The following is a 57671-nucleotide window of genomic DNA, read 5'->3' as shown; positions in this document are numbered from 1 at the left end:
GCCGGCGGCCCGGCTACTTCTGTCCCGAGCAGTTCGCGAGCGAGTGGAACGTCGAGGAGAACCGCAGCTGGCTGGGTCCCGAGATCCTGTCCCAGCTGCCGTTGGGGCTCGTTCCCGACGCGCTCGTCACCGGGGTCGGCACCGGGGGCACCCTCGTCGGCGTGGGGCAGGCGTTCCGCGCCGCCAATCCGGATGTCCGGATCGTCGCGGTGGAACCCGACGAGTCGTGCACGATCCGTTGCGGCGAGATCGCCGAGCATCCCCTCGAGGGGATCGCGGACGGCTTCGTGCCCGAGATCTACGCGCGGCACTCCGACGAGGTCGACGAGGTGGTCTCGGTCGAGGGGTGGGCCGCGCTCGAGGCCATGCGCGAGCTGGCGCGCATCCATGGGCTCTTCGTGGGGCCGAGCTCGGGCGCCCATCTCGTGGCGGCCCGACGCGTGCGGCAGGCGCACCCCGATGTTCGCACGATCGTGACCCTGTTCTGCGACGAGGGCGAGAAGTACCTGAGCGAGCACTACGCCGCCGAGTCGGCTGCCCCGGGGGCGGCGACGTGAACGGTGCGTGAGACAAGGGCGATCGGTGGCCGTCTCGCGGGTGGAGGAACGGGCGTTAGACTCGATCGTCGTGGCTGAGCAACGCAACGGCTCCCGGGTCCAGTCTGTGGACCGTGGTGTCGACATCCTCGAGTTCCTGGCCCAGAACGGGTGGTCCGGCGTCACCGACGTCGGGCACGCGCTGGGTGTGCACAAGTCGACCGCGTTCCGGCTGCTGTCCACGCTCGAGAGCCGGGGACTGGTCGAGCAGCACGTGGACAGCGGCAAGTACCACCTCGGATTCGGGCTCGTCCACCTCGCTCGGGCGGTGAGCGTCGGACCCGACCTCACACGGCACGCCCGTGAGGCCTGCCAGCGCCTCGCCGACGAGAGCAGCGAGAGCGTCTCGCTCGCGGTCCTCGAGGGCGACGCCGTGGTGACGATCGACCAGGTCATCCCGCAGGAGTCCTCGGTGGTGAGCCGCAGCTGGCTCGGCCGGCGCACCCCGCTGCACGCCACGAGCCCCGGCAAGGTGTTCCTGGCCTTCATTCCCGAGACCCGGCGTGCGACGATCCTCGACGGCCCCCACGAGGAGTTCACCGCCAGCACGATCACGGATCCGCGGGAGCTGCGCGCCTCGATCGCGCGGGTCGCCGAGGACGGGTTCAGCTTCTGCTTCGAGGAGCTCGAGGAGGGGTTGGCCGCGATGGCCGCGCCGATCCGGGGTGCGGACGGTACCGTGGTGGCCGCGATCAGCATGTCGGCGCCGAGCTACCGGATGCCTGAGGAACGACGCCCCGGTCTCGCGAAGGCCCTTCTGGAGGCGGCGGCCGACGTGTCCGCACGCTTCGGGTACTCGCAGATCGGCGGCGTCGGTCTCGACGAGTCGTAGATCGCGTCGGGCCGAGTAGCCTCACGGAGGTCCGGACGATGCCGCCGGGCCACGGTCCCTACACGAGCCTTCGGAGGTCGCTGCAATGAGTGAGCAGCTGCGCGACGAGCAGGAGTGGCAGACGCGACTCACCGCGGAGCAGTACCGCATCCTGCGCGAGGGCGGCACCGAGCCCCCCTTCAGTGGCGCGTACTGGAACGCGAAGGAGGACGGCGTGTACCGCTGCGCGGGCTGCGGCACGGAGCTGTTCACCTCGGACACGAAGTACGACTCCGGGACCGGTTGGCCGAGTTTCTGGGAGCCGGTGGGGAAGGACCGCGTGCGTCTGGTCGAGGACCGGTCGCACGGCATGGTTCGCACGGAGGTGCGCTGCGCGAGTTGTGATGGCCACCTCGGGCACGTGTTCCCCGACGGGCCCGAGCCAACCGGTGAGCGCTACTGCATGAACAGCCTCGCCCTCGAGCTCGACCGCGAGGCCGAGGCGGGCTGACCAGCACCCCTACCCGGACGTCCGCGCACCGGGGGAGGCCCCGCCCGTGTCGTCGTCCCCTATGGTTGCTCGGGGCGGCGTGAGCGCTCGGGGCGCGAGCTCGAGGAGCGATCGCTCGGCGGGATGGCCCGTGCGGTCGCGTGCGACGGTCAAGGCCGCGTCGTCGTCGGTGTCCGTGGGAGCGTCGGGGACGAGCGCCTCGCGGAGCCGCTGCTTGACCGCCGGCACCGCGATCGGCTCGAACGCTGCGGGATGGAGCAGGTGCGCGAGGGCTTCTCGCTGGCTGTGGCCGCCGTGTGGTGCCACTGCGTGGAGCCAGGCACGGCACCGGATCGGGTCGGAGAGAACGGCGGTCGCGCTGCCGGCCCGGGCGGCGGCGACCGCCCGCGCCAGGTAGCCGAGCTGCGAGAGCCGGCGCAGCTGGAAGGCCGTTCCCCCTGGTGCCACACCGGCGGCGAGAGCGGCACGAAGCTCCGGTCCCGGCGACGTGCCGAGCAGGGAGACCTTGCGGGAGATCGACACGTCCCGCGGGAACAGCAGGTGCAGCGTCAGCAGGTCGTCGGCGAGCGCGCGGGTCGTGGCCGGCGCCGTGCGCACGGTTGCCCATCGGTCGGCGAACGATCCGGTCGCCGACACGGCCTCGTTCACGCGCGCGGCCAGGTCTTCAGGGTCGGCGCGGTCCCGGTCGGAGAGTCGCGGGGCGAGCAGGGCGGTGGCCGCGTCGTAGATGCCGGCCGCCGCAGCGGTGGGTTCGATCGGCATGTCGACAGCATCCACCGCCCGGCGGCGCAAGCGAGGAATCGCCCGATCGGGGGCTGTGGAGAACGAACCGCGGGGTAGCGGTCGAGCGCTGGGTCAGGCATCATGACCGAGCGTGATCACCTCACGTGGGGCAGGGCACGGTGCGCGGTCTCGCAGGTGTTCGGAGAAGGGGAGCAGCCAGGATGGCCGTGTCGAGGGGTGTCGCCCGGCGGGCATGCGAGCGGGTCTTCACGCGGGTGTGCGAGTTGGGCGAGGCGGTGCCCGAGGGCACGCCGGCGGCGTGGTTCCTGGCGGATGCGGCACGCTGTGTCGATCTCGCCCGCGAGCTGCTCGCGCCGCACCGTGAGCAGCCCGCGGCCTCGCTGCGGTGGCTGGGTCGGGCGAGCGACCTGCTGCGTGGCGTGGCCGAGCTCGAGGGCCGGGTGCCCGACTACGCGGCCAGTTGGGACGGGGTGGATCGGCTCTCGGTGATCGTGGACGGGATCGTCGTCACCCTCGATGTCGACGCGACCGAGGGGGCCGACCCGGTCGAGCCGGGGGACGGCGAGGCATAGGAGCGGGGGTTCCCGCGATCGTGACCGGGGATCCCGACCGATCGGGGCTCCCGACCCGGGAGCGGCGCCCTAGCGGCCGGCCAGGCGCCGCAGCGTGTCGCCCGCCGGTCCGGCGAGCGGCCCGGCGACCCGCAGGTGCAGCTCGCTCGCAGCGCCTCGCGAGTGGAGTTCGTCCGTCGAGACCCCACCCAGCTCCCCGTTCGGGCCGGTCAGCAGGATCGGAAGGTCGCGCGCCGCGGCCAGGGGCGCGGCCGCGAGTCCGACCGCCCACCCGGACGGCTCGTACCCGCCGATCACGATCGCCCCGGCGCCGTCCCGCGGCACCAGGGTCGAGGCCACGCGGGCAGCCGTCGCCTCCCGCTCGCGTCCGGCGATCCGCGTCGGCTCCCTGCCCGTCACCTCCGCGACGGCGTCCGCCACGGCTCCGTCGAGCGCCTGCTCGCCCCCGAGCAGGGTCGCGCGTTTGATCCCCTCGGCCTCCAGGTACTCGGCGACGCGCGCGTCCAGCTCGTCGCCGGCGGTCAGCAGAACGGGAGTCCGGTGGGTGGCGGCGGGGCCCGCCACCGCGATGGCGTCGGCCCACTCGTCCGCGCGCGCGAGGAACACCTCGCCCCGCGCTCCAGCGGCGTCCGCGACCGCCAGCGCGGTCTCCGCCCGGTCGTCGCCGGCCAGGCGCTCGACCTCCGCGGCGACCTCCCGCAGAGCGTGGGCCACGTCGTCGCCGACTGCCGAGCTCCCCCCGAGCACCTGGACGGTTCCTCCCGGCCCGAGGACCCGCTCGAGCTCGTCGCGGGTCCGTGACGGCAACTCGTCGCCGGTGGCGTACAGCACCGGCTGCTCGCGCGCGAGCGAGCTCCCCGCGAGGGCGTCGGCGAAGACGTCGGCACGAGCGACGAGCGCGGCCTCGGCCTCGCCGCGGCCGAACCGTTCGCGGGACAGCTCGACCGCCGCGTCGATCGGATCGTCCGGCAGCGGGTCGACGGCCGCCTCGTCGTCCGCGACGGCGTCTCGAGCCACGGGGGCGTCGATGGTGCCGTGGGCGACGAAGTCGAGCTCGTCGCCGGAGCCGGTGATCGCCTCGAGCGCTTCGACGGGGGAGCCCTCCGGCGCGGCACCGCGGACCAGACCGGCCACGCCCGCGGCGATGGGCGCGGCGGCGGAGGTGCCGCAGAACCGGCCACCACGCGGGAGGTCGAGGCGGGCACAGCCCGGTGCCGCGGACGAGACCCACCCGCCGTGGGTCGACCAGCCGTAGCGGCCCCCGTCGGGATCGTGGCCGGCGATCGACAGGACACCGTCGTAGCTCGCCGGATAGAACTCCCTGGTGCCGCCCGAGTTCCCGGCAGCGGCGACGACGAGCACGCCGGCGTCCCGTGCGGAGGTCACGGCGGCTTCCAGGCGGCGGCTGCCGAGCGGCCCTCCCAGGCTGAGCGAGATGACGTCAGCGCCCGCTTCGACCGCGGCGTCGATGCCGGCGGCCACGTGGCTCGCGCGACTGCGGCCGTCGGCGCCGAGGACGGTGACCGGCAGGATCTCGCAGCCGGGACACGCTCCGTGGTCGCGCCCGGCGACCAGGGCGGCGGCGCCGGTGCCGTGACGGGACGGCTCCTCGTCCTCGATGATCTCGATCGGCTCGTGCAGCCGGTCGGGCCCGACGCCGGCAGCCTCTCCGTCGATCGCCGTGTCGAGCACCGCGACCGTGGTCCCCGCGCCGGTGCCGTCGTCCCGGACCTCGGGGGCGCCCACGGCGTCGAGCCACCAGCCGGGCTCGCTGGCGCCGCCGAGCGCGCGGGGAACGCTGGTGCGTGGCTCCTCGGGGTGGGACAGGACCGGGTCGTCCGCGTCGGCTCCCGCGGGGGACACCGGCGCCACCGTGACGAGCACGACGGCGGCGACCGCGATCGCCGTGACGGAGAACAGCCGTGCGGCGGGGATCCCGGCGACCGCCACCGTGGCACCTGGGCTGCCGGCGTGCCCGACGCGCTGCATGCATGACCCTTCCGCGGTCGCTCGCACCTGAGGTGTGGACACGGACAGGGTCGGCCGGTACCTCGGCGTCCTTAATGAGTGGATCGCACGGAGGGAGCGCCGTCAGGCGGGCGATGAAGGGAAACCGTGGTTCCTACCCCGGTCGCGGGGCGCTCACCCCGCACCGTTCCAACAGGAACCTGTCCCTTCGGCCAGTGCGTGTCCGATTCCTCCCCGTAGCGCGGGTGCGCGTTCGGCCGTCATTGGCAGGAGACGCACACAACAGATCGAATACGACAGGACGCGGTCGACACCTCGCGTCACCCAGTGGTCGGATCGCACGTCGGCGGGTCGTGCCGCGCGGGCTCGTGAAGCACACGCGCTGATCGTGACACCGCGAACCGATCGACCTGCTTGGTGGCAGGTCTGGGCGACGTGTGCCGATCACCGGACAGAAAAGGAATCCCCCAGATGCAACGCGTCGCCCGCCGTACCGTTCTCCGTAGTGGAGCCCTCGGCCTCGGCGTTCTCGGTGCCTCCTTCTATGCCGGCCCGCTCGAGGCCATCGTGCGCGCCCCCGCCGCTCGTGCCGGTGAGCTGCCCGAGGTCACCAGCCGTACGTTCCAGGGATTCGTCACCGAGACCGTCGAGGGGAGCGTGCACCGGTCCCGCCCCGCGTCCGCGCAGGGTCCGTTCTCGATGGTGGGTTTCGACGGGCCGCCCGAGGCGCGGATCCGGATCCGCCATGCCGAGGGCGACGGCGAATGGAGTGACTGGCGGGAGGTACCGCAGCGCCAGGCCGACGAACAGCCGGACCCGGACAGCGAGGAGGCCGACCCGGGTGTCGACGGCTCCACCGAGCCGGTCTGGGTGCGCTCGGCCGACCGGCTGCAGGTCGAGGTCGAGAATGCCCGCCCCGAGGACCTCGATGCCCACCTCATCGACTCCATGGGGCTGGCGGAGGCCGCCTCCGCCGCAGCAGCCGACTCACGGATGGCCGCTGCTCTCGGGCTCACCGGGGCAGCCACCGCTCACGCGAGCACCGCCCCACCGAGCGTCATCAGCCGGGCCCAGTGGGGAGCGGACGAGTCGTGGCGCTCCGGGAGCCCCCGCGCGGCGAGCAGCCTGCGATTCGGCGTCGTGCACCACACCGTGACCGGCAACGGCTATTCGCAGGGTGAAGCGGCGGGCGTGGTCCGCGGGATCTACCGCTACCACGCGATCAGCCGGGGCTGGAACGACATCGGCTACAACTTCCTCGTCGACCGCTTCGGTCGCATCTACGAGGGACGGGCCGGGGGCATCGAGCGGCCGATCGTCGGGGCGCACGCCGGCGGGTTCAACACCGGTTCGGTCGGGATCGCGGTCATCGGGACGTTCACCTCGGGGGATGTGCCCGAAGTCGCCCAGGAGGCGGTGGCGAGCATCCTGGCGTGGAAGTTCCGCATGCACGGCATCGACCCGCGCGCGACCGTGACCCTCACGAGCGGGGGCTCCACGCGGTACTCGAGCGGCACGCAGGTCACCAAGCCGACGATCATCGGCCACCGCGACGTGTCGGCGACGAGCTGCCCGGGGGACGGCTCGTACCGTCACATCGAGTCGCTGCGCCGGCGGGTCGCGGCCACCGAGCTCGATCTCGTGGAGCCGTTGGCTCGTATCGGCGGCGTCGACGGGATCGAGACCGCCATCCTCCTGAGCCAACTCGCGTTCGAGGGGGACCGCAGCGCCGAGCGGGCGGTGATCGCGACCGAGGCCGTGTTCGCGGACGCGGCCGCTGGGGGGCCGCTGGCCGGACGCGGTGGGCCGATCATGCTGACCTGGTCCGACCGGCTCGACGAGCGGGTCCGCGACGAGCTCGAGCGGGTGCTGCCGGCCGGCAAGGAGGTCTACCTGCTGGGCAGCGAGGCCGCGCTCGGCACCGGTGTCGAGCGGGCGCTCAGCGATCGCTGGAACGTGAAGCGCTTGGCCGGGAAGAACCGCGAGGAGACCGCGGCGCTCGCGGCCAAGGAGGTCGTGGCCCGCGAGGGTCGCGACGTCGCGCTCATCGCCCGGGCGGGTCCCGATGACGCGTGGGCCGACGGTCTCGCCGGGTCCGCGTACGGGGCACGGCACGGCTGCCCCGTCCTGCTCACCGATTCCGATGAGCTCTCGCCGGAGGTGCGCGAGGCGCTCGAGGAGCTCGGCATCAGCCGCACGATCGTGCTGGGCGGCCCCAGTGCCGTCAGCGACGCCGTGATGAACGACCTGCCCAGCCCGACGCGAGTGGCGGGCCAGGACCGTGCCGGCACCGCTCGCGCCGTGGCGGAGGAGCTCTGGGGTCTCCAACACGCGGGGGATCGGGGTGGCGGGGTGCTGGTCGCCGGCGGCTACGCCCCCAACGCCTGGAAGGACGCGCTGACCTCCGCCAGCGTCGCGGCGGCACGCGACCTGCCGGTCGTGCTCAGCCGCCCGGACCGGCTGCCCGCGGCGACCGAGACCTACCTCGGTGCGATCGGCGGCGGCGCGGGCGAGAGCTTCGTGATCGGCGGCACCGGCGCGCTGCAGGACGAGGTCGCGAGCCGCTCGGCGGCGCTGCTCGGCAGCTAGAACGCCGCCCGTGGCCGGGTCGTACCGGTGAGGCCACCGGAGGCCGATGCGGGCCCGGGCGGGGAGACTGCGGGAGTGGCAGCGGCGGTCGGGTGAGGGCACGATGCCCACATGAGCCCTGACCCGGAACGCACACGACAGGCGGCACCCGGGGCGCTGCTCGGCACGCTCGTCGGGGACGCGCTCGGCGCCCCGTACGAGGGTTCGCCACCGACCACGACCGAGAAGGCACGTGGCCGGCTCGAGCGAGCACTCGCCCGAACGCCGCGCCCCTACACCGACGACACGCAGATGGCGCTGGCGCTGGCGCAACACTTGCTCGGGCATCCGCACGTCGATCCCGACGCCCTGGCTGCTGCCTTCCGGGACGCGTTCGAGCCGTGGCGGGGCTACGGCGGCGGCATGCACAGGATCCACGACGCCTGGGAATGCGGGCTGCCGACCGCGCAGGCGGCGCGGGTGGCGTTCGCCGAAGGCTCGCTCGGCAACGGCGCGGCGATGCGGATCGCACCGATCGGGGTGCGGTGGGGCCACGACCCCGAGCGCTTGGCGGATGTGGCCGCACGCAGCGCCCAGCCCACCCACGTGCATCCCGTCGGGGAGGACGGAGCGGTGGTCCAGGCGCGTGCGGTCGGTCGAGCCGTGGCGCGCGGCGGCTTCACCCCGCAGGACCTCGCCGAGCTGGCGGAGGAGGCTGCCACCGACGAACTCGCGCGCGGCTTGGCCGAGGCGGCGTCGTTCGAATGGCCCGCCTCGCTCGGCGACCCGCATGTCGCCATCGCCGATCGCCTGGGGCACGAAGTGCTGGCCGACCGGTCGGTGCCGACCGCGTGCTGGGTCGCCGCGACGAGCGCGGACCCGGGCGAGGCCATGCTGCGCGCCCTCGGCGTGGGGGGCGACACGGACACGATCGCCGCGATGGCCGTCGCCATCCGCGGGGCCGCCGACGGGGGCGAGGCGGTGCCCGGAGAGCTGGTGGACGCGTGCGAGGGATCGCCGCAGGTCCGCGCGGTCGCCGACGAGTTGGCGGACGCGGCCCTCGGGGGCGACGCCGCGTGAGCGCGCCCGGGGCCGGGGCTCCTGGCCCCGAGGACGGAGCCCGCGCGGACGCGCATCCCTCCACGAGCGGATCGCGCGCCGAGGCCGTGGACGTGGTGATCGTGGGGGCAGGGCCCGTCGGGGTGGCCCTCGCCCTCGACCTCGTCCGACGGGGCCTGCGTGTCGTCGTCTGCGAGCAGGCCATGGACGTGCATCCCCTGCCGCGGGCGGTCAGCCTCGACGACGAGGCGCAGCGCTGGCTCGCCGACCTCGGGGCGTCCGTGCAGACGCGCCCGCTGCGGGGCATGACGCTCGTCGACGCGGACCACCGGGAACTGCTGCGCTTCGACCGCCCGCCCGAGGAGGCGACGCTGGGGCATCCCCCGGCCGCGCTCGTCCACCAGCCCGATCTCGAGCGCGAACTGCGCCGGCGGTTCGAGGCCTGTGCGCCGGGTGCCCTGCGGCTCGGGGTCACCGTCCTCGGGGTCACGCCGGCGCCGGGGGATCCACGACCCGCTCGGGCGTGCACACGGGTGGTGACGAGCGCGGGGGATCTCGCCGCACGCTGGGTCGTCGGGTGCGACGGCGCCGGCAGCCTCGTCCGCGCCCTGGCGGGAATCGACGACGAGACGCGGGGGACGAGCCAACGCTGGCTGGTCTGCGACTTCCGGGTCGAGGACGGTCCCGGGGGCGATCGCGACGGTGCGTCACCGCGTACGAACCCGAGCCCGCCGGTGGGCGATCGCGCGGTGCCCGAGGTCGTGCAGGTCTGCGATCCGGCCCGCCCCGCCACGAGCGTGCCGGTGGGGCGCGGTCGCCATCGCTTGGAGTTCCGCCTGCGGCGGGGTGAGACCGGACGGGAGGTCGGCTCTCGGCTGGGCGCACTGGCTCGCCCGTGGTTCGCCGACCGCCCCCTCGACGTGGAGCGCGCCGCCGTGTACGAGTTCCGCGCCCGCGTGGCCGGCAGGTTCCGAGCCGGCCGGCTGCTCCTCGCCGGCGACGCGGCGCACGAGATGCCGCCGTTTCTCGGTCAGGGCCTGTGCACCGGGTTCCGCGACGCCGCGAACCTCGGGTGGAAGCTGGCCGCGGTGGTGCACGGGGCGGCGGACCCGCGCCTGTTGGACAGCTACGACGCCGAGCGGCAACCGCATGCGGCACGGGTGGTCGACGTCGCCGATCGCATCGGGCGGGTGGTGGGGGACCGGTCGTCGACGCGGGCCGCGATACGCAACCGCGCGATCGCCGCGGGGGCAAGCCTCACCCGGGGGCGAGCCGGTCTCGCGGCGCAGCGGATGCCACCGCTGCCCGCCGGTCCCTTGGTCAGCCGCCCCGGTCGCCGGGGGCCGCAAGGGCGACGTGCTGGCGGTCTCGTGGGGCATCCGGCGCCCGCCGTGCTCGGGTCGGCGCTGAGCGGACCGGCATTCACCCTTCTGCGGACCGGTGATTGGCCGCCCGAGGGCGGGCTGCTGGCGGCGCTGCGTGGGGTCGGCGTGCAGTCTCGGCGCGTCGCCCCGGCGACGATCGCCGCGGCGGGAGCTGGTGACGCCCGCGCCCTCGTCGTCCGCCCCGACGGCATCGTGGCCGCGGTGCTGCGCGACGACCACGACCTCGTCCGCCTGGGTCGCGGCCTGCGGCGCGCCGGCCTGCGCGGTTGACGGCCGGGAGGCCCTCGGCGGGGACACCCTCGCCGGGGCGGCGCCGGGGCCGGTGCGCTCTGACGGCCGGGGAGGCGCCGGGGCCGATGCGCTCCGCGGCGGGGGCGGTCGGTGACCGGCGGGCTCTCAGCGCTCCCGCGGGGGTGTGGAACGACCGTTGGCCCCGCCGCCCCTGCGCCCCTGGGGACGCAAGCGCCCGACCGCGCGTCCGGCCGCGCGGCTGCGTTCGGCTCCGGCGCGGCGCAGCCGCCGGGCCGGGAGGTCCTCGGGCGAACGGGGACGTGTGCGGTCACGGTCGGCGAGCGCGAGATCGAGCGGCACCTCGACCGGCGGGTAGGCCTCCACCGGGTCGTCGCCGCGCCACACCACCCAGTGGATGTCCCCCTCGATGACCTCTCGGGAGACGCGGCCCGCGACGACCGAGTCCGCGTGCAGGACCGCGAGGCGCCGCCACCGCCCCTCGTTCGCGAGCTGCATGGCCTGGTGTGCGGCCACCGGGCCGGCCTGCAGCAGGAACATCCGGAAGGGCCGGCTGCGCAGCAGCCGCTGCACCACGAGCACGAGCGGACCCGGCATCGTCCCTCCGTCCTCTGGCGGTCGTCTCGTGGGTCGGCACCCTGCACGCTCGTGGGTCGGCGCCCTGCACGAGAGAGTGCCACGTCCGCCCGGTGGCCGCGGCGCGCTCGGGTCCCCGTCCACCGTTGCCGGTCGCGGCTGGTGCTCGAACGCCGATCGATACCCGAAGAGCTCCCATGAGACACCGGAAAACGGGTACCGTTGGGGGTGACCCGACCGAGGAGGTTGGCAATGGATCTCGGCAAGCCGCAGAAGCGCCGTGTGATCGAGCGAGTGGAGCCGGCTAAGCAGCCGCGCCCGGCGGAGCCCGCCGAGAAGCCGGCCAACGACGAAGCGGACCGGTAGCCCGACCACCCTGAGGAGCGTCGGCCATGAGCATGCTGGTCGTCGGCTTCCTGCTGCTCATCGTCGTGCCGGTCCTGCTGTCGTATCTCGTGGCCGGTGCCGCCCGTAGCGCCCACCGCATGCACTGGCTCTCGATGGACGAGGAACTGTCCATCGAACCCGAAACGGGGTACAAGACCGCCCAGGTGCTCGTCGCGCGGTCCGGGTTCCACGGGATGCTCTCCGGCGTCACCGAGGGCAGCGCCTACGAAGCCGACGCAACCGCCACCTGCAAGCGCAGCGACTGTGATCCCCCGGGCCTCGACTGCGTCTGCGGGTTCTACTCGTTCAAGTCGCGGGCCGAGGCCGAGAGGATGCTGGGCCAACGCATCGGGTACTACGGGACGCGGCCCACCGCGTTCCTCACGGTCGAACTCGACGGCAGCGTCCTCGAGTACGAGCGGGGTTACCGCGCGGAGCGCCAGAACGTCGTCGGGGTGGAGATCCTGGACGGCTGTGACCTGTGCGAGCGGTTCGGGGTCAGCCGGGACGCGACGACGCTCGCGGCCAGCGAGACGTTCATCCCCCGCCGCTTCTCCGGTATGGGTCGCCCGACCGTTCACGTGCCCGACGGGTACCTGCCGGTTCGCCCCGTGTGCGACGACCACGTCCCGAACGACGAGACGGCGATCAGGCTCGATTCCGCCGAGCTGGGGTTCCTGCTCAACGCGAAGGTCACCTGGCGTTCGCCACCCGACGCCAAGTCGCCCGTCGCCTGACCCGACCGTGCGCGTCGCAAGCGATCGACGTTCACATCGGGGCGCGAGATCCTGCGCCGGATTGACCTCGACGATCGGTTGCAACCGGGCCGTTGACCCAAGTGATGAATCCTGATTCACTTCTTGCATGCCCTACCGTCGCACCGCTGCGGTCGCTGACCGCCTCGAGCGGACCAGGGCCGCGATACACGACGCCGCGCTGACGCTCGTTTCCGAGGGTGGGTGGTCGGCCGTCCGCGTCACGGCGATCGCCGACCGTGCCGGGGTCGCGACCGGCACCGTGTACCGCCACGTGCCGGACAAGGACGCGCTCTGCGTCGAGGTCTTCCGACAGGCCGCCGATCGCGAGCTCGCGCGCGTCGTGGCCGCCGCACACCAGCCCGGGCGGTCGACCGAACGCATCGCCCGGGCACTGCGGACCTTCGCCGAACGGGCCCTGCGGGCGCCGACGCTGGCGTCCGCCTTGCTCGCCGACGCCGCACCCCCCGCGGTCGAGGCGGAGCGTCGGGCCTACCGGCAGGGCCATCGCGACGTGTTCGCGCAGGCCATCGCCGACGGGGTGGGCGACGGCGAGCTCGGGCCCTGCGATCCCGACATCGTCGCGGCCGCGCTCGTGGGCGCGATGGGGGAGGCGCTGCTCGGGCCCCTGGCCGCCGTGCGCGCCGACGACCCCGTACCCGGCGTCGACGAGCTGACATCGGTGTGTCTCCGCGCCCTCCCGCCGATCGAACGTGCGCCGAGCGATGAGCCGACCGTGCCCTCGACCACCGCATCCGCCTGAGCATCGTCCACGGCCAAGGAGCCCGCCATGCCCGCGACCCATCAGGTGCGCAACCAGCCACCCGACCGCGCGCCGTACGACCCCTGGAGCGAGGACGTGGCGCTGCAGGAGGGACTCGCGCGTGAGGGAGCCGAGTGGGCGGCGCCGGACCTCCGCGCGCTGGGCGTGTTGACCGGCGACCCCGACTGGCTCGAGCGGGGACGTGCCGCCAACGAGAACCCCCCCGAGCTCCGCACCCACGACCGTCACGGGCACCGCCTCGACGCGGTGCGCTACCACCCCGCGTATCACGACCTGCTGGGGGCAGGGATCACGCACGGCCTGGCGGCCGCGCCGTGGCGCGACGACGCGCCGGCCGGCGCCCACGTCGCGCGTGCCGCCAAGTACATCCTCTGGCCCCAGCTCGACTCGGGGACGCTGTGTCCGATGACGATGACCTACGCGGTGGTGCCGAGCCTCGCGACCCAGCCGGACCTCGCCGCGGAATGGCTCCCCCGCGCGACCACGAGCGTCTACGACCCGGCCTTCCGACCCGCACACGAGAAGGCCGGGGCCACGTTCGGCATGGCGATGACCGAGAAGCAGGGCGGCAGCGACGTCCGCGCGAACGCCACCCGGGCCCGGCCCCTCGAGGACGGCACGCCCGGGACCTCGTTCCGGTTGACCGGGCACAAGTGGTTCTGCTCCGCGCCGATGAGCGATGCCTTTCTCGCGCTCGCGCGGATCACCGAGGACGAGGACGACGACACCCCGCCCTCGTGCTTTCTGATCCCGCGCTGGCTCCCCGACGGGCGCCGCAACGCCTTCGCGTTGCAACGGCTGAAGGACAAGCTCGGCGACCGGTCGAACGCGTCCAGCGAGGTCGAGTTCGACGACACCGTCGGCTGGCTCGTCGGCGAGCCCGACAAAGGGGTGCGGACCATCATGCAGATGGTCGCCCACACGCGGCTCGACTGTGTCGTCGGTGCAGCCGGCTGGATGCGTCACGGTCTGGCGGAGGCCGCCCACCACACCGCGCACCGCCACGCCTTCGGGGCGCGCCTGGCCGAGCAGCCGCTGATGCGGGGGGTGCTCGCCGACCTGGCGCTCGAGAGCGAAGCGGCGACGGCGGTGGCGCTGCGCCTCGCCCGCGCGTTCGAGCGCGCTTCGACCGACCCGCACGAGGCGGGGGTGCAGCGGATCGCGACGCCCGCGGCCAAGTACTGGGTCTGCAAGCGGGCGCCCATGCACGCCGCGGAGGCGCTCGAGTGCCTGGGTGGCAACGGGTACGTGGAGGAGTCCCCGATGCCGCGCCTGTACCGCCAGTCCCCCCTCAACGGCATCTGGGAGGGGTCGGGCAACGTACAGGCCCTCGATCTGCTGCGGGCGATCGTGCGGCATCCCGAGGCCGTCGAGGCCGTGGACGAGGAGTTGGACGCCGCCGCGGGCGCTGACGCGCGCCTCGATGCCGCCGTCGGGACCCTGCGCAAGCAGCTTGCCGAGCCGGTCGAGGCCCGGGCACGCCAGCTCGCAGAGCGGCTGGCGGTCTGCCTGCAGGGTGCCTTGCTCGTCCGCCACGGCGCCCCGGCCGTGGCGGACGCGTTCTGTGCGACGCGCCTCGCCGAGACGCCTCCCGGCGCCTTCGGGACACTCCCGTCGGAGGCGGACACCGACGCGATCCTCGCACGGGCCCACCCGGCGCTCGCATGACACCGCAGGCCTCGGGCAGGACGCGTGAGGCTACGGCGTCCGCGTGCGCCCCGTCTCCTGCCGGGCGCCCCCTTCCTCCTGGCGGGCGCCCCCTTCCTCCTGCCGGGCGCGTGCCTCCTCCTCCTGGGCGCCCGCGTCGGCGGCAGAGTGCTCCTCACCGCCCCGCTCCGGTGGCGGGCCCTCCGCGGTGGGTCCACCGAAGAGGAAGCCCTGGGCCCGGGTGCACCCCATCTCGATCAGCGTGCGGGCCTGCGGCTCGTGCTCGACGCCCTCGGCCACGATCTCCAGCCCCAGCACGTGTGCGAGATCGACGACCGTGCGGACGAGGCTCGTGCCCTCGTGGCTGTGGCCCAGGCTCGCGATGTAGCTTCGGTCGATCTTGAGCTCGTCCACCGGGAGGTCCCGCAGGTACCCCAGGCCCGCGTACCCCGCCCCGAAGTCGTCGATCGAGAGGCGCACCCCGAGCGCGCGCAGGGAGTCGAGCGCCTCGCGGGTGCGGTCGACGTTCTGGATCAGGGTGGTCTCGGTGATCTCGAGGGTGAGCGCACTCGGTGGCACGCCGGCTCGCTCGAGCGCGAGCGCGACCTCCTCCACCAGGTTGGGGGCGAGGAGCTGCGTGCCCGAGACGTTGACCTGCAGCCCGGCGGTGACACCCGCGGTGCGCCAACGGGCCAGATCGGCCAGGCCGCGCGAGAGGACCCTGCGGCCGAGATCGGAGATGAGGCCGGCCCGCTCGGCGAGGTGCACGAACTCGGCGGGGGGCACGGCCCCTCGTTCGGAATGCGTCCAGCGGGCGAGCGCCTCGACCGCGACCCAGTCGCGGCCGGGCAGCGAGACGAGGGGCTGGTAGTGCACGGTGATGTCGTCGTGCTCGATCGCGAGCCCGAGATCGGTGAGCAGGGCGGACTGGTCCTGGGGCGAGGGCAGCGCGTCGTCGTAGTGACGCCAGGTGCCCTTCCCGGCGCGCTTCACCTCGTACATGGCGGCGTCCGCGGCCTGCAGCAGCTGCGTCACCGTCCACCCGGGTCGTGCGATCGCCACTCCCATGCTGGCCTCGGGGCGCGGATGCCCCGGGCCGATGGGGCCGTTCCGGATACCGGACAGGACGCGGTCCGCGACCCGCTCGACGGTCGCCCGGTTGGCCTGGGTCAGCAGCACGGCGAACTCGTCCCCACCCAGGCGGCTGACGGCGTCACCCCCGCGGGTGGAGGCGCGCAGCCGCTGGGCGACCGCACTCAGGAGCTCGTCCCCGGCCCAGTGACCGTAGGCGTCGTTGACCTGCTTGAGGTTGTCGAGGTCGATGTAGAGCACTGCGGGCGGCGGGTGCCACGCACGCCACGCCTCGAGCGTCGCGCCGACCCGATCCTCGAACGAGGTGCGGTTCAAGAGCCCGGTGAGGGAGTCGGTGTGGGCCTGCAGGGCGAGCTGGTCCTCGAGGGCCTTGCGCTCGGTGATGGCGCGACTGTTCAGCAGGATGCCGCGCAACTCGGGATCCCCGCGGTGGTCGGTGGCCACGGTCTCGAGCACGTGCCAGTGGCCGCGGGCGTCCCGGACCCGCGCCTCGAACGTGCGCCGGCTGCCGGGACTGTCGACCACCTCGCGGAGCGACGTGCTCGCCTGCAACCGGTCGTCGGGATGCAGCAGCCACGTCAGGTCCTGGCCCTCGAGGTGCTCGGCGGCCCATCCGAGCTGGGCGACGGCGGGCGAGGCGTAGCGCACGACGAGGTCGTGGTCGAGCACGAGGACGAGATCGCTCGACTCGGCCAGGACGGTGTGCAGCAGCTGCTCGCGGCGGGCGCGCTCGGCCTCCTGCCGCCGTGCGTCGAGGGCGAGGGCGGCCTCGGTGAGCAGCACGTCGAGGGCCGACGGTCGGGAGGGATCGATGCCTGTCGGCGCGGCGATCAGGAGCGCGCCCAGCGATGCGCCGCCGGCGGCCAGCGGCAGGGCCGTGGCCCACCAACCCGGGCCCAGCAGGTGATCGAGCGCGTGGGCGCCGGTCGAGCCCTGATCGCTCGCGGGCGCACCGCCGGAGCGGGAGTCGCTGGCGTCCGCGAGCGGCCCGGACGGCGGCCGGTCGACGACGAGACCGGTCGGGACCGTCGCGCCCCCGTCGCTGCTGCCGCTGACCCGTAGGCGTCCGCCATCGAGCAGCAGGGTCACGCACACGGCGCGGTCGCCGCCGCGGGGGCCGAGACGCGCGACGAGGTCGTGGGCGACCGTGGCAAGCACCCCTCCCATCCCGTCGACGTCGAGCCCGGCCGTGAGCGTGGTGCGCGCCGAGCCCAGCAGCTGCTCCTCGACGAGCCGGCGTTCCGCGAACCGGGCGACGTCGGCGACGAACCCGAAGACCACGACTACCACGACGAAGCGCGGGAGGCTCCAGCCCATCGCGAGGTCCGGTGCGGCGCCCGTCACGAGCGACGGCCCCATCAGGGCGAGGCCGAACAGGGCGAGGGTGATGACCCGGCCGAGCAGACGGTGGTACAGCGCCGCGTTGCCGGCCGACAACAGGAGCACGAACTCGACGCCGCTCGGGGCGTCGAGCAGCGCCCCGGCCGCGAGCAGCAGCGCGGCCTCCCGGGCATCCTGCGGCAGGCGGCGTCGTCCGGCACGGGCGCCCAGCAGGACCGAGCCCGATGCGGCCAGCAGGCATGCGGCGCCGATCAGTGTCTGGGGACTCGGCGGCTGGGCAACCAGGAGGAGAGCCACGAGGAGCAGCGCGTAGCCGGCGTGCACCCCGGCCATGAGCGCGTGGACCCGATCGACGATGGCGATCGTGTGGCGTCCCAGCACCCATGCGAAGAGGCCCGCGAACCTGCGGCCGGGCTCGGCATCCAAGGCGTGGCGCCCCGTCGCCCGGTTCGCCCACCTCGACGGCCGGGAGCGCGAGCGCGACGTCGGTTCGGCGCTATCCACGCTTCGCTCCTCCGGCCGAGGCGACGATGCGTCGCCGCGAGCGGCGACCGACACCGACCTGACAGGGCGAGGGTACCGGCTCACGGCGCTGCGACCGCGGAGGATGATCCCGTGTGCCACGTGGGCTACGCTGTGTATTGCAGCTCGCGATCCGGCGGAAGGAAGCCGCGTTCGGTGCGTCGCGATCCCGACCCCCGGGAAGTTCGCGCCGATGCCCCCGCATGAGCTACGTTCCGCCAGTGCGACCCCGATGGCGCGTGGGTAGCGGTCGGCAACAGCCGGCTCGCGGCGGTCCCCGCGGGGGTGGGGCAATCACTCAGTGCGACGAAGTACGACGATCGTCGTCGCGGCCCGAGACCGTGGCGGGCTCCGCTGCCACCACACCACACCTTCCCTCCAGAGCCCGGCGGGTCGCCGGTGCTTCCCCCGGCGCCGGCGACCCGCTCCGCGGCTCGCGCCGTCCCTTGGGCTGGCGGTGCACCTGGCGCGCTGACTGACGCTACCCTGCCACTCGTTCACAATGTTCCCGGGTCCACGAGCCCCGGGGCGCAGTCCAGCCGCAGGGGGTTCGTCGCGTGTTCCGACGCATGTACGTATCGCTGGTCGTCGTGCTCGTCGCCATGGCGACGTTCCCCGTCCCGGGCGCCGCGGGCTCCGGTGGCGCCGCGGGCTCCGGGCTCGACGCACCAGCCTCCGATGACGACGTGGCCGACGTGGCCGACGGGATCGACGAGGTCGACGGCGGTGACGAGGTCGGACGGGTCGGTCCCCGCATCTACCAGGGCCGGGACGTCGAGGACGGGGAGTATCCCGAGGTCGCGTTCGTCGCCACCCGGGGCACCCAGGAATCGTTCAGCTGCACGGGCACGCTCGTGCACCCCGAGTGGGTCCTGACCGCGGCGCACTGCATCCCCGAGGATCCCGTGCTGGTGGGCGCCGTCGTCGGCGCCGAGGACATCGAGGAGGTCGATCGCGACCAGACCGCCGAGGGGGGCAGCGGCACGGACCAGACGGCGGAGACCGACGTCTCGAACGCGATCGACTGGGTGGTCCACCCCGACTACGAGCAGGCGCTCGACGGGGTCGAGATCGCGGATCTGGCCCTGCTCCAGCTCGAGGAGCCCATCGACGACATCGATCCGGCCACGACGGCGGTGCGGCGCGCGGCGGCCGGCAGCGAGGGCGACATCGTCGGCTGGGGTTTGACCGCGCCCCCCGGGCAGAACGGCATGCCCGACCGCCTGCAGACGGCGACGGTACCGATCCGGGATCTGACCGACTTCTGTCAAGGAACTTTCGGGAGCAACTTCGATCCGGACACGATGCTCTGCGCCGGCGAGGGCCAACCCGACAGCCCCGACACCTGTGTCGGGGACAGCGGTGGCCCGCTGTACGCCTCGGGCACGCACGAGCTCGTCGGGGTCACGAGCTTCGGCGGCCAGGCGCCCGGGGTCCAGCAGTGCGACGGGAGCTCGTTCGGCGGGTACACGGACACGGTCGCGTTCGCGGACTGGATCTGGTCGACCGTGTACGACCCGGAGGTCGAGCTCCGTCGCGAGGAGGGACCGGATCGGATCGCGACCGCCGTCGAGCTCGCCGGGGCCTGGGAACCGGAGGACACCGACGACGTCCTCATCGCCACCGCCGGCGAGTTCCCCGATGCGTTGGCCGGCGGTGCGCTGGCGACCGCGCTCGACGGCCCGTTGCTGCTGACCTCGCCGGGGGCGCTGCCCGACCAGGTCGCGGACGAGGTCGCGCGCCTCGAGCCGGTGCGAGCGACGGTGCTCGGCGGGTCCAGGGCGGTGAGCGCGGAGGTCGCGGACGAGATCGACGAACTCGTGCCGAACGTCGAGCGGATCGAGGGCAGCGACCGGTTCGACACTGCCGCCCGGCTGGCGGCGGAGGCCGGCGCCCCCGCCGGCGAGGCCGTGCTCGCCCTCGGGCGCGACTTCCCCGACGCGCTCGCTGCCGGGTCCCTGCTCGGCAGCGACGACCGCCCGCCCCTGCTGCTCGCCGAGGACGACGAGCTGCCCGCGGTCACCGAGCAGGCCCTCGCCGACCTCGACATCGAGGAGGTGACGCTCGTCGGTGGAGAGGCGGCGCTCGGCGCCTCCGTCGAGGACGGCCTGGTCGAGGCGGGCTACGAGACGCGCCGCCTCGCGGGAGCGGACCGCTACGAGACCGCGCTCGCGGCGGCCAGCGAAGGGCTCGAGCGGCTCGACGAGCAGGGGCACGAAGCCCCGGACGTCCTGTACGGCGCGACGGGCGAGAACTTCCCCGACGCGCTGACGGTCGGCGTGCGGACGGGGACCGAGCCGAGCGTGCTCGCGCTGGTGCCACCGAGGGATCCCGCATCGCTCGCGGAGGGCGCCGGCGTCATCGAGCAGGCCCGCTGGCGCGAGTTCGTGGTGGCCGGTGGGGATGCGGCGCTCGCGCCGCGCGATGCCTACGCGTTCACGGCCTTGCTCCAGGCCGTCGAGTAGCGGTACCTCCGGGGCGTTCGGCGGGCCGCGGCGCGAACGGACCGGGGCGGTGTCCGAGCTACCGTAGGGATGTGGAATCGACGACCGAGTCCGCTGCTGCTCCGGCGGATCCGACGCGTCCGTTCGGCGCCGCCGCGGTCGAGCGAGGGCTGCTGGCCCTGCTCGTGGTCTCCCCGCTCGCTTGCTCGACCACCGCGGTGGACCCGTTCCGGCTGCCCGAGCTGACGGTCGTACTGCTGGTCACGGCGGGGTTGGTCGGCACGCGGCTCACGCTCGCCGTCGCGGAACGCCGGGTGCCGCTCCCGCGTCCGACCGATCGTCCCGCCCGGGTCGCCGTCGTCGCCGCCGGCGTGTTCGGCCTGTTCGCGACGATCGCCGGCGCCGTCACCGCCGATGCCCCGTGGCGCGCGATGCTCGGGGAGTACGGGCATGCGAACGGGCTTCTGCTCCTCGTCGCGGTGGTGGTGGTGTTCCTCGTTGCCCTGGACCGCCTCGATGAGGCGGCCGGGGGCCGCCTGGTCGTGATCGCCGTCGGCGTCGCCCTGGTCGTGGGGGTCCACGCGCTGGCCCAGCTACTGCACATCGACCCGATCGACTGGCGGATGGAGCGCACGGATCTCGCCGGAACGATGGGCACGCGCGCGGACGCCGGCGCGATCGTCGGCCTCGGTGTGCCCCTGGCCCTTGGTCTCGGGCTCGCGGCGCGTGAACAGCGACGTCGAGTCGGGGCAGCCGCCGTCGCCATCGGGTTGCTCGCGCTGGCCGCGGTGATCGGTTCGCCCGCGGGCGCGAGTGCCGCGTTGGCCGGCGCCGCGATCGTGGCGGTGGTCTGGTTCGTGGTGCGCGGGTGGCGGCGCGCAGCCGCCGTGCTGGGGGCGGTCACGGTGGGCGCACTGGCCCTCGTCGTGTCGGGAGTCGGGGGGGTCGGACCCCTGCAGGCGCTGGCGGACCGCGCGGGAGGCGCCGCGCGGTGGGGGTGGGAGACCGCTCTCGCGATGGTCGCGGACGCACCGTTGTCCGGCGTGGGGCTCGGCGCGTTCAACGGGCACGCGGGGACGGCCCGCGGCCCCGAGGTCGCCGCCGGCTCGCAGGTGCCGGCGTCCGGTGTCGAGCCGGCCAGCCTGCCACTGCACCTCGCGGCCGAAGGTGGGCTGCCGCTGCTCGCCGCCTTCGTCGCCCTGCAGGTGGTCGTCGGGGTCGTGCTGGTGCGGGGGCTGCGTGCGACTGCCGGCCGGCTGCGGTGGCGTCTCGCCGGCGTCGGTGCTGCGTGGGCCGGTTGGCTGGTGCACGGGCTCGTCACCAGCCCCGGACCCGCCGTCTGGGTCTGGGGCGTGGTGCTCGCCGCCCTCGTGATCGTCGTGCGCCGTGGGCGCAGCACCCTGGTCGAGCCAGCGGCCGCCCCGAAGTCGGTCGCCGGAATTGCAGGCGTTCTGGCGTGCGCCATCGGCGTCGCGGCGCTCGTGCCGCTCGTCGCGGACCGGGTCGCCGGGCAGGGGCAGGCACTCGCGGTGGACGGGCAGCCGGCCGATGCGCAGCTCGAGCTCGAGCGGGCCACGCGGGTGAATCCGCTCGAGGCCCGCTACTGGCTCGAGCGCGGGGAGCTCGCGCGAGCCGTCGGCGAGGGCGACCTCGCGCTCCGGTCGTACCAGGAGGCGTCACGCCGGGAGCCGCGTGACAGCGTCGTCCCCGAGCGAGCCGCCCGGGTGGCGACACAGATGGAGGACACCGAACTGGCCGGTGCGCAGTGGTCGCTGGCTGTGGCCCTCGACCCGTGGCATCCCCCGCTGCTCGACGAGGCGGCCGCCTACTGGTCCGAGCAGGGGGAGCCCGCCCGGGGCGAAGCCCTGGTCGAGCGGGCGCTGCGGGTCGAGGACGAAGCCGACCGGTGGGCCCTGCTGGGGCAGGTGCGGCTTGCGGCAGGCGATGTCGCAGGGGCCGAGACCGCGTTCGCCGAGGCGATCGAGCGCGACCCGAGCGCGACGGAGCGTCTCGACCTCGACGCGTTGCCCTGAAGGGCGGACGCCGCGATTCGCCGCGCCCGCCCGATGCCTAGTCGAGTGCAAACTGGTCGAGCTGCCAGTGCTGGTAGCTCGTCAGCGCTGCGGTACCGCCGAGCAGCGTGACCCGGCTCAGCGTGTCGGCTCGGGCATCGAGGTCGTCGGCGGCGGAGGCCTCGGCCTCCACGTCGGTGGGCGGGACGATCATGAGCAGTTCGTCGCGGGCCGCCGCCAGCGGTCCACCGGCCAGCGCGTCGGGGAAGTCGCGGCCCTGCGCGACGACGAGTCCGCTGGGGTCGAGGCCCTCGATCCGTTCGGCCGCCCACTCGTTGATCGCCGCGGCGGTCGCGAACCGCTCGCGACCGGAGACCCGCTCGGCGGGCGCCCCGGCCGCGTCGGACGCCGCATCGAGGACCTCGTCGGACACGGCGGCCGAACCACCCACCACGACGACCTCGTCGAGCGAGGCGGCTTCGAGCCACGACTCCGTCGCGTCGGGCAGCTCGTCGGTCTCGGTGAGCAGCACCGGAGACTGCAGCTGCCCGGCGGGGGCGGCGGCGGCGAGCGCGTCGGGGAAGTCTCGGCCCGCCGCGAGGAACGCCCGGTCCGCGTCGTCGTTCGCCGAGAGCGCGGCGGTCTCGTACCGGTCGCGGCCGTCGCGGCGATCGACCTCGACCCCGGTCGCCTCAAGCGCCGCGACGACGTCGTCGTCGATGGCGGCGGTCCCGCCGAGCGCGATCACCCGCTGCACGCCGAGGTCGGCGATGGCGCGCTCCGTCGCGCTCGGCAGCGAACCCGATCGGGTCAACAGCAGGGGGTCGCCCTCGCGTGCCGCGAGCGCGCCACCCGCGAGGGCGTCGGGGAACGCCTCGCCGGTCGCGAGGACCGCGGTCCCCGCGCCGTCTGGGAACCCGGCACGGGCGACCTGGGCGGCGGTGTCGTAGCGATCCGAGCCGCGCAGGCGCTCGCTGGCCTCGAACGCGTAGTCGGTGTAGACGAAGAGGCCGTCCCCGACCGAGCGCGGGCCACCGTCATCGCTGACGCGATTGGTGACCCGGCGGTCGACGGACATCGTCGTCGACCCGCCCCCGTCGAGGTTGACCGCGTCACGGGCACCGAGGTCACGCATCGCGACGCCGAGCTCCTGCAGGGTCACCCCGTCGGAGTGGCCGTCCTGACGCCCGTCGATCGTCACGAGCAGGAGCTCGTCGTCGTTGAACCCCACCGCGGTCCGCGGGTTGCGGCCCGTCACGATGCTCCGGCGCCCCAGGGAGAAGCCCTCGGACCGGATGAGCTCGTTGGTGCGCACCTGGCCGTCCTCGAGCAGGCCCACGGCCGGGACCGCGTGCTCGACCTCGTCCCAGCCGGTGCTGTCGCCCTGCGGGTTGGGGTCGACGGTGATCGCGACCTCGTCATCGGGCTCGAGCGCTCCGACCTCGTCGAGCAAGTGCTCGTAGGCCCCGATGGTGGTCGTTCCCTCGGCGGGGAGGTCGGTCGGGTCCTGGAGACGCCGCTCGACCCGGCCGACCGCGGTTTCGCCCGGGGAGAGCGGGAGGTCCTCGAGCTCCACGGCTTCGAGGTCGTCGAAGCGCTCGCCGAACGGGAAGCTGTCCCCGAGCTGGCTGTCGAGCAGGAACAGCCCGCGTCGCACCGCCTGGTCGTCGTTCCGCATCTCCTGACTGTCCTCGTGCAGCACGCGGTTGAGCTCCTTGCTGCCGAACGCCTCGCCGCCGAACTCGACGGTCACGGTGGGGTCGAGCAGGTCGGTGAGCAGCTCACCGTCGCTGCCGATCCCCAGCGCCGAGCGCGGGCGCGTCGCCCCGCCGACCAACAGGGTCTGAGCGCCCTGAACCCGACCGTCCAGAACGCTGAACCCGTTGGGTGCGCCCCTCGGCCCGCCGGGCCGGCCGCTTCGATAGAGGTGCCAGCCACCGTTCGTGCCGGCGATCGCCCCCTCGGAGAACTCTCGGGCGGCCATCGACGGCACCGTCTCGAGTCCGGATATGCGCCCCTCACCCTGTACGGGCCGCAGCTCGAGCGTGTCCGCGTCCCGGTCCATGCGCAGCACGTTGCCGCGCGCGACGGCTCCTCCGGAGAGGCGGATGGTGATGCGCTCCTGCTCGAGGCCGTCGAACACCGGCTCGCGCTCGTCGATCGACAGCTCCTGAGCCGCCACGGGCGTGCCCGCGGGGCCGACCAGGAACGCGAGGCAGAGCAGCAGCAGGCCCGCTCCCACCAGGCCGGACGCAGCCGTGCGGGCCACACGTGTGGGGGATCGGCCGGCGGCAGTGGTCGTGGACACGGACGGCCTCCTTGGGGGATCGATGGACCGACTGCTTTGACGACCGGGAGGCCGCGATCCTCACGGGCGATCGCTCGGCCAACGGGGCGAGTTTCGCCTTCGGCGGGCGCGTACCATCGTTCGGCGATGACTCCCATGCGACCCGTACCGGCCCGTCCGGCCCGTGCCCGCCTTCTGCGTGGCGTGCTCGTCGCCTCGCTCGTGCCGGCGATCGCCCTCACGTCGCTCGCCGGCGCGCCGGCCGCCACCGAGTCCGACGACCCCGAGACGCTCGACATCCAGCCGCGGGTGGTGGGTGGTGACGAGGCCGAGGCCGACGACTGGCCGTGGACGGTGGCGATCGTCGATCGCGGGGACGAGGCGGGTGAGACGCCGCGATGCGCGGGCTCCTACCTGGGCGACCGTTGGGTGCTGACCGCGGCCCACTGTGTCGAGGACCGCGGGACCGAGGCCGCCGAGGACCTGGACGTTCGTGCGGAGGTCGCCGACCTGCGCTCCGGCGGGGTTCGCGAGCCGGTCGTCGACGAGGTGGTGCACCCGGGGTTCACCGGGAGCGAGGCGCTCGCCGACGACGTCGCGCTGCTGCGCACCCGCGAGCGGCTCGGGGTGGCGACGGTCCCGTTGGCGAGCCCCGGCGACTGGCCCGCGTGGTCGCCCGGATCATCCGTGGAGGTGGCCGGATGGGGCGCGACGAACCCCGGGGGCGACGAGTACCCCCTCGCGCTGCACTCCGTGCAGACGCCCGTCGTCGCGCCCATCGACTGCGCGGACGCCTTCGACGAGGCGGAGCTCGGCGACGCGTTCGACGCGGCCCGCACCGTGTGCACCGGGGGCGTGGAGCGCGGCACCTGCTTCGGCGACAGTGGCGGGCCGCTCGTCGGCGCCGACCGGGACGGCGGCACCGTGCAGATCGGCGTCGTGAGCTCCAGCGTGGCCAGCGACGAGGCCACCTGCGGCTCCGCGCCCGACCTGTACGCCTCGGTGCCGGCGTATCTCGACTGGATCGTCGAGAAGACGGGGCTTGCGGTCGAGGACCTCACGCGCGGCGACGGCGGCCTGACCCCCGCCCGGGTCGGCGGCTCGGACGGCGTGTCGACGTCGGTGGCGTTGTCGGAGCACGCCTTCGCCCCCGGACCGGACGAGGTCTTCGTCGCGACCGCGGATGCCTTCCCCGACGGGCTCGCCGGTGGCGCGCTCGCCGCGATGCACGGGCCGCTGCTGCTCGTCCCACCCACCGGCGCGCTCCCGGACGACGTCGCCGGGGAGCTGGATCGGCTCGGTCCCGAGTCGATCACGATCCTCGGTGGATCGGCCGCCATCGCGGACGAGGTCGAGGACCAGCTTGGGGACTGGGGCGATGTTCGACGTCTCGCCGGGGCCGACCGCTACGCGACCGCGGCCGAGGTCGCCGGCGCGTGGCACGAGACCTCGACGGCGATCGTGGCGACCGGTGAAGCCTTCCCCGACGCGCTCTCGGCGATCCCGCTCGCGGCGTACCGGGGGCCCGTGCTGCTGACGCGTCCCGACTCCCTGCCCGACGCGACCCGCTCGGTGCTCGGGGAGCGGCAGCCGGACCGGGTGCTGATCGTCGGGGGGTCCGCGGCCGTGGGCACCGGTGTCGAGCAGGAGCTGGAGCGGCTCGTGTCGAACGTCGAGCGGGTCGGCGGCGAGGACCGGTACGCAACCGCGGCGGAGGTCGCGACGCATGGCGACAACTGGCAGGGCCCCCCGTTCGTCTACCTCGCGCGGGGCGACGACTTCCGTGCCGCCTTGCCCGCCGGCGTCGCGGCCTCGTTCCACGCGAGCCCGCTGGGATTGCTCCCACCCGGCGAGGCCTCCGAGGGACGGGTGAGCGCGCTGGCCGAGGTCGGCGCCCAGCGTCCGGTCGTGGTCGGCGACGGCATCAGCGACGGGACCGCCGAGCGCGTCCGGGAAGCGCTCGCCACCCCCTGACACCCCGTGGCTGGGGCGCCGCCGTGCTGACGGAGGTGGCCGTCGGGTCCGGTCACGGTGCGCCCCCCTCTGGCCGTTCGGACCCGATCCAACACGGCCGTCCGGCCGGGTGCGACCACGACATACGGGACGAAAGCTCCGTAGTTTCCTGACGACGGGGCGTTAGACTCCCGCCGGTCATCGCCCCGGGTCCCCCGCGGGGCCAGTGTCACCAGGGCAAGCGTTGAACGCCTGTCCGCGGGCAAGCGAAAGGGGTGCGCGAGCGTGCCACTGTTCTCGGACGAGATCGCCGACGGCGTGCGCCAGCGCGACCCTCGGGCGATCAGCATCGTCTACGAGACGCTGGCGGATCGCTTGCTCGGCTACCTCATCGCTCGGGTCCACGACCGGGAAACGGCCGAGGATCTGCTCGAGGCGACGTTCGTCGAACTGATGGAGAAGGGGTTCACGATCCGCGGGGGCGCGGACGTGATCAAGGCGTGGCTGTTCCGGGCGGCCCACTTCAACGCGCTCGACCACTTGCGTCGGCGGAACCGCATTCGCGAGGACCTGCACGAGGACGACGAGCACCTCGAGCGCCCCGACCACGATCTCGGCCCCGAGGACCATGCGGTGGGCAACGCGGTCACGCGAGAAGTGCGGCGGGCAATGGCGGAGCTGTCCGATGAACAGCAGGAGGTCCTGCTGCTACGCTACGTCTCCGGCCTGACAGCTCCGGAGGTCGCCGAGGTGATCGGCAAGAAGGTTCCGGCCGTCCGAGGGCTGCAGCACCGGGGCGAGCGCGCCCTCGCCCGGGTCTTGGAACGATGGGCCTCGCCCTTCGCCGCATCGGAGGGAGCGCCCGTTTCGTCTCAGGAGGAGACGATCCGCCACGCATCGTCTGCGTGGGGAGCACCGGGGGGCGACCAGAGGGGGTGAGTGATGGCCGCGGACGATGCGCGTCATGACCATGCGGCCAGCTCGTCCGGTGGGTCGTCCCATTCGGCGCACTCGGGCAAGGCCGGCGCCGAGCCCACGGACCCGTACGCGATCGACGGGCGCCGTCTCGATCCGGAGCGCGCCCAGCGCGACCGGAACGACCCGTGGGTGGCCGCGACGCTGCGTCAGGCCTACGACACCCGCGTCGGCCCGCAGGCCTCGGGCAACCACCACGCGCGCTTCGCGCAGCTGGCCGAGGATCTGGGTCGGGTCCCCCCCGAGCAGACCGCGCCGAGCGCGCCGCCGGCGCGGCGCGTGCGCGTCCGTCGGTCCGCCGTCGTGGCGACCGCTGCGGTGTTCCTCCTGCTCCTCCCCGGTGCGGCCGTGGGCCTCAGCGGCAGCTCGCAGCCCGGGGACGGCCTCTACGAACTGAAGCGCAGCCACGAGCAGGTCCGATTGCTCGTCGCGCCGTCCGATACCGCGCGGGGGTGGCTCCTCCTGGACCACGCCGAGCGCCGCATCCAGGAGGTCGCGTCGGCCGATCACCTCGACGCGGCGGTGCGGTCCGAGCTGCTGGAGGAAGCGCTCGACGGGCTCGACGAGGCCGAGGCGATCCCGGACGCGGCCGTCCGCGCGGAGGCTTCCGAGCTCCGTGAGCAGTTCGCCGAGGAACTGCAACGAGCGGCTGTCGACGCCCGACCCGAGATGCGCCATCACCTCGAGCGGAGCGCGGAGGAGTTCGTCGCCGAACAGGCCGGCGGGCAGTCGTCCGGCGGGTCGTCCGCGCCGGCCGTGGGTGCGGAGCGCGACGAGGAGCCCGACACGGTCCCGCGCACACGCGGCGACGACGATCAGGCCGACGACCGTACCGCCGGGATCGACACCCGGGGTGAAGCCGCCGAGCGCGACGAGGAGGCCCCCGCCGGCGGCGAGGGGGAGTCCGACGGGCTCGACGAGGACGAGCGCGAGAGCGATCCGGACGGCTCGGGCGACGACGGATCCGGTGAAGAGGACGCAGACCGCGAGTCCGATTCCGGGGACGGCGCTTCCACCGACGAGGCGGACACCGGTGACGGATCCTCCGAGGAGGGGGGAGGGTCCGCCGACGGTGACGGCGAGGTCTCCGAGGACGAGTCCGACGAGCCCGAGCCGGAGCAGCCATCGGACGAGGAGGAGCCCGACAAGGACGGCTTCCCCTCTCGGCCCGACGACGGCTCCGAAGACGATTCGGACGAGGACGGTTCCGAGGAGGACGGCTCGGACGAGGACGGCTCGGACGAGGACGGTTCCGAGGACGACGGCCCGGACGAGGGCGGTTCGGACGAGGACGGCTCGGAGGACGACGGTTCCGAGGAGGACGGCTCGGGCGAAGACGGCTCGGAGGACGACGGTTCGGACGAGGACGACGAGGACGGCTCGGGCGAAGACGGCTCGGACGAGGACGACGAGGACGACGACGACGGTTCGGACGAGGGCGGGACCGACGCGGGCGACGAGGACTGACACCTGCGATGATGCGTCGCCTTCTGCTGGTGACCGTGGTGGCCTCACTCGCGGTCCTCGGGGCTGCCTCCTCGGTGGGCGCCGACAATCACTGCGGGCCGCCCGGGGGCGCGGGATTGGCGCCGCTCCCGGATTTCGAAGCCGGTGAGGTCGCGTTCGTGGGCCGCGGGTGGGGCCACGGCATCGGGATGAACCAACACGGGGCCCAGGGCGCCGCGCTCGACGGGTGCCGCGCCTCGCAGATCCTCGAGACCTACTTCCCGGGCACGCGGGTGCAGCCGCGCGAGCTCACCGACACCGTACGGGTGAGCCTCGCGCCCGATGGCCCCGGTGGGACGCTGCTCGACGAGCTCGAGGTGCGCGCCGATGGTGGGGACGTCACCTGGCACGACCGCGGTGATGCGTCGCTCGAGGTCGTCCAGCCCGCCGGCACGAGCTGGACCCTGGAGGCCGAGAACGGCGAGCTCGCCCTCGTGCCCCACGACGAGTTCGACGACTTCCCCGACGACAACGACGGGCACGACGACGACGGCAACGACGACGACGGCAACGACGACGACGGCAACGGCGAGGACGAGAACGGCGACGACGGGGACGAGCGGATCGAGCTCCAGGGAGCGGTGGACGGGAACGTCGGCGGGACGGTCGAGCTTCCGCACAAGCCCGGGGGCGGGGGAGTCGACCGCTCACCCGGCGACGGTGCGGAGGGCCTGAGCTACCGGGGCGGCACGCTGCACGCGCGGGCCGACGAGAACGGCGACGATCTGCGCGTGCGTCACGACGTCGGGCTCGAGACCTACATGGAGGGCATCCGGGAGGTGCCCGATGGCTGGCACGCACAGGCCATCCGTGCCCAGGTCGTCGCCGCCCGCTCCTACGTCGAGGCCTCGATCAGCCCGGAGGATGACAACGGCTGGGCCTACGACGTGTACGACTCGGTCGCGTCGCAGGTCTATCGGGGCCACACCTCGGCCGAGGAGGCGCCCAACTGGGTCGCGCAGGTCCAGGCGAGCGAGGGCGAGGTCGTCGTCGATCAGGACTCCGGCCAGGTGGTGCAGGCGTTCTACTCGTCGTCCTCGGGTGGCCAGACCTCGCTGCCGTCTCTGCAGGGCTGGGGTGGGGACCAGCCGTGGTTCAGCTCGTTCGATGACAGCCGCTGGGAGCAGATCGCGGGCAATCCCTACGACCGGTGGGGCACGACCCTCACGCTCGACGAACTCAGCGACCGCCTGTCGGCCTACGCCAGCGGCAACGCGGGCATCGAGGACGTGGGCCCCGTCGTCGATCTGGAGGTCGAGCCCACCGAGGAGTACCGCGGGCGGGTCGGTCCCGAGGGGGTGACCGTCCGGGGGGCGCACGGCACCGAGACGATGAGCGGGGCGCAGCTGCGGTCGGCCCTCGGCGTGAACGTGCTCCGCTCGAGCTGGTTCGACGCGCGGGTGGACCTCGCGTGCGAGGCGCCCGAGGACGTCGAGTTCGAGCACGTGCAGCGGGTCCGCGGGGCCGATCGCGTCGCGACCGCGGTCGAGGTCAGCCACGACTTCGACCGCGCCGACGACGTGATCGTGGCGAGCGCGAGGGACTTCCCCGACGCCCTGGCGGGCGGCGCGCTCGCGGCCTCCCACGAGGGGCCGCTGCTGCTCACCGAGCCCGACCACCTGCCCGGCGAGGTGGCCACCCGCCTCGAGGAGCTCGACGCCGAACGCGTCCTCCTCCTCGGCGGTACCCGCGCGGTGGCCGACGAGGTCGAGGAGACGATCGACGAGGCCGTCGAGACGGTCGAACGGGTCTCCGGGGCCGACCGCTTCGCGACCGCCTCGATGATCGCGGGTGAGGTCGACGAGCAGCCCGACGAGGTCCTGCTCGCCCGCGGGCAGGCCGCCGACCCGCGTGCCGCCTGGCCCGACGCCCTCGCCGCCGGCGCGCTGCTGGCCACCGACGACGAGCCAGCGCCCTTGCTGTTGACCCGCCAGGACGACCTGCCCGAGGCGACCCTCGCCGCGCTGGAGGAGCTCGCGCCGGCGCGCGTGACGTTGCTCGGCGGGGAGGCGGCCATCAGCGGTGACGTCGCCGCGCAGGTGGAGGCTCTCGGCGTCGAGGTCGACCGCCTGTCGGGCGAGGACCGCTGGGGCACGAGCGCGACGGTGGCCGAGGAGGCTCTCGAGCGTGGCGCGCCGGGCGATGGCTACGTCGTCGCCAGCGGCGAGGACTTCCCCGATGCGCTCGCGGCCGGGCCGCTCGCGTCGGAGCGCGGGGACCCGCTCCTGCTCGTCCCCCACTGCGATCTCGGTCCGGCCACGGCCGTGAGCGACGTGATCGAGTCGCAGGAGGGTGGCGCGGCCGCGGTCGTCGGCGGCTCGGTCGCCGTCTCGGACCTGACCGTCTGGCAGCTCGACGAGCTCCTCGACGAGGTCGGCGTCCCCGAGGAGTAGCGGGACCGGCGACTCGCCGAGCTCGCACATGCGCTCGACCCGTGGCCTTTCCCTCATGGCCGCCCTCGGATCCCCGGAGTATCCCGTGTGTCCGCTTCTTCGGCCTCAAGTTCGGGCCCCTGTGCGACGACGTACTCAACGTGACCGGGCGGAACCGGATCCGCCCGCCGTTGAAGTGAAGGAGTCGGAGCACGATGGCCCGGGCGATCCGCATCCCCCTCGCGACCCTGGCCGTCGTCCTCCTCGCGGCGACGTTCTGGGCCACCGCGGCCACCGCCGAGGCGAGCGAGGCCGCCGACGGCGAGCACGCCGCGGCGGAGGAGCGCTTCGTGGGGGAGCTCAATGCCGAGCGCGCGGACGAGGCCCTGGACCCCCTGATCGTCGATCTTCGGCTCACCAGCGTGGCCCGGGACTGGGCCACGCGGATGCACCGTGACGGCGAGCTGCGCCACAACCCCGGGTACTCCGCCGAGATCGAGGGCTCCTGGCAGTCGGTGGGCGAGAACGTCGGCTACACCGTGCGTACCGGAGCGGGCGAGGCCGAGCTCGTCGACCGGCTGCACGACGCGTTTATGGACTCCGACGGCCATCGCCGGAACATCCTGGGCGACTGGACCCACGTGGGCGTCGGCGTGAGCGTCGGTGACGACGACCGCATGTGGGTGACGGTGAACTTCATGCGCGCCCCCGACGAGACGTCCGACCGCGTGATCCGGGATGCCACCGCCGCGAGCCGCGAGCTCTTCGCGAGCGCCGGCGAGCCGCCGACGGTCGCGCGGGACGCGAGCGGCGCGCATCCGGCCGCCCGGGTCGTGCTGGGACGCGCCGACGTGTTCGCCGATTCCCTCGCCGGCAGCGCGCTGGCCGGTTCGGATGGCCCGATCCTGTTGACGGAGGGCCCGCGTGCCGCCGACGCGGACCCGGTCGTGCACCCGGGGGTGCGGGCCGAGATCGACCGCGTCCTCGCCGGCGACGGGACCGTCTACGTGCTGGGCGGCGAGGCCGCGATCTCGTCGGGGGCCGTCGCCGAACTCGAGGCGGCCGGGTACGCGGTCGAGCGGGTGCGCGGCGAGGACCGGGTCGGTACCGCCGTGAGGGTCGCCGAGACCGTGGCTGCTCGGGACGGAACCCCCAGCGAGGTGCTGCTCGCAACCGCCGCGGACTGGGCGGATGCCGTCGCGGGCGGCGCCTATGCGGCGCAGGCCGACGCCGTCGTGCTGCTGACTCCGCAGGATCGGCTCGATGAGCGGGTCACCGCGTACCTGGACGCGCACGCGCCGGAGACCGTCTGGGCCCTCGGGGGTGAGGCCGCGCTCGACGAGGAGGTCGTCGACCGTGTCGGCGGGATCCGTACGGCGGGCGCGGATCGCTCGGAGACCAGCCTCGCCATCGCGACCGATCTGTGGGAGCGCTCGCAGGGCGAGCCGGGGAACGGGTTCCTGCTGGTCCACGGGTACACCGACGGTGGCTGGGCCGAGGCGCTCTCCCACGCCCCCGCGTCCGCGCTGTCGGGGACCCCACAGCTGCTCGTGGCCGACGAGGGTCCCGAGTCGGTGCGGCGCTACCTGGCGGACTTCGGCGACCAACTGCTCATCCGCGCGACGAGTGGGGTCCCCAGCGGTGCGCTGGGCAGTGTCGAGACGGCCGTCGCTGACTGATTGCGCCCGAATCGCCTGCCGCTCCCACATCGTCTCAGCCGTTAGCCTTCGCCCGATCTGCCCGCTGGGACGGGCCGGTCCCCCGGGGCCGATGCTCGCCCGTCCTCGGGCGATCAGGTCTGTGTTAGGAGCCCGCCTTGACCGCACAGCCTCGCCGCGCCATCCGCGTGGGCCTCTCCCTCGCGCTCCCGTTCGTGCTCGTGGGGGCCGTCCTCGCGGTGTCGACCGGACCGGCCGCCGCCGACTCGACCGACTACGAGCAGGAGGTCGACCTGACCTTCCCGCTCGACGTCGGTGAGGACGTCGTGTCCTGTCGCGCGGACAACCGAGGGTGCATCGACGACTTCCACCAAGGCCGCAGCGGCGGCCGACACCACCGTGCGACCGACCTCATGGTGCCCCACGGAACCCCGGTGCACGCGGCTGTGGGCGGCGAGGTGTCGTGGCTGACCGGCACCGACGGCAATCCTCCCAGCTACGGCTACATGCTGCGGATCAGGGGCGATGACGGCCGGACGTACGCCTACATCCACCTCGGCCGCCAGGACGGCCCTGCCTACGGCGGCGCGAGCGAGGCCGCGTACGCGGACGGCATCGAGCAGGGCACCCGGGTCGAGCGGGGCGAGTTGATCGGCTACGCGGGCTCGAGCGGCAACGCGCATCCCGACGCCCCGCACCTGCACTTCGAGATCCACCAGGACGGCGTCGACGATCCCTACGCCGGTGAGGACGGCAGCCCTCGGATCAACCCGTACCGGAGTCTCGTGGCCGCGGAGGAACGCGGCGACCGCCCCGGTGGGGACACGGGCGCGTCCGACGACGCCGACGAGTCGGGCGGGGAGACCGAGAGCGAGGCGGATGGGGCGTCCGACGCGCCCGAGCCCCCGCGGCTGGCGGGTCGGGAGCGGATCGCCACCGCCACCGCGATCGCCGAGGAGTTCTGGCCGAACGGCGCGGACGACGTCGTGCTCGCCACGGCTCGGGACCACGTCGACGCGGTCGCCGGGGGTCCGCTCGCGGCGAGTCTCGATGCGCCGCTGCTGCTCACCGACGACGATGCCGTGCCCGACGCCACCCGCGAGTGGCTGGCCGACGCGGACCCCGAACGGATATGGGTGCTCGGTGGGACGAAGGCGATCAACAAGGACGTTGCCGGGCGAGCCGCCGCCGCGGCGGACGCGTCGCTCGAACGTCTGGGCGGTGCGGACCGCTACGAGACCGCCGAGGAGATCGCGGCCCTGGTGGGCGATGCCGCCGACGAGATCGTCGTCGCGCCGGGTCACCCGGCTCCGGGCGGTGACCCCGTCTGGCCGGCCGCGCTGGCGGCGGGGGCGCTCGGGGCGAGTGGCGATGTCCCGGCACCGCTCTTGCTCACCCGCCACGACGAACTCCCCTGGGCGACGATCAGGGCGGTGACCTCGCTCGATCCCGGGACGGTCCGGCTCGTGGCGGAGGACGACGTGCTCACCTCGGCCGTGGCCGGGCGCTTCCGCGACGATCGCGAGATCATCGATGTCGCCGGCGGGGACCGCTACACCCTGGGGGCGAGCGCGGCCGAGGCCGCGGGTGCGCGCGGTGCCGGCGCGGGCCTGCTCGCGGCGACGGGCGCCGACGTGCCGGACGCTTTCGCGGCCGGTGCCGCGGCTGCCCGGGCCGATGCGCGCCTGGTCCTGGTGCCGCCGGCGGATCTCGGCGAGGCGCCCGCGGTCACGGGCTTCGTGGGCACGCTCGCCCCCACCGAGCTGTGGCTGGTCGGCGGAACGTCGGCGCTGGCGCCCGAGGTGGGCCGCGAACTGCTGCAGTCGATCGACTGAGCACTCCGCCAGGCGACCGCCGGCGCGGCATGCTGGGCTCGATGAGTGCTCGTGGAGGCATCGGTCTCGTGCTCGGTGGCGGTGGCGCGCGGGGCCTCGCCCACGTCGGCGTGCTCGAAGCGCTCGAAGCCCAGGGTGTGCGGCCGGATGTCCTCGTGGGGGTGTCGATGGGCGCGGTCGTCGGCGCGACCTATGCGTTGCGTGAGGACTGGTCGCGGGTGCTGCGCGAGGAGGACTGGCGACGCTTGCCCGTCGTTTCGGAGACACGGGACGGTGACGCGCTGGAACGGCTCTCGTCGTACGCTCGCAGCGCTCGGCGGCTCGCGCCGACGGTGACCCACTGGAGCTGGCGGCGAGGCTTCGTCGATGATGCTCGCGCGACGTTGCAGGACCTGATCGGTGAGGGCCCGAACTTCGCGGACTGTCGCGTGCCGTTCGCGGCGGTAGCCACTGACTTGCGGGCGGGGACGCGCCGTGTGCTCACCGAGGGCTCGCTGCTCGACGCCGTCCTGGCGAGCGCCTCGATCCCTGGCCTCGCCGCTCCCACGGAGTGGGACGGAGCGGCACTCGCCGACGGGGGTTTCGCCGATCCCGCGCCCGTCGACGTCGCTCGCGCGCTCGGGGCCGACCGTGTGCTCGGCGTCCACGTGGGCCTTCCGAGCCATGAGGGCCAGGTCGAGGGTGGCGTCGGGGCCCTGCTCGCTGCGTTCGAGATCGGACAGCGCAGCTTCGCGAACACGCGGTTCCGCCACGCCGACCTCGTGCTGCGTCCGGGTTTCGGGCAGCGGATCAGGATGCTCGAGTTCGCCGCCGTGCAGGCGGTCATCGATGCCGGCGCCCGGGCGGTCGAGGATCGTCGTGCCGAGATCGCCGAGCTGGTCGCACGAGGGGTCCGCGGGTGAGCGGGCAACTGTTCGACGACGAGGCGACGCAGCCCCCGCGCGCCGGGGCCAGCGAGAGCGGTGGCCCCCCCAGCGCTGAGCCTGCGGAGGACGCGCCGCTCGCGGCGCGCCTGCGTCCCCGGAGCCTCGACGAGGTCGTCGGTCAGGCCGAGCTCCTCGGCCCGGAAGGTCCGCTGCGACGCGCCATCGAAGCCGACCGGCTCCGCAGCGTCGTCTTGTGGGGCCCACCGGGCACGGGGAAGACGACGCTCGCGCACGTCGTCGCCGCGACCACCGACGCGGCGTTCACCGAGCTGTCCGCGGTCACCGCCGGGGTCAAGGACGTGCGGCGCACCGTCGAGGAGGCCCGGGAACGACGGGGATCGCGTGGCTCGGGACGGCGCACGGTCCTCTTCGTCGACGAGATCCATCGGTTCAACAAGGCCCAGCAGGACGCGCTGCTGCCAGGGGTCGAGGACGGTTCGGTGACCCTGATCGGCGCCACGACCGAGAACCCGACCGTGGAGGTCAATGCCCCGCTGCTCTCGCGCAGCCTGCTGTACCGACTGGAGCCGCTCGGCGACGAGGATCTGCGAGCACTGGTCGAGCGGGCGCTCGACGATCCCCGCGGGCTCCCGGACACCCGGCTGACCGACGAGGGCGTCGACGCGCTGCTCGCGGTGGCGGACGGGGACGCCCGCGTGGTGCTCACGGTCCTGGAGACCGCCGCGGATCTGGCGGCCGGGGAGCCCGTCGGGCCCGAGGCGGTGCGCAGCGCGCTCGCGAGCCCGAACCTGCGCTACGACAAGGCGGGGGACGCGCACTACGACCAAGTGAGTGCGTTCATCAAGGCGATGCGCGGCTCGGATCCTGACGCCGCCGTGTACTGGCTCGTGCGGATGCTGACGGCCGGGGAGGACCCGCGGTTCCTCGCCCGGCGCATGATCATCCTCGCTGGTGAGGACGTCGGGTTGGCCGACCCGCGGGCCTTGGAGGTCGCGACCTCGGCCTGGGACGCGCTGAACGCGGTGGGGTTGCCCGAGGCGCGGTACGCGCTCGCGCAGGCCGCCCTGTATCTGGCCCTCGCGCCGAAGTCCAACAGCGTCACGACGTCGCTGCGTCGAGCTGACGCCGCCGTGGAACGCCTCGGCAACGCACCCGTGCCCGCGCACCTGCGCGACGCGCACTACTCCGGGGCATCGCGCCTGGGCCACGGCGAGGGGTACCGGTACCCGCACGACGACCCGCGGGGTTGGGTCGAGCAGCGCTACCTGCCCGATGGTCTCGAGCCGGGCGCGATCTACCCACCGGGTGAGCACGGCGAGGAGCCGGAGATCGGCGCGTGGCGTCCCGAGCGCTGACCACCGGCGCGGGCCGGCCACGAGGCTGCTCGCCCGGCTGCTCGGTTTGCACGTGGTCCTGCGGTTGCCCGAGGATCGCCCCATGCGCCCGCTCGTACTGATCGTCGACGGTGGCGCGACCGGCACCCGCGCGCGATGGCTCGAGGGGGACCAGCGCGCGGAGGGCACGGGCGTGCCGCACGTCTCGGCCGCCGGCGAGCAGGCGGTTGCCGAGGCCGTGGCCAGCGCCGTCGAGGGCCTGCCGGATGTCCCGGTCCCGGATGGCACGACGCTCGTGGCGGGGCTCACGGGGTTGTTCGAGACGCCTGAGGCGGCGGGTGGACTCGGCGATGCGCTCCGCGCGCGGATCGGCGTCGAGACCGTGGTGCTCACCGGCGACGTCGTCACGGCCCACGCGGGTGCGCTCGGTGGCGCCTCGGGGGTCGTGGTCGCCGCGGGTACCGGGAGCGTCGCGCTCGCCGTGGGCGACGACGGCACCTGGGCACGGGCCGACGGTTGGGGGGCCCTGCTCGGCGACGCCGGTTCGGGGCACTGGATCGGCCGGCGCGCGCTCGAGGCCGCGCTGCGGTGGTACGACGGACGGGCCGGCGGCTCGCAGGCCCTGGCCGCGAGCGCCCAGGAACGGTACGGCCCGCTCGGCGGTGTGGCCAGCCGTGTCTACGCCGCGTCGGCGCCGGTGCGCGAGATCGCCGCCTTCGCCCGGGACGCGGCCGAGGTCGCTCGTGCGGGTGACGAGGTCGCCCGGAGCATCTGGTCGTCGGCGGCCGAGGAGTTGGCCGAGACCGCGACCGCGGCAGCCCGCCGGGCGGGTTCGACGGAGGGGATCGGGCGGGTGTCGTGGACCGGCGGGTTGCTCGACGTCGCCGACCTGCTCGGCGCGCCGTTCCGGGAGGCGGTCTCCGCGAGGCTCCCCGGGGCGCGGATCGTCGCGCCCCTCGGTGATCCCCTGGACGGCGCCGGGGTGATCGCGAGGGGGTCGGCGGTGCACGAGCCGCTCGTGCTCACCGGGGATGGTTGAGCGCGGCGGCGAGCCGCGCCCGCTCACGCGGCGCCACCTCGGGATCGTGGAGCGCGACCCGCGAGGGCGTGCGGTAGCTGAATCCGCACCACCCTCCCGCCCCCGCGCCATCGACCCGAAGGTCGAGGGACCGGATCGCCTCCCTGGCGCTTGCCGCCACCGACTGCAGGTAACAGCCGGTGCCGAGCACTGTGCGCGAGCTCCCGGCACGAATCGCGAGCGCGGCCCAGTCCGTCCAGCGCTGATCCAGCGCGGCGCGGGGTGCCAGGACCGCGGCGGCACCCTCGGTCGTGGCCGCGACGTCGTCCGGCAGATCGCCGAACCGGACGAGCCCGGCGTCGTCGGCGTCTCCGCGGTAGTTCATCGCCAGCACCCGATCCACGCGCCCCTCGGTGAGCCAGCCGACCCAGTCCTGCCCGAGCTCGGTGTAGGGGCGGCTCGCGACCCAGCCCCCACCCAGCCCGCCGTGACAGCAGCCGTTGACGCTCACCGTGGCGTCGGATCGCGCCCCCCGGACGGCCTCGGCAACCGTGTCCACGATCGCGCCGACCTGGCGGCGGCGCCAGTCCTGCCAGAGCGGGTCGTGCGGCCCCTCGAGATCGCGGCCGGCCTCGTCGCGGAACCGTTCCAGCGCGACGAGGTTGGCACCCCACAGCGCCGTGCCGTGCTGCGACGGATCGTCGTGGGCCACCTCGGGGTAGCGCACCCGGTCGAGGCTGACCCCGTCGACCGGGTAGTTGGCCACCGTCGCGCGGGCGATCTCGGCGATCGTCGTGCCGGTCTCCGGGTGCCCGGGATCGAGGTGCGCGATGCCGTGCCGATCGCTGTCCGTGCCGTCCAGCCGCCGGCACAGCATGGGCACGGCCCAGCTCGGTGGCGCGGCCCGCTGGGCGACCGGCGTGACCGCCAGCCACGCGTGCACCGCGATCCCCGCGGGTCGGGCGGCCTCGCAGACGGCGGCGAGGGGATCGAACGGGGGCGGGGCGAGATCCGCGTCGGCGCGCGGGAGTGGCAGCTCGTTCGCCAGAGCGTCGCCGCGCCGCGTGACCTGCACGACGAGGGTGTCGAGACCCGCGGTGTGCGCGAACTCGACCAGGTCGGCCACCTCGTCGGGGGTGCGGACCCCGGTGCCGAACCCGTCGACCCAAACCCCCCAGCAGGGGTCTCGGGGAGCTTCGACGGACCCGGAGCCGGACCCGTCGGGGGAGGCCGGTGCGCTCATCGGTCCGCAGCCGTCGGGGTGGCGTCGAGGAGCGCCTCACACAGGGCCTCCCACACCTGCCCCGGGGAGCGCGTGCCGAGCGCGGGCATGTGGCCGCAGGCCTCGAACCCCCATGTCCACAGGTCGGTGACCCCCGCGGCCCGCGCCGCGGTCACGGCCGCGTGGATCTCGTCGGCGTCCTCGGGGCCGAGGCCGAACCCCTGGATCCAGATCTGCGGGAGGCGCTCGTGCCGGTCCGCGAGCGCGGCGGTGTGTGCGGCGAACCGGCCCACGAAGGGCTCGACCGGTTCACCGAACGCGCGCCAGTAGGGGTCGGTCGCCAGCGTGTCGAGGCCCGGTGTGGCCGCGATCGGTTCCCAGTCCCGCAACCCCACGAGTGGGTCCTCCCGCGGGAGCAGGCACACCGCACTGCGCGCCCCGAGCCCGGAGACGACTCGAACGAGCTCTCGGACGAAGTCCACGAGGCTGTCCTCGCGGAACGCGCGGACCTCCTCGGTCAGCTCGGTCGGCATCGGAGCGCCGAAGCGGTCGGTGAACAGCTGCTGACAGCGAGCGCAGCGGCAGCCCCACGTGTCCTCGGGCGCGCCCACGTGGCGGGGATGCGCCCAGTGCGGCTCGTCCCAGAAGACCCGGTCCGCGCCGGCCTCGACCGCGGCGCGCGCCCAGTCGGCGAGGTGGGCGCGGAACTCGGGGTCGTTCAGGCAGGCGGCGCCCACCACACGTCCGTCGCTCATGACCTGACAGCGGTCGATGTTCCGCCCGACCCAGCTCGACTCGGCCTCCCCGCCGAACACCCGCCCGAATCCCCACGGGCCGAGCTGGACCTCGAGACCGACGGCGTGGCTCGCCTCGACGATACGACCCATCTGCTCCCGGTAGTAGGCGAAGTCGTTCTCGCTGAAGGTGTGCAGCACGCCGGTGAACCCACGGGAGCGGAGCCCCTCCATGTCCGCGGCGACGTGGCGCAGGATGCGGCTGCCGAAGTAGGAGGTCCCGATGGCCATGCGAGGATCGCTACCCCTTCGTCGCGCCCATGACCATGCCCTGGGTCATGCGCTTGTGGGTGAACAGGAAGAAGACCACGACCGGGACCGTGAACACGGCGCTGGCGGCCATGATCATCCCGAAGTCCGTGGTGTCCCGGCCGATGAACTGTTGGAGCGCGACCGGGAGCGTGTGCAGCTCAGGATTGTTGCGGTTGAACGAGAGCGCGAAGAGCAGCTCGTTCCAGGCGGAGATGAACCCGAACACGCTCGCGGCGGCCACTCCGGGCATGGCCAGGGGCAGGATGATGCGCCGGAACGCCTGCACGCGGGTCGCACCGTCGACCATCGCGGCCTCCTCCAGGTCGATCGGGATCGACTGGAAGAACCCCCGCAGGATCCAGACCACGAGCGGCGTGGTGAACGAGAGGTAGGCGAGGATCAGCCCGGTGTGGGTGCCGAGCAGATCCACCTGGCGCATGAGGATGAAGATCGGGATGAGCAGCACGACGAACGGGAACATCTGCGCGCTCAGGACCAGGATCAGGAGGTACCGCTTCAGGGGCAGCGGGTAGCGCGCGAGCACCCATCCGGCCATCGCCGCCGCGGCGACGCTCAGCACGACCGTGGCCCCGGAGACGAGGATGGAGTTGCGCAGGTAGACGGCGAAGTCGCCGGTGACGACGTTGGCCAGCCGGTCCCAGCGCACCTCGCTCGGGATGAACACCGGCGTGGACGTGAGGATCTCGCCGTCCGGTTTCAGCGCCGTGATCAGCATCCACAGGATCGGCCCGAAGGCGAAGAGGCCGACGGCGATCGCTCCCGCGTACGTCGCCAGCTGCACGAGTGCCCGGCGCGGCCAGGCACGGCGCGTGGGAACCCCCTCGGAGGTCCTCCGGGGTGCCGGGGCCACGCGGTCGGCGTCGGTCACCGTCATCTAGAGCTCCCCCTCCTCCCGGATGAGCCACAGGTAGAGCAGCGTCACGCCCGCGAGGATCACGAACATGCCCATCGCGAGGGCGGAGGCGAGCCCGAAGTCGTGCTGGGTGAACGCTTCCCGCCACGTGGTGATGGCGAGCAACTCCGTTTGACGGGCGGGTCCGCCCTCGGTCATGACGAAGACCTGATCGAAGATCTTGAAGTTCCAGATCGTCGAGATGACGATCAGCACGAGCAGCAGCGGCTTCAGCATGGGCAGGATGATGCGGCGCACCCGCTGCCAGGCGCCCGCCCCGTCCACCCTCGCGGCGTCCATGACCTCGTTCGGGACGGACTGCAATCCCGCGAGCATCGCCAACGCGACGAAGGGGAAGCTCTGCCAGACGATCGCGATCCCGATGGCGGTGAAGGCGACGTAGCGGTTGTTGAACCACGCGAACCCCTCGAAGAACTCCATGCCCACACTGGTGAGCATCCAGTTCGCGAGCCCGTACTGGTCGTGGAAGATCCACTCCCAGAGCGCGGCGACGGCGACGCGTGGCACCGCCCAGGGCAGGAGGACGAGGATCGCGAGCAACGTGCGGCCCTTGAACGCCCGATTGAGCAGCAGGGCCACGGCGATGCCGAGCACCATGGTCCCGAGGACGCAGAGGAGGCCGAACACCGCGGTGGTGACGAACACGCCGCGCAGGTGGGCGTCGGTCGCGACCTCCACGTAGTTGGCGAGCCCGATGTAGTCGAACTCGCCGGTCATGAACATGGACAGGTCGGCGTTGGTGAACGACAGCTGCAGGGCCCGCAGCACCGGCCACACCGTGAGGCCGAAGATGAAGAGGGCGGCGGGCAGGAGGAACAGCGCGGGCAGGATCCGCGCCTCGAAGAAGCGCCGGTTGGGCCCGCGGCGCCGGCGCGCTGGCGGGGCGGACGCGACGGGCTCCGACGGGGAGGCCGCCTCCCCGGTCGGCCGCGTGCCGAGTTGGCTCATTGGGCTCCCTCGGGATCGCCCGCGCCGCACCGGGGGCGGCGTGCCGCCGCCCCCGGCCAGGGCGAAGCAGGCTACTCCTGGAAGGCGTCGTTCATGTCGTCGGCGACATCGTCGAGCGCCTCCTGTGCGGACACGTCCCCCTGCATGATGAGCTGCACAGCGTCGGTGAACAGCGCCTCACCCTCGAATCCGCCCCACTCGGCCGTCGGGGGGTAGCTGCGGCTGTGGTCGGTGAGCATCTCGGCGAACACCTCCCCGTGCTCGTCGAGGTCCATCGCCTCGATGCCCTCGATCGTGCCGGGGAAGAACCCGACCGCCTCGCTGAACTCCGCGACCCGTTCGTCGGCGAGGAGGTACTCGATGTAGGCCTGGGCTGTCTCGGGTGATTGCGAGTCGGCGAAGCGGACGAGGTGGCTGCCTCCCGCGAGCGTGTCGCGGTTCCCCGCGGGGCCCTCGGGCAGCGGCGCGACGCCGACCTCCAGGTCCTCGGCCTCGCCCTGGACGACCCCCAGGTTGGGCCCGAGCCCCTCGAACATCGCCATGTCCTCGTTGATGAACGCGTCCTGAGCGTCGTTGACGTCCCAGTTCAGCGCACCATCGGGCGCGAACTCGTGCTCGCTCCAGAGGCTCGCGTACTCGTCGAACGCCTCGACGCCCTCCTGCTCGTTGAGCGTTGCTTCCCAGGTCCCGTCGTCGTGCTGCTCGCCGATCTCACCACCCGCCTGCCACACCCGGGGCAGGACGAAGTGGTTCGCGCCGGCTCCGACCACGCCGTAGGCGTGCATGTCGGTCTCGGCCTGGATGGTCTCGCCGACGTCGACGAGCTCGTCCCAGTCCTCGGGGGGCTCGAGCCCGAGCTCGTCGAAGACCTCCGCGTTGTAGATCAGCGCGCGGGCGCCCGCGTACCAGGGCGCGCCGAGCGGGGTGCCCTCCGGGGTGCCGCTCTCGACGAGCGCCTCGATGTACTCCACGTCCCCGGAGTCCTCCTGCTCGGCGAACACGCCGAGCTCGCCGAACTCCGGGGTCCAGGTGGTGCCCATCTCCGCGACGTCCGGCATGTCGTCACCCGCGATCGCCGTAGTGAAGGCGTCGTGCGCATCCGGCCAGGGCTGGAACAGGAGGTCGACGTCGGCCCCGGTCTCCTCCTCGAAGTCGGCCGTGAAGCCTTCGAGCATCTCCTCGAGGTCGTCGGAGCCGGGCTGCATGATCCAGACCGTGATGGACTCCCCGTCGTGGTCCCCCGAGGCCCCGTCGGCCTCGTCGTCCTCGTCGGGTTCGGCCTCGTCGGGTTCGGCCTCGTCCTCCGCGTCGGGTTCGTCCGCGTCGGGTTCGGCCTCGTCGGGCTCTTCCTCGTCGGGTTCGTCCGGCTCCCCCTCGGCCGCTTCCTCGGCCTCGCAGGCCGCGAGCAGCACGGTGAGGGCGAGCAGCGCGAGCAGCGCTCTCAGCGGATGCGGTGTCAGTCCGGGTCGCATGCGGGCTCCTTACCTACGGGCGGGTCTCGTCTAGGGGCGCGTCCGACGATCGTCCGATCGGGGTCGGCCGACCGTTCGCCGCTCGTCGTCACTCCGGGGAGTTCGGGTGCGTCTGCATGGCGGAGGCAATCGCGGGGTCCTGTGCGCTCACGCGCTCGCCGTCGGCGCGGCCGCCTCGCGTGCGAGGGGGCCGGAGCTCCACTTGGAGCTGATACCGGTCGCCGCGATAGACCGATCGCACGAACTCGACGATGCGTCCCCCCACGGAGCGGCTCGTGCGCTCGAACAGGAACGCGGGGGAGTGCTCGGGCACGTCGAGCAGCTCGCCCTCCTCGGCGTTCAGGACGGTCGGTTCGATGGTCTGCAGGCCCGCCCCGATCTCGATGCCGTACCGTTCGGCCAGCAGCTCGTAGAAGCTCGTGTCGACGAGGTCGCGTGCCTGCAGCCCCGGCACGAGCTCGCTCGGAACGTGCAGGGTCTCGATCGCCATCGGACGGTCGTCGGCGAGGCGGAGGCGGCGCACACGGCGCACCTGGGCCCGAGGGCTGATCTCCAGATGGCGCCCGAGGGGTGCTCCGGCGGTGACGGTCGTGAGCGACAGCGTTTGGCTGCTCGGTACGAGGCCGCGCCGGCGCATGTCCTCGCTGAAGCTCGTCATGGTGAGCTGCTGCGCGATCTTCGGCTCGGCCACGAACGTCCCGGACCCGTGCCGTCGATCGAGGTAGCCCTCGCGGACGAGATCGTCGACCGCTCGGCGCAGGGTCATCCGCGAGACGCCGAACTGCTCGCAGAGCTCGCGTTCGGCGGGGATGGCCGCACCGACGTCGAGGCCGTGGACGAGGTCGAGCACCTGGTCCCGGATCGACTCGTACTTGTTGGGAGCTGCGGCCATCTGACGGACCTCCGGAAAGGGGGCCGCTGCCCGCGTCGTCGGGATGTCGGCCACGGTGGCCAGTGAGCACGCTCGACCGTAGCAGGTCTAGACCTCAACGCAAGGGGTTCCCGAGAGGGGACCGAGATGAACTCGGCGCGAAGTCGATCGCGGGCAGTGTGCGCGAAGTGGTCAGTACCTCTCCCGCGTCCGTGCGAGACGCTGGGCGGTGGCCGCCACCAACGCGTGGTCGCCGCCCGGGAGGGAAACGTCCACGGTGGTCGCCGGCTCGGCCGGGCGGGGGAGCGCTGGCTCGCCCACCGCGGTGCGGACGTGCACCGAGGAGTCGCGGCCGGTGGCCGCCAGCAGCGCGGTGAGGTCATGGCCCGGCTCGCTGACCACCACGAGCGGATCGTCGCCGGCCATGGCGTTCATCGTGTCGCCGCTCGGCAGCGGTCCGTCCCCGATCCCTTCCCGCCCCCCGAGCTCGCACAGCCTGGCCGCGACCCCACGGGCCGCGAGCGCGTCCGCCAGGCCCCGTGCGGGCCCGGCGACGGTCGCGCCGACGACGAGGGCGCGGTCGATCGGGAGGAGCCCCACGGGGTCGTTCACCACGACCGCCCGATGGGCGAGGTCCAGCGCGAGCGAGCGGTGTGAGGGGTCGTCGGCCGCCCGTCCGTCGCCCTCGGCCCGCCAGCGGGTGCGGTGGGCCGCGACGCGGTCGGCGGCCTCGGCGACCCGATCGGCGGAGAGCCGTTGCTGCTCGACCGCCTCGAGCACGGCCGCGTGAGCGGTGCCGGGATCGGGCGGGGTCAGGAGGACGTCGGCGCCGGCGGCGAGCGCCTCGACGGCCACTGCCCCCGGTTCCCGGTCGGCGAGGGCGCCCATGGCGAGCGAATCCGTCAACACCAGTCCGTCGTAGCCGAGCTCCCGGCGTAGGAGATCGCGGGTGATGGCGGGGGAGGTCGTCGCGGGCTCGGCGCCGTCGAGCGCCGCGATCCGCAGATGCCCGGTCATCACACCCGCCGGCCGGGCGTCGGCGAACAGCTGCCGGAACGCCGCGAGGTGTCGGTCCTCGACCGATGCCCGGCCCGCCGCGCTGTGCGGGAGCGCCTCGTGGCTGTCCCCGGCGACCGCTCCGTGACCGGGGAAGTGCTTGGCGACCGCGGCGACGCCGGCCTGCTGGAGCCCCTCGACGGCGGCCGTCGCGTGCGCCGAGACCGTGGTCGCGTCCGTGCCGAAGGCGCGGTCGCCGACGACCGGGTTGTTCACGGCGTCGACGTCGACGACCGGAGCGAGGTTCGTGGTGATCCCGCACGCGAGCAGCTCGGTCCCGGCCGCCGCCCACCGGGCCTGGGCCTCCTCGGGACCCGCGGCTCGCGCGAGTGCCCGTGCCGAGGGCCACTGGGTGGCCGGCGGGGGGAGGCGCCGGACACGCCCACCCTCCTCGTCGATCGCGACCGCCAGCGGCATCCCGGCCTCCTCCCCCGCGGTGTCCTGCAGCGCGGCGACGAGGTGCGCGAGTTGCTGGGGGTGTGCACAGTTACCGCTCCAGGCGAACGCGACGATGCCGCCGGGGCGCAGGGCGCGGATCGCCTGGCGCGGGGTGCCGACCCCCAGTTCCTGCTCGTTGCGCGCGTCCGGTCGGTCGGGATCCGGACCGTGCACCACCAGCCAGAGGGTCTGCGAGATCAGCTCCGGCAGGTCCAGCCGCGCCGACGGTGGAGTCGATGGGGACGGCGGGGTCGTCACGCCGCGTGGACCTCCACACCGTCGCGGAGCGTGCGCTGCACCCCGAGGTCCTCGTCGAGGACGGCGATGTCCGCGACGGCGCCCGGTCGCAGGCTCGCGCGCTCGCCGACGAGCCCAGCCGGCGTCCCGGTGGCGGCCTCGATCGCCTCGCCCAGGGGCACCCCCAGCTCGACGAGCCGGCGGACGGCCGCGTCCATCGTGAGCACGCTGCCGGCGAGCGTGCCGTCGTCGAGTCGGGCGGCCCCGTCAGCTACGTGCACCGTACGGTCGCCGAGCGCCACCGCGCCCTCACCGAGCCCCGCCGCCGCGATGGCGTCGGTCACCAGCACGAACCGGCCTCGGGTGGCGCGCCATGCCCCGAGCAGCGTGTCGTCGGCGAGGTGGATCCCGTCGTTGATCACCAGCACCGCGATCTCGGGCCGGGCGAGCGCGGCTCCCGCGGGCCCGGGGTCGCGGGAACGGAAGCGCCGCATCGCGTTGTGTAGATGCGTGACCGCAACGGCCCCGCGGTCGAACGCCTCGTGTGCATCCTCGCTGTGCGCCTCGGTGTGGCCGACCGACACCCGCACCCCCCCGGCGACGAGATGAGAGACCAGCTCCTGGCCCCCGGGCTGCTCGGGAGCCAGGGTGACGAAGCGCACGGGTCCCGCGCCCAGCAGGCGATCGGCGATCTCGCGATCGGGCGGGACGATCAACTCGGGATTGTGCGCGCCCGCGAAGGGGCGGGCGAGGAACGGGCCCTCGACGTGGGCGCCGAGGACACGCGGTCCCTTGTCGGTGTTCTCGCCGGCGAGGCCCTCGACGACGCCGAGCGCGGTGACGAGATCGTCGATCGGCGAGGTGATGAGGGTGGGTAGGTAGGCGGTGACGCCACTGGCCAGGAGCGCCTCGCCGGCGACGGCGAAGTCCCGCGCCCCCGCCGCGAGGAAGTCGACTCCCCCGAAGCCGTTGACCTGGAGGTCGACGAAGCCGGGCGCGGCGGTCCCGCGTCCTCCCGACCCGGCCGCGACCCGTACGACGCGGCCGTCCTCGACCTCCACGTCGCCGGCGACGACGTGCCCGTCGACGACGGCTGCGGCAACTCCCAGTCGTGGCATTGCGTCCTCGCTTCCATGGCTCGGATCGGGCCTGCGCAGGTTGGACTAGACCACATCGCGCCGCAAGTGGGATCGGAGACGTCAGCTCGTCGGGGTCACCTTCCGCAATCCCACTGGCGCGTCGGGTTCGAGGCCGCGGGCCAGGGCGAGCTCGCGCGCGAGCTGTTGGGCGCGCACCACCCCCGGGATCGCGACGAAAGGCTCGGCCAGCCCTTCCGGGACCGGCAGCTGGCCCGCGCCGACCCCGACCCGCAACATGCGCGCGCCACGTTCGGCGAGCTCGGCACGGAGCGCGCTCATGTCCTCGGCCGCCGGCCCGGGGGCGTCGAACGCCAGGACGGGGAAATCTCGCTCGATCACCGCGATCGGCCCGTGGCGCAGATCCGCGGCGGAGTAGCCCTGGGCGAGGATCGAAGTCGTCTCCTTGAGCTTCAGTGCCGCCTCGAGCGCGATCGCGTAGAGGTAGCCGCGTCCCACCGAGACGATGCCGGCCGCATCGACCAGCCCCTCCGCGGCCTCCCGCGCGGGGAGGTCGTCGGCGAGCACGCTGGCCACCGCTGCGGGCAGCCGTTCCCAGTCGCGGCCGGTCCAGGGCACCGTCCCGAGGGCTTCCGCGACCAGTGCGAAGGCGGCGACCTGCGCCGTGAACGTCTTGGTCGCCGGCACCGCGCGCTCCTCGCCGGCCCGGAGGTCGATGAGCACGTCGGCCTCGTCCGCGAGCGGCGCCTCACCCGCGTTCGTGATCGCCACCGTCGTGGCGCCGGCCTCACGCATCGCCCCGAGCACGCTGACGATCTCGGGCGTCCGCCCCGACTGGCTCGTCGCGACCGCGAGGTACCCCCGGTAGTCGGCCTCGCTGCCGTAGAGCGTGTGCAGGCTCGGGGCGGCCAGCGCGACCGGCCGGCCGACCGCCGCCTCCAGCGCGTACCGCCCGTAGATCGCGGCCTGGTCCGACGAGCCGCGCGCCACGAGCACGATCCCGTGCAGGGGCTCGGGCCGAGCGGCGGCGATCGCGGCTGCGCGGTCCGCGCGCCGATCCGCCAGCTGGGCTAGGACGTCGGGTTGTTCGGCCATCTCCGCGTGCATCCGCGTGCCGGGGGTGCGCATCGTTCTACTCCTCGCCGTCTGGCCCCGACACGGACAGTCGGGGGATCCTCGGACCGAAGGCCGCGATGGTCGCCTCGTTGCGTGCCTCCCCGTCCGCGACGTTCGTGCTCTGCCACAGCGGGAGGTCGATGCCGGCGGCTGCGGCGCGATCGGCCAGGCGGGCGAGCGCGAGGCTCCAGAGGTAGACGCCGGCGAGGCTCGAGACCGGGGCGGTGTGATGCGGCCCGGCCGCGTACGCGACGTCCCCCTCGGGAGCGCCCGTGTCCAGGACGAGGTCGGCGATCTCGTCGAGCTTGGCGTCGCTGCGCCTGGGCGCCTGCCGCAGGTGCTCCAGGGAGCACACGGCCGCGACCGTGCAGCCGCGACGCGAGAGCCCTTGGGCGAGTTCGACGGGCACGGGGTTGGTCCCGGAGTTCGAGAAGACGATGCCCAGGTCCCCCGTGTCGGGTGCGGCCTGCCGGAGGATGCGCTCCGCGAGCCCGGACGTGCGTTCCCGGGCGGTGCTCGCCACGGCGCCCTCGAGCGGTGAGAGGCCCTGGTCGTACAGCGGCTGCACGCAGGCGAGCCCTCCGGCGCGGTAGAAGGTCTCGAGGAGCAACCCCGTGGAATGGCCCGTCCCGCCGACGTGGACGAGCCCGCCGTTGCGGACCGTCGCGAGCAAGGCGTCGGCGAGCCGGTCGAGCGTGACGGCGTTGCGCTCCTCGATCGCCTCCAGGTGCTCGCGCAGGTACGCGCCGAACGCGCCCGCGCCTGCTGCCACGGTGATCGCACACCCCCGGTCGCTCGGGATCCGTCGCGTGTGGTCTAGACCATACTGCACGAACGGTCCACGTGCCGGGGTGCGCCGAAGCCTCTGCTGCGGGTTGCGGGCGGAACGACGCGCCGATGGGTAGCCTGCGACGATCATGCGCGCGCTTGTGCTCGCCGGGGGCGCGGGGAGCCGGCTCCAGCCGCTCACCGACACGCGCCCCAAGCCGTTGGTGCCGTTCCTCGTCGCTCCATTCGCGACCGGGCTGCTGGTCCGGTTGCGCGAGGCCGGTGTCGAGCGCGTCACGTTCCTCGTCGGCGACGATCCCCGGCCCTTCGCCCCGTTGGTTCCGCTCGGCGGGGGCCTCGGGCTGCACGTCAACCTGCGCGCGGAGGAGGCGCGTCTCGACACCGCGGGCGGGGCGCGCCGCGAGATCGCCGGGGAGGACGAGCCGGTGCTCGTCTGCAACGGCGACATCCTCACCGATCTCGACTTCGGCCGTCTGGTGGCAGGGCATCGACGCTCGGGAGCGCTGGCAAGCCTGGCCCTCGGGCGCGTCCAGGACCCGTCGAGCTACGGGGTGGTGCTCACGGACGACGCCGGCACGGTGACCGACTTCGTCGAGAAGCCCGCCGCTGAGCACGCGCCGACGAACACCGTCAACGCCGGCACGTACGTGGTGAGCTCCGGGGCGCTCGCGGACCATCCCGGGGACGGACCGCTGTCCTTCGAGCGCGACGTGTTTCCCGGGCTCGTGGCGCGCGGCGCGCTGCACGGGATGGTGGCCGACGCGTTCTGGGCGGACCTCGGGACCCCCGCCCGCTACCGAGCAGGGCAGCGGGCGGTGCTCGAGGGTGCCTGCTCGTGGCCCTGGCCCGACGCGGTGCATCGCGACGGTGCGGGCGGCGCGCGTCACGAGCAGTCGCGGGTGGCCGACGAGGCGATCGTGCGCGATGCCAGCGTGTTGGGCATCGGGACGGTCGTCGGGGAGCGCGCCCTGGTGTCGGGCAGCGTGCTCTTCGACCACGTCGCCATCGGCCCGGGGGCCGCCGTGCGCGACGCCGTGATCGGCGAGGGAGCCCGTGTCGGCGGGGACGCCGAGGTCGCTGCGGACGCGGTCATCGGCGACGGCGCCGTGGTGCGTGAGGGGGTGCGGGTTCCCGCCGGGGCCCGCCTCGCCGCGGGCGACGTCGCCGCGTAGTCGCCCGGGCGCGTTCGGAAACGGCCCCGTGAAGGTGTCGTGTCCCCATTCCCGGGTTGACGTTCACGCGCTGCGAACGCAGAATTACACGCATGGAACTACACACGCGGGGTCCAGCGCTGAGTGCTGCGGTCCGCGTGTCCGATCCGGGCGAGCAACGGGGGTTCGGCTGCTCGCAGGGGCGGGGTGCTGGACCAGGGGCCGCCTCGATGGGCGGTGCCCGCTGGTTGTTCGCGACGCAGCGCCTCCCCCGGACCGAAGGAGGCGCGTCGTGATCCAGATCGAGACGCTGCCCTGGGCGGCGCACGCGAAGTGCCTGCAGGCTGACCCCGAGACCTTCTTCCCCGAGAAGGGTGGGTCGACCCGGGAGGCCAAGCGGATCTGCGGCGAGTGTCCCGTACGCAACGAGTGCCTCGAGCACGCCCTCGAGAACGACGAGCGGTTCGGCATCTGGGGCGGGCTGAGCGAACGCGAGCGCCGCAAGCTGAAGCGCATGGCCTCCTGAGGCGTCCCTGCGCACCACCGGTCGCGGTCCCATCGGTCGACCGGGCCCGGAGGGGCAGGCCCGCCGTGCGCTCACGTTCCGCGGTGGGGTTACCATGCGCGGCGGTCGCGCGGTCCCCCATCCGCGCGTCCATCGACGCTCACGGCTGATAGCCCGGTCGACGTCGATTGCCCGGTCGACATCGCCCTTGCCGGCGGTGTCCGACAGACGCCGCCATGCCTCGAGTCGATGGTCGCCGCCCCCACTCCCACCCCGTTCACCCCCCTCGGGCCCGGCCCGCCGGGCGTGCTGGGCGTGCTCGTCGTGCACGACGGGATGTCATGGCTCCCCGGCGTGCTCGCCAGCCTCGCGGTGCAGGATCACCCACGATTCGACCTCGTCGCCGTCGACACGGGGAGCACCGACGGCTCGTGGGAGCTCCTGGAGCGGCGCATCCCACCCGAACGGCTGCTGCGCCTCCGGGACTCGGCCGGCGTCGGCGATGCCCTCGCGGCGGCGGCTCGGGTGGTCGAAGCACCCCCCGACACGCTGCTGATCGTGCACGACGACCTCGCGCTGGCGCCCGACGCGGTCGGCCGCCTCGCGCGCGACCTCGCCGACGACCCGACGCTCGCGGCCGTGGGGCCGAAGCTGCGCGAGTGGCGCGAACGGCCCACGCTGCAGCAGGTGGGGCGCACGATCGATCGGTTCGGGCGTGTCGACCTCGGCCTCGAGCGGGACGAACTCGACCAGGGGCAGTACGACGAGGAGCGCGACGTCCTCGCGGTGAGCACGGCGGGGATGCTCGTGCGTTCGGACGCGCTCGACGCGGTGGGCGGGTTCGACCCGCGCATGCGCGCGATGGGCGACGACATCGACCTCTGTTGGCGGCTGTGGCTCGCCGGCTGGCGGATCGCGGTGCAGCCGGCGGCGGTCGGCTACCACGCCGCCGCCGGGACCCGTGGCGCGCGGCCGCTGTGGGACGGTGGCGCGAGGACGCCCCGCGAGCTCACCGAACGCCATGCGCTGGCCAGCCTGCTGCGCAACCACGGGGCGGCCAGGCTCGCCTGGTCGCTGCCCGTCGCCGCGCTGCTCGCCGCCGCGAAGACGCTGGCGCTGCTCGCCACCAGGCGGGTCGGCGCCGCCGGGGCCACCGTTCGCGCCTGGCTCTGGAACGCGGTGCAGCTTCCCCGCACACTGCGGTTGCGCTGGGTCACCCAGCGCGACCGTGAGCGCAGCGAGGACGAGATCGCCCCGCTCCTGGCCTCCGGCGAGCCACGCTGGCAGCAGTGGGCGGACACGACGAGGGCCTGGCTGGCCGGTTCGGACACGCCCGCGCTCCTCGCCGGAACGATCGACGAACGTGCGGTGCCGGCCGGCGGACGCATCGGCCGCCTGCTGCGTCGCGGTGCGGCGGTGTGGGCCGGCATCCCCCTGCTCGTCCTCTACCTCGTCGGTGCGGCCTCCCTGCTGGGCAGCGGCGTGCTGCTCGGCGGCGAGATCCGCCCGTGGCCGGACGCCGCGGGGGAGTTCGTCGCGGCCTACGCCAGTCCGTTCGGTGGCGAGCCCGCCGGCACTGTTGGCTTCCCCTCGCCGATCCAAGCCGTGCTCGGCGTGGCCTCGCTGGGGCTCGGCGGCAGCCCCTGGCTCGCACAGACCGTGCTCGTGCTCGGCCTCCTGCCGTTCGCGTGGGTCACGGCACTCCGGGCCGGTCGCCTGATCACCGAACGTTCGGGACCGCGAGTGCTCGCGGCGACGCTCTACGCGTGCTCGCCGCCGGTCGCCGGCGCGCTCGCGCAGGCGCGGTGGGGGGCGCTCGTCGTCGCGGCCCTGTTCCCCGCGCTCGTGCTGCTCGCCTTTCGGCTGGGGAATCCGGACACGGCGCTGCCCACGGCGTGGCGGGCCACCGCCCTGTTCGTGTTCGCGAGCGTCGTGGCGATCGGCGCGGCCCCGCCCGCGGGCGTGCTCGTGGCGAGCGCGCTGCTGCTCGCCGTCATCGTGGCGACGCGACGCGACGTGCCACGCCACGGGCGTCCCCGGCTGCGCGTGGCGGTGTCGACGGTCGCGCCGCTGCTTCTGCTGAGCCCGTGGCTCGCGAGCCTGATCGCCGGCAGCGCGCGGCTGCCGGCCCAACCCGAGGTGCCGCTGCCAGCGTGGCGGGCGATCGGCCTCGCCCCGGTCGTGCTCCCCGGCCTCGAGTCGACCGCCGGGGCCATGCTCGCCGTGGTGTTGACCGCCGCGCTCATCGGTCTCGGTCTCCTGCTCGGCCTGCCGTTGCGGCCGCTGCCGGTCACGTTGCTGGTCACGACGCTCATCGTGTCCGCCACGGCCGCCTGGGTGGCCGCTCGCGTCGTGCCCGTCTCGGTCTGGTCGCCGTTGATGCTGCTGCCCGGCGCGCTCGCCGTGGGAGGCCTGGCCGCGGTCGCGGGACGAACCTTCGTGCCCGCCCTCTCCGTGCACGCCTTCGGGCTGCGCCAGGTCAGCGCGATCGCCGGGGTACTCGTCGTCGGGATCGGCCTGCTGGGCGGTCTCGCGCGGATCGCGTCCGACCCTTGGGTCGGGGTGGAACGCGTCGAGGACGTGCTGCCGCCGGTCGCCGGCGCGAGCGAGGAACTGCCCCACCGGCTGTTGCTGCTCGACCTCGACGACGACGGTGTGCGGTGGGAGTTGACCGGCCAGGACGGACCGTCCATGCGCGGCGTCGGGGAGACCGAGAGCCCGGCGATCGCCGCAGCGGTGGGTCGGGCCGTCGAGGGGATGGCCACCGGCTCCGACCTCGGAGCGGCATCCCGCCTGGCGCTCGCCGGCGTCCGCGAGGTGGTGCTCACCGAGGACGCCGCGGACAGCGAGCTTCGGGAGCTCCTCATCCGCCAGCCGGAGCTGGAGCCCATACCCACCGGTGGGGGTCGGGTCCTGCAGGTCGCCGCTTGGGTCCCGCGGGCGTCCGTGCTGCCCGATCGGTTCGCGGACCACCTGCTCGCGGGCCGCAGGGTCGACGCTTCGGACGTCGAGCCCGTTGCCCTCTCCGGCGGGTCCGACCACTGGGCGGGCGAGGCAGGGCCCGGCACGCTCCTGCTCACCGAGGACGCGAGCGCGTGGGCCGCCACCTTGGACGGGGCGCCCCTCGACCCCGTGGCGGTGGAGCCGACGGTGGAGGAGCTGCCCCCCGTCGCCGCCTACGAGGTGCCCGACGAGGGTTCGGTCGAGTTGCAGGTCGGCAGCCCCTGGCGCCATCGGACGCTCGTCGCCGGGCAGGCCCTGCTCGCGCTCGTCCTGGGCTCGCTCCTGTTGCGACCGCCACGCCTCGCGACGGCAGCGCGCGCGGGGCGCCGTGACGCGCCCCCCGTTCACGCGCTGCCGGGCCTCGACGGTCTGGACGGCGTCAGGGCTGCCACGCCATCGGCGCGCGCCGGGGGGCCATCGTGAGCGGCGCCGGCTCCGGCGAGGTGGTCCGCACGCTGCTCGTGGTGGCGGTGAGCATCGGCGTGCTGCTCGTCGTCGTGGACCTCGTCGCAGCGCCCCCACCCAGCGACTCGCCCGTGCCCGTGGCCAGCTCGCCGCCTGCCGCCGAACCCCTCGACGGCGCGGACACCGGCTTCGCGTGGTGTCCGGTGACCAGCGACTCGAGGGAGGATGCGCGGTTGCGCATCGCCGCGGTCGACGACGAACCGTCCGACGTGACCGTGGTCTCACACGACGCGGGGAGCGCGGAGGAGGTCGCCGAGCTCGTCGTCCCGGCCTCGTCTTGGCGCAGCGTCGACGTGCCCACCGATCTCCCCGTCGAGGTCCGCTGGGGCGACGCCCCCGTGCAGGTCACGTGGGAACCGCCCGAGGACGAGCCGGCCGGCGGGTACGCCTGTGCGGACGCGCCCGCGAGCACCCAGTACCTGCCCGGACTGTCGACCGCCGGCGGCTCGTCGTCGACGGTCCACCTCTACAACCCGTTCGGGACCGACGCCGTGGCGGACGTGCGGTTCGTGACCCGAGGTGGACCCGAGGTGCGCGTCGGTGGCGAGGGGGTGGTGGTGCCGGCCGGGGAGGCCGAGGCGATCGAGGTCGACGAACTCGTCCCGGACGAGGAGGAGCTCGCCGCCACCGTGGAGGTCGAGGGCGGGCGCCTGCTCGCCGCCGCCGACCGTGTCGAGGAGGTGTCCCGACCCGCCGAGGAACTCGAGGAACTCGACGAGCTCGACGACCTCGACGATGCCGGGACCCTCGAGGAGGAGCTCGACCTCGACCCGGACGATCTCGAGGGTGTGGAGCTCGAGGAGCCCGAACCCGACGCCGGAGCGGAGGAGCTCTCCTCCGACCTCGTCCGCGAGGGCCCCCAAGGACGTGCCCTGCTGCCGGCGACGTCGGAGCGGCTGACGACCGCGTACCTCGCCTATGCCTCCGTCACCGAGGAGCGGGAGGCGTGGCTCGAAGTGCACAACCCCGGGGAGCGCTCCGCGGCGGTGGACGTGCGCGTCTCGAATCCCGGTGCGGAGGGGGCCATCGGTGAGACCTCGATCCCCCCGGAGACCACGGTGCGCATCGACCTGACCGACCGGTCCGACGGGGACGCCTTCGGCGTCACCGTCGAGAGCGTGAACGACGTCGGGATCGTCGCGTCGGGGTTCACGGCGCGGTCGCACGGCGATCGGAGGGCGTTCGCGGGGGAGGCGCTCGGGGGCGACGCGAGCCGCGACTGGCGCGTGGGAGCACCGCAGGGCGTTGCCGAGGACGGTGCGCTGGCCGTCTACAACCCCGGACCCGCACCGGCCAGCCTGACCGTTGACGGAGGTCCCGGCACGCCGGAAGCGTGGGAGGAGCAGACCCTGGCCGCCGGCGACCACCGCCTGTACGAGCTCGACGCGCTGCCCGCACCGGTACCCGTGCGCGTCTCGGCCGACGAGCCGGTGGTCGCCGGGCACCGCAGCGTGCAGCGCGATCACGGTGAGCACGAGGACGAAGGGCTGGTGGTGGGGCTCAGCGCTCCCCGCCGTGCGTGGGAGCCGCCGGCACCGGGGCTCACCAGCCGACGCGATCCCTCCCTGCTGCCCCTCGAGACTCTCGAGCCCTGAGTGCCCGCTGCGGCTGCGTTGCGGGCCATCGCCGCCGGCGAGCCGGCTCCACCGTCGCGCGCGGGGCATGCGCTACCCTGCCGCGACGATGGCTACCCCCGACTCCGGCACCACGCGCGCCTGTCGCCGCAACGGCTGCGATGCGCCCGCGGCCGTGTCGCTCGCGTTCCACTACGACGCGGCACAGGTCTGGCTGGTCGACCTCGTCCAGGAGGAGCACCCACTGCGATGGGAGCTCTGCGCGGGGCACGTCGGCACCCTGCGCGTGCCGCGAGGCTGGGTGCTGATCGACCATCGGGACCCCGCCTCCACGGTCCCGCGGCCCGGCGGGTCGTCGGACACCGCCGCGGCCACGTCCCGCGAACCCGGCAGGGCGCCGCTCGCGGCGGTGCCCTCTCCGCCCCAGGCCGCCCCGGACCCGCCGAACCGCGAGAGCCGGTACGCGGAGCTGCACCGCGAGCTCCCGCGGCTCGCTGCTCGCTACGCGAGCACCGCGTCCCGAGACATCGACCTCACCCGCGACATCGCGCCGCTGTCGACCGAGCCGCCGTCCCCCCCGCCCCGCGACTCCGGGCCCGACACCGGCGAGGAGCCCGGCGGGAACGCGCCGTAGCCCGGCGGGAACGCGCCGTAGCCCGGCGGACACGTGCCGTAGCCCGGCGCCGGACGTCGCGCCGGCGGGCAGCCGACCGGGGACCGGGCGCCGCCACGACGAGGATGGCGGGTCCGTGGGACTCCGCACGTCACCAGCTACCCCCCGGGGCAGGCCACTCCCGCCGTGGCCGCCGCGCACCGCCGGGAAGCACGATCAAGGAGCCACTCGTGGGACGACTCGCGCGGATCACCAAGGCCTACGACATCCGCGGTCGCGTGCCCGATGATCTCGACGCCGACCTCGCCGAGCGACTCGGCCGGGCGGCTGCACGCGAGCTCGGCGGCCCCGAGCTCGTGCTCGGGCGCGACATGCGCGAGACCTCGGGGGAGCTGGCCGATGCGTTCGCCGCCGGGGTGCGTGCGGTCGGAGTCGACGTGGCCGACCTCGGTCTCGCCAGCGCCGACATGGTGTCCTTCGCGTCGGGGCGCAGGCACGCTGCCGGAGTGATGGTGACCGCGAGCCACAATCCCCCCGCCTACAACGGCTTCAAGTTCTGCCGGCCCGGTGCCGAGCCCGTGTCGCTCGACACGGGGCTTGCTGACATCAGGGACGGGGCCGCGTCCCCGCCGGCCCCGGCGGCGACCCCGGGTGGCTACCGCTCCCTCGACCTGTGGGACGCCTACGTGGCAGCGGTGCGGGCGTTCGCGGGCGAGCATCGACTGGCGGGGTTGCATGCCGCCGTGGACGCGGGGCACGGCATGGCCGGCCTGGTCGTGCCGCGGGTGCTCGACGACCTCGGGGTGACCCTCGAAGGGCGCTACCTCGACCTCGACGGATCGTTCCCCGCGCATCCTCCCGACCCGACCGACCCCGCCAACCTCGAGGAGCTGCAAGCTCTCGTCCGTGCCTGCGGCGCCCACGTCGGGTTCGCGTTCGACGGGGACGCCGACCGGGTCGTGTGCGTCGACGAGGCCGGCACCGTCATCAGCCCGTCGGTGACCGCCGCGATCATCGCCGCGCGGCTGCTCGCGCGCGAACCCGGGGCGACCGTGCTCCACAACGTCATCTGCTCCCGCGTCGTGCCCGAGACGATCCGCGCTCGCAGCGGCCGTGCCGTGGCGACCCGCGTGGGCCACTCGTACGTCAAGGCGACGATGCGCGAGACGGGGGCGGTGTTCGGGGGCGAGCACTCGGGGCACTACTACTTCCGCGACTTCTACGGGGCCGACAGTGCCGCTGTCGCGATGATGGTCGTCCTCGACGCGCTCGCCGAGACCGACACC

The 57671-nt window shown here is 73.9% G+C and carries 42 protein-coding genes (2 of these 42 only partly in view); 27 read left to right on the top strand and 15 right to left on the bottom strand.

Going from position 1 to position 57671, the window contains the following annotated elements; genetic code table 11:
- The 3 genes from ER308_RS06600 to msrB all read left to right on the top strand — a co-directional run.
- On the top strand, positions 1-557 hold the 3' portion of the coding sequence (locus ER308_RS06600; protein WP_131154239.1) for a PLP-dependent cysteine synthase family protein. 412 nt of this gene lie to the left of the window's left edge; the window shows 557 of its 969 coding nt (coding positions 413-969); its start codon lies off the left edge, out of view; it ends in the stop codon at positions 555-557.
- A gap of 70 nt (positions 558-627) precedes the next feature.
- A complete protein-coding gene (locus ER308_RS06595) occupies positions 628-1428 on the top strand; it encodes an IclR family transcriptional regulator (protein ID WP_205745945.1) in 801 nt (266 codons plus the stop codon).
- Positions 1429-1513: 85 nt separating this feature from the next.
- Positions 1514-1918, top strand: a complete 405-nt coding sequence (gene msrB, locus ER308_RS06590; protein ID WP_131154238.1) for a peptide-methionine (R)-S-oxide reductase MsrB — start codon at positions 1514-1516, stop codon at positions 1916-1918.
- A 9-nt stretch (positions 1919-1927) separates the two neighbouring features.
- On the opposite strand, the gene ER308_RS06585 is transcribed toward msrB, so the two are convergent.
- Positions 1928-2680, bottom strand: coding sequence for a hypothetical protein (locus tag ER308_RS06585; RefSeq protein WP_131154237.1), 753 nt, complete (start codon positions 2678-2680; stop codon positions 1928-1930).
- Positions 2681-2862: 182 nt separating this feature from the next.
- On the opposite strand from ER308_RS06585, the gene ER308_RS06580 reads away from it, so the two are divergent.
- Positions 2863-3234: a hypothetical protein gene (locus ER308_RS06580; RefSeq protein WP_131154236.1), complete on the top strand. Its 372-nt coding sequence runs from the start codon at positions 2863-2865 to the stop codon at positions 3232-3234.
- Positions 3235-3303: 69 nt separating this feature from the next.
- On the opposite strand, the gene ER308_RS06575 is transcribed toward ER308_RS06580, so the two are convergent.
- Positions 3304-5223 carry a S8 family serine peptidase gene (locus ER308_RS06575; RefSeq protein WP_131154235.1) on the bottom strand — a complete coding sequence of 640 codons (1920 nt, stop codon included), beginning with the start codon at positions 5221-5223 and terminating at the stop codon, positions 3304-3306.
- A gap of 450 nt (positions 5224-5673) precedes the next feature.
- Between ER308_RS06575 and ER308_RS06570 the strand changes: the two genes are divergently transcribed.
- The 3 genes from ER308_RS06570 to ER308_RS06560 all read left to right on the top strand — a co-directional run bounded on the left by ER308_RS06570 (position 5674) and on the right by ER308_RS06560 (position 10484).
- Complete coding sequence (locus ER308_RS06570; protein ID WP_131154234.1) at positions 5674-7791, top strand: cell wall-binding repeat-containing protein; 2118 nt, start codon at positions 5674-5676, stop codon at positions 7789-7791.
- Positions 7792-7902: 111 nt separating this feature from the next.
- Positions 7903-8850: an ADP-ribosylglycohydrolase family protein gene (locus ER308_RS06565; protein ID WP_131154233.1), complete on the top strand. Its 948-nt coding sequence runs from the start codon at positions 7903-7905 to the stop codon at positions 8848-8850.
- Entirely contained in the window at positions 8847-10484 is a 1638-nt protein-coding gene (locus ER308_RS06560; RefSeq protein WP_165491867.1) for a bifunctional 3-(3-hydroxy-phenyl)propionate/3-hydroxycinnamic acid hydroxylase, read from the top strand. The genes ER308_RS06565 and ER308_RS06560 overlap by 4 nt, the downstream gene beginning before the upstream one ends.
- Before the next feature lie 126 nt (positions 10485-10610).
- On the opposite strand, the gene ER308_RS06555 is transcribed toward ER308_RS06560, so the two are convergent.
- Positions 10611-11060: a hypothetical protein gene (locus ER308_RS06555; RefSeq protein ID WP_131154231.1), complete on the bottom strand. Its 450-nt coding sequence runs from the start codon at positions 11058-11060 to the stop codon at positions 10611-10613.
- 371 nt (positions 11061-11431) lie between these two features.
- Here ER308_RS06555 and ER308_RS06550 point away from each other — a divergent pair, with 371 nt between their 5' ends.
- The 3 genes from ER308_RS06550 to ER308_RS06540 all read left to right on the top strand — a co-directional run bounded on the left by ER308_RS06550 (position 11432) and on the right by ER308_RS06540 (position 14633).
- On the top strand, positions 11432-12163 hold the full coding sequence (locus ER308_RS06550) for a hypothetical protein (protein ID WP_131154230.1): 732 nt from the start codon (positions 11432-11434) through the stop codon (positions 12161-12163).
- A gap of 127 nt (positions 12164-12290) precedes the next feature.
- Positions 12291-12944, top strand: coding sequence for a TetR/AcrR family transcriptional regulator (locus ER308_RS06545; RefSeq protein ID WP_131154229.1), 654 nt, complete (start codon positions 12291-12293; stop codon positions 12942-12944).
- 27 nt (positions 12945-12971) lie between these two features.
- The gene (locus tag ER308_RS06540; RefSeq protein ID WP_131154228.1) at positions 12972-14633 is read left to right on the top strand and encodes an isovaleryl-CoA dehydrogenase; all 1662 of its coding nucleotides are present in this window, start codon (positions 12972-12974) and stop codon (positions 14631-14633) included.
- A 30-nt stretch (positions 14634-14663) separates the two neighbouring features.
- On the opposite strand, the gene ER308_RS06535 is transcribed toward ER308_RS06540, so the two are convergent.
- Positions 14664-17549 (bottom strand): putative bifunctional diguanylate cyclase/phosphodiesterase, encoded by a 2886-nt coding sequence (locus ER308_RS06535; RefSeq protein ID WP_131154227.1) that lies wholly within the window; start codon positions 17547-17549, stop codon positions 14664-14666.
- A gap of 575 nt (positions 17550-18124) precedes the next feature.
- On the opposite strand from ER308_RS06535, the gene ER308_RS06530 reads away from it, so the two are divergent.
- Both ER308_RS06530 and ER308_RS06525 read left to right on the top strand, forming a co-directional pair.
- Positions 18125-20032, top strand: coding sequence for a cell wall-binding repeat-containing protein (locus ER308_RS06530; protein WP_131154226.1), 1908 nt, complete (start codon positions 18125-18127; stop codon positions 20030-20032).
- A 71-nt stretch (positions 20033-20103) separates the two neighbouring features.
- Complete coding sequence (locus ER308_RS06525) at positions 20104-22044, top strand: tetratricopeptide repeat protein (RefSeq protein WP_131154225.1); 1941 nt, start codon at positions 20104-20106, stop codon at positions 22042-22044.
- 37 nt (positions 22045-22081) lie between these two features.
- On the opposite strand, the gene ER308_RS06520 is transcribed toward ER308_RS06525, so the two are convergent.
- Positions 22082-24331 carry a cell wall-binding repeat-containing protein gene (locus ER308_RS06520; RefSeq protein ID WP_131154224.1) on the bottom strand — a complete coding sequence of 750 codons (2250 nt, stop codon included), beginning with the start codon at positions 24329-24331 and terminating at the stop codon, positions 22082-22084.
- 126 nt (positions 24332-24457) lie between these two features.
- Between ER308_RS06520 and ER308_RS06515 the strand changes: the two genes are divergently transcribed.
- The 9 genes from ER308_RS06515 (at position 24458) to ER308_RS06475 (ending at position 37869) form a co-directional block, all read left to right on the top strand.
- Entirely contained in the window at positions 24458-26284 is a 1827-nt protein-coding gene (locus ER308_RS06515) for a cell wall-binding repeat-containing protein (protein WP_131154223.1), read from the top strand.
- 264 nt (positions 26285-26548) lie between these two features.
- Positions 26549-27202, top strand: a complete 654-nt coding sequence (locus tag ER308_RS06510) for an RNA polymerase sigma factor (RefSeq protein ID WP_165491866.1) — start codon at positions 26549-26551, stop codon at positions 27200-27202.
- Between the two features lie 3 nt (positions 27203-27205).
- A complete protein-coding gene (locus ER308_RS06505; RefSeq protein ID WP_131154221.1) occupies positions 27206-28705 on the top strand; it encodes a DUF5667 domain-containing protein in 1500 nt (499 codons plus the stop codon).
- 8 nt (positions 28706-28713) lie between these two features.
- On the top strand, positions 28714-31137 hold the full coding sequence (locus ER308_RS06500; protein WP_131154220.1) for a cell wall-binding repeat-containing protein: 2424 nt from the start codon (positions 28714-28716) through the stop codon (positions 31135-31137).
- A gap of 194 nt (positions 31138-31331) precedes the next feature.
- Positions 31332-32795, top strand: a complete 1464-nt coding sequence (locus ER308_RS06495) for a cell wall-binding repeat-containing protein (protein WP_131154219.1) — start codon at positions 31332-31334, stop codon at positions 32793-32795.
- Between the two features lie 137 nt (positions 32796-32932).
- Positions 32933-34609, top strand: a complete 1677-nt coding sequence (locus tag ER308_RS06490) for a cell wall-binding repeat-containing protein (protein ID WP_131154218.1) — start codon at positions 32933-32935, stop codon at positions 34607-34609.
- A 41-nt stretch (positions 34610-34650) separates the two neighbouring features.
- Positions 34651-35511 carry a patatin-like phospholipase family protein gene (locus ER308_RS06485; protein WP_165491865.1) on the top strand — a complete coding sequence of 287 codons (861 nt, stop codon included), beginning with the start codon at positions 34651-34653 and terminating at the stop codon, positions 35509-35511.
- Positions 35508-36851, top strand: a complete 1344-nt coding sequence (locus tag ER308_RS06480) for a replication-associated recombination protein A (RefSeq protein ID WP_205745944.1) — start codon at positions 35508-35510, stop codon at positions 36849-36851. Before ER308_RS06485 ends, ER308_RS06480 begins: the two co-directional genes overlap by 4 nt.
- Positions 36852-36933: 82 nt before the next feature.
- The gene (locus ER308_RS06475) at positions 36934-37869 is read left to right on the top strand and encodes an N-acetylglucosamine kinase (protein WP_165491864.1); all 936 of its coding nucleotides are present in this window, start codon (positions 36934-36936) and stop codon (positions 37867-37869) included.
- Here the strand turns inward: ER308_RS06475 and ER308_RS06470 are convergent.
- The 10 genes from ER308_RS06470 to ER308_RS06425 form a co-directional block, all read right to left on the bottom strand.
- Positions 37853-39091, bottom strand: a complete 1239-nt coding sequence (locus ER308_RS06470; protein ID WP_131154215.1) for a glycoside hydrolase family 10-like protein — start codon at positions 39089-39091, stop codon at positions 37853-37855. The two genes, ER308_RS06475 and ER308_RS06470, sit on opposite strands and share 17 nt — an antisense overlap.
- Positions 39088-40095 carry a hypothetical protein gene (locus tag ER308_RS06465; RefSeq protein ID WP_131154214.1) on the bottom strand — a complete coding sequence of 336 codons (1008 nt, stop codon included), beginning with the start codon at positions 40093-40095 and terminating at the stop codon, positions 39088-39090. The genes ER308_RS06470 and ER308_RS06465 overlap by 4 nt, the downstream gene beginning before the upstream one ends.
- Before the next feature lie 10 nt (positions 40096-40105).
- A complete protein-coding gene (locus tag ER308_RS22735) occupies positions 40106-41011 on the bottom strand; it encodes a carbohydrate ABC transporter permease (protein ID WP_131154213.1) in 906 nt (301 codons plus the stop codon).
- Complete coding sequence (locus tag ER308_RS06455; protein WP_131154212.1) at positions 41012-41998, bottom strand: carbohydrate ABC transporter permease; 987 nt, start codon at positions 41996-41998, stop codon at positions 41012-41014.
- Positions 41999-42069: 71 nt separating this feature from the next.
- Positions 42070-43470: an extracellular solute-binding protein gene (locus tag ER308_RS06450; RefSeq protein ID WP_131154211.1), complete on the bottom strand. Its 1401-nt coding sequence runs from the start codon at positions 43468-43470 to the stop codon at positions 42070-42072.
- Positions 43471-43558: 88 nt separating this feature from the next.
- Positions 43559-44362 carry a GntR family transcriptional regulator gene (locus ER308_RS06445; protein WP_131154210.1) on the bottom strand — a complete coding sequence of 268 codons (804 nt, stop codon included), beginning with the start codon at positions 44360-44362 and terminating at the stop codon, positions 43559-43561.
- 171 nt (positions 44363-44533) lie between these two features.
- Positions 44534-46093: a glycoside hydrolase family 3 protein gene (locus ER308_RS06440; RefSeq protein ID WP_131154209.1), complete on the bottom strand. Its 1560-nt coding sequence runs from the start codon at positions 46091-46093 to the stop codon at positions 44534-44536.
- Entirely contained in the window at positions 46090-47190 is a 1101-nt protein-coding gene (gene nagA / locus ER308_RS06435; RefSeq protein ID WP_131154208.1) for an N-acetylglucosamine-6-phosphate deacetylase, read from the bottom strand. Before nagA ends, ER308_RS06440 begins: the two co-directional genes overlap by 4 nt.
- 81 nt (positions 47191-47271) lie before the next feature.
- Positions 47272-48297 (bottom strand): SIS domain-containing protein, encoded by a 1026-nt coding sequence (locus ER308_RS06430; protein ID WP_205745943.1) that lies wholly within the window; start codon positions 48295-48297, stop codon positions 47272-47274.
- Between the two features lie 4 nt (positions 48298-48301).
- Positions 48302-49057 (bottom strand): sugar isomerase domain-containing protein, encoded by a 756-nt coding sequence (locus ER308_RS06425; RefSeq protein WP_165491863.1) that lies wholly within the window; start codon positions 49055-49057, stop codon positions 48302-48304.
- Positions 49058-49202: 145 nt separating this feature from the next.
- On the opposite strand from ER308_RS06425, the gene ER308_RS06420 reads away from it, so the two are divergent.
- From ER308_RS06420 to ER308_RS06395, 6 genes are all read left to right on the top strand, one after another.
- A complete protein-coding gene (locus tag ER308_RS06420; protein ID WP_131154206.1) occupies positions 49203-50246 on the top strand; it encodes a nucleotidyltransferase family protein in 1044 nt (347 codons plus the stop codon).
- A gap of 271 nt (positions 50247-50517) precedes the next feature.
- Complete coding sequence (locus tag ER308_RS06415) at positions 50518-50751, top strand: WhiB family transcriptional regulator (RefSeq protein ID WP_276319876.1); 234 nt, start codon at positions 50518-50520, stop codon at positions 50749-50751.
- Between the two features lie 228 nt (positions 50752-50979).
- A complete protein-coding gene (locus tag ER308_RS06410) occupies positions 50980-54156 on the top strand; it encodes a glycosyltransferase family 2 protein (protein WP_131154205.1) in 3177 nt (1058 codons plus the stop codon).
- On the top strand, positions 54153-55793 hold the full coding sequence (locus ER308_RS06405; protein ID WP_131154204.1) for a DUF5719 family protein: 1641 nt from the start codon (positions 54153-54155) through the stop codon (positions 55791-55793). Before ER308_RS06410 ends, ER308_RS06405 begins: the two co-directional genes overlap by 4 nt.
- An 88-nt stretch (positions 55794-55881) precedes the next feature.
- Entirely contained in the window at positions 55882-56406 is a 525-nt protein-coding gene (locus ER308_RS06400) for a DUF3499 family protein (protein ID WP_165491862.1), read from the top strand.
- A gap of 209 nt (positions 56407-56615) precedes the next feature.
- On the top strand, positions 56616-57671 hold the 5' portion of the coding sequence (locus tag ER308_RS06395; protein WP_131154202.1) for a phosphohexomutase domain-containing protein. It continues 300 nt past the right edge of the window; 1056 of the gene's 1356 nt are visible here — the first part of the coding sequence; its start codon is at positions 56616-56618; its stop codon lies beyond the right edge, outside the window.

It is taken from the genome of Egibacter rhizosphaerae (assembly GCF_004322855.1).
Lineage (GTDB): Bacteria > Actinomycetota > Nitriliruptoria > Euzebyales > Egibacteraceae > Egibacter > Egibacter rhizosphaerae.
The sequence above is the reverse complement of the archived record's forward strand: the minus strand, read 5'-3'. Positions and strand labels throughout refer to the sequence as shown.

Coding starts and splice junctions, on each gene's coding strand:
- ER308_RS06410 (WP_131154205.1), top strand. CDS start 50,980: ATGGTCGCCGCCCCCACTCCCACCCCGTTCACCCCCCTCGGGCCCGGC.
- ER308_RS06420 (WP_131154206.1), top strand. CDS start 49,203: ATGCGCGCGCTTGTGCTCGCCGGGGGCGCGGGGAGCCGGCTCCAGCCG.
- ER308_RS06540 (WP_131154228.1), top strand. CDS start 12,972: ATGCCCGCGACCCATCAGGTGCGCAACCAGCCACCCGACCGCGCGCCG.
- ER308_RS06455 (WP_131154212.1), bottom strand. CDS start 41,998: ATGAGCCAACTCGGCACGCGGCCGACCGGGGAGGCGGCCTCCCCGTCG.
- ER308_RS06575 (WP_131154235.1), bottom strand. CDS start 5,223: ATGCAGCGCGTCGGGCACGCCGGCAGCCCAGGTGCCACGGTGGCGGTC.
- ER308_RS06550 (WP_131154230.1), top strand. CDS start 11,432: ATGAGCATGCTGGTCGTCGGCTTCCTGCTGCTCATCGTCGTGCCGGTC.
- ER308_RS06565 (WP_131154233.1), top strand. CDS start 7,903: ATGAGCCCTGACCCGGAACGCACACGACAGGCGGCACCCGGGGCGCTG.
- msrB (WP_131154238.1), top strand. CDS start 1,514: ATGAGTGAGCAGCTGCGCGACGAGCAGGAGTGGCAGACGCGACTCACC.
- ER308_RS06585 (WP_131154237.1), bottom strand. CDS start 2,680: ATGCCGATCGAACCCACCGCTGCGGCGGCCGGCATCTACGACGCGGCC.
- ER308_RS06515 (WP_131154223.1), top strand. CDS start 24,458: ATGACTCCCATGCGACCCGTACCGGCCCGTCCGGCCCGTGCCCGCCTT.
- ER308_RS06470 (WP_131154215.1), bottom strand. CDS start 39,091: ATGAGCGCACCGGCCTCCCCCGACGGGTCCGGCTCCGGGTCCGTCGAA.
- nagA (WP_131154208.1), bottom strand. CDS start 47,190: ATGCCACGACTGGGAGTTGCCGCAGCCGTCGTCGACGGGCACGTCGTC.
- ER308_RS06485 (WP_165491865.1), top strand. CDS start 34,651: ATGAGTGCTCGTGGAGGCATCGGTCTCGTGCTCGGTGGCGGTGGCGCG.
- ER308_RS06430 (WP_205745943.1), bottom strand. CDS start 48,297: ATGCGCACCCCCGGCACGCGGATGCACGCGGAGATGGCCGAACAACCC.
- ER308_RS06570 (WP_131154234.1), top strand. CDS start 5,674: ATGCAACGCGTCGCCCGCCGTACCGTTCTCCGTAGTGGAGCCCTCGGC.
- ER308_RS06445 (WP_131154210.1), bottom strand. CDS start 44,362: ATGGCCGCAGCTCCCAACAAGTACGAGTCGATCCGGGACCAGGTGCTC.
- ER308_RS06545 (WP_131154229.1), top strand. CDS start 12,291: ATGCCCTACCGTCGCACCGCTGCGGTCGCTGACCGCCTCGAGCGGACC.
- ER308_RS06475 (WP_165491864.1), top strand. CDS start 36,934: ATGCGCCCGCTCGTACTGATCGTCGACGGTGGCGCGACCGGCACCCGC.
- ER308_RS06500 (WP_131154220.1), top strand. CDS start 28,714: ATGATGCGTCGCCTTCTGCTGGTGACCGTGGTGGCCTCACTCGCGGTC.
- ER308_RS06400 (WP_165491862.1), top strand. CDS start 55,882: ATGGCTACCCCCGACTCCGGCACCACGCGCGCCTGTCGCCGCAACGGC.
- ER308_RS22735 (WP_131154213.1), bottom strand. CDS start 41,011: ATGACGGTGACCGACGCCGACCGCGTGGCCCCGGCACCCCGGAGGACC.
- ER308_RS06495 (WP_131154219.1), top strand. CDS start 31,332: ATGGCCCGGGCGATCCGCATCCCCCTCGCGACCCTGGCCGTCGTCCTC.
- ER308_RS06555 (WP_131154231.1), bottom strand. CDS start 11,060: ATGCCGGGTCCGCTCGTGCTCGTGGTGCAGCGGCTGCTGCGCAGCCGG.
- ER308_RS06580 (WP_131154236.1), top strand. CDS start 2,863: ATGGCCGTGTCGAGGGGTGTCGCCCGGCGGGCATGCGAGCGGGTCTTC.
- ER308_RS06450 (WP_131154211.1), bottom strand. CDS start 43,470: ATGCGACCCGGACTGACACCGCATCCGCTGAGAGCGCTGCTCGCGCTG.
- ER308_RS06465 (WP_131154214.1), bottom strand. CDS start 40,095: ATGGCCATCGGGACCTCCTACTTCGGCAGCCGCATCCTGCGCCACGTC.
- ER308_RS06505 (WP_131154221.1), top strand. CDS start 27,206: ATGGCCGCGGACGATGCGCGTCATGACCATGCGGCCAGCTCGTCCGGT.